General features: G+C 67.6%; 54 protein-coding genes, 1 tRNA gene and 1 riboswitch (2 of these 56 only partly in view). Of the genes, 23 read left to right on the plus strand and 32 right to left on the minus strand.

The features are described from left to right. Nucleotides 1–225 carry the 3' end of a LysR family transcriptional regulator gene (locus tag FSV73_RS10290; RefSeq protein WP_145007409.1) on the plus strand. Its footprint begins 696 nt before the window's first position, so 225 of the gene's 921 nt are visible here — the last part of the coding sequence; its start codon lies beyond the left edge, outside the window; it ends in the stop codon at nt 223–225. A gap of 37 nt (nt 226–262) precedes the next feature. Here the strand turns inward: FSV73_RS10290 and FSV73_RS10295 are convergent, their stop codons facing one another. Further along, a complete protein-coding gene (locus FSV73_RS10295; protein WP_145007411.1) occupies nt 263–673 on the minus strand; it encodes a DoxX family protein in 411 nt (136 codons plus the stop codon). 295 nt (nt 674–968) lie between these two features. Between FSV73_RS10295 and FSV73_RS10300 the strand changes: the two genes are divergently transcribed. The 8 genes from FSV73_RS10300 to FSV73_RS10335 all read left to right on the plus strand — a co-directional run bounded on the left by FSV73_RS10300 (nt 969) and on the right by FSV73_RS10335 (nt 8,549). Then, nucleotides 969–1,394 carry a DoxX family protein gene (locus FSV73_RS10300; RefSeq protein ID WP_145007413.1) on the plus strand — a complete coding sequence of 142 codons (426 nt, stop codon included), beginning with the start codon at nt 969–971 and terminating at the stop codon, nt 1,392–1,394. Continuing rightward, nucleotides 1,391–2,020 (plus strand): antibiotic biosynthesis monooxygenase, encoded by a 630-nt coding sequence (locus FSV73_RS10305; protein ID WP_145007415.1) that lies wholly within the window; start codon nt 1,391–1,393, stop codon nt 2,018–2,020. The genes FSV73_RS10300 and FSV73_RS10305 overlap by 4 nt, the downstream gene beginning before the upstream one ends. Next, nucleotides 2,017–2,835 carry an alpha/beta fold hydrolase gene (locus tag FSV73_RS10310; RefSeq protein ID WP_145007416.1) on the plus strand — a complete coding sequence of 273 codons (819 nt, stop codon included), beginning with the start codon at nt 2,017–2,019 and terminating at the stop codon, nt 2,833–2,835. Before FSV73_RS10305 ends, FSV73_RS10310 begins: the two co-directional genes overlap by 4 nt. Nucleotides 2,836–2,997: 162 nt before the next feature. Next, nucleotides 2,998–4,839, plus strand: a complete 1,842-nt coding sequence (locus FSV73_RS10315; RefSeq protein WP_186309216.1) for an amidohydrolase — start codon at nt 2,998–3,000, stop codon at nt 4,837–4,839. Nucleotides 4,840–4,850: 11 nt separating this feature from the next. Next, nucleotides 4,851–6,446: an MFS transporter gene (locus FSV73_RS10320; RefSeq protein WP_145007420.1), complete on the plus strand. Its 1,596-nt coding sequence runs from the start codon at nt 4,851–4,853 to the stop codon at nt 6,444–6,446. A gap of 44 nt (nt 6,447–6,490) precedes the next feature. After that, the gene (gene ycaC / locus FSV73_RS10325; RefSeq protein ID WP_145007422.1) at nt 6,491–7,114 is read left to right on the plus strand and encodes an isochorismate family cysteine hydrolase YcaC; all 624 of its coding nucleotides are present in this window, start codon (nt 6,491–6,493) and stop codon (nt 7,112–7,114) included. A gap of 53 nt (nt 7,115–7,167) precedes the next feature. After that, nucleotides 7,168–8,076, plus strand: coding sequence for a LysR family transcriptional regulator (locus tag FSV73_RS10330; protein ID WP_145007424.1), 909 nt, complete (start codon nt 7,168–7,170; stop codon nt 8,074–8,076). A gap of 104 nt (nt 8,077–8,180) precedes the next feature. Then, nucleotides 8,181–8,549, plus strand: coding sequence for a hypothetical protein (locus FSV73_RS10335; protein ID WP_145007426.1), 369 nt, complete (start codon nt 8,181–8,183; stop codon nt 8,547–8,549). Nucleotides 8,550–9,187: 638 nt separating this feature from the next. On the opposite strand, the gene FSV73_RS10345 is transcribed toward FSV73_RS10335, so the two are convergent. Continuing rightward, a complete protein-coding gene (locus FSV73_RS10345; RefSeq protein ID WP_145007427.1) occupies nt 9,188–10,063 on the minus strand; it encodes a LysR family transcriptional regulator in 876 nt (291 codons plus the stop codon). A gap of 103 nt (nt 10,064–10,166) precedes the next feature. Between FSV73_RS10345 and FSV73_RS10350 the strand changes: the two genes are divergently transcribed. Next, nucleotides 10,167–11,354: an MFS transporter gene (locus FSV73_RS10350; RefSeq protein WP_145007429.1), complete on the plus strand. Its 1,188-nt coding sequence runs from the start codon at nt 10,167–10,169 to the stop codon at nt 11,352–11,354. 110 nt (nt 11,355–11,464) lie between these two features. Next, nucleotides 11,465–11,902: a hypothetical protein gene (locus FSV73_RS10355; RefSeq protein ID WP_145007431.1), complete on the plus strand. Its 438-nt coding sequence runs from the start codon at nt 11,465–11,467 to the stop codon at nt 11,900–11,902. 5 nt (nt 11,903–11,907) lie between these two features. On the opposite strand, the gene FSV73_RS10360 is transcribed toward FSV73_RS10355, so the two are convergent. From FSV73_RS10360 to FSV73_RS10400, 9 genes are all read right to left on the minus strand, one after another. Then, a complete protein-coding gene (locus FSV73_RS10360) occupies nt 11,908–12,786 on the minus strand; it encodes a LysR family transcriptional regulator (protein ID WP_145007433.1) in 879 nt (292 codons plus the stop codon). Nucleotides 12,787–12,933: 147 nt separating this feature from the next. Further along, complete coding sequence (ychF, locus tag FSV73_RS10365; RefSeq protein WP_145007435.1) at nt 12,934–14,034, minus strand: redox-regulated ATPase YchF; 1,101 nt, start codon at nt 14,032–14,034, stop codon at nt 12,934–12,936. 41 nt (nt 14,035–14,075) lie between these two features. Continuing rightward, nucleotides 14,076–14,660 carry an aminoacyl-tRNA hydrolase gene (pth, locus tag FSV73_RS10370; protein ID WP_145007437.1) on the minus strand — a complete coding sequence of 195 codons (585 nt, stop codon included), beginning with the start codon at nt 14,658–14,660 and terminating at the stop codon, nt 14,076–14,078. 34 nt (nt 14,661–14,694) lie between these two features. Beyond that, entirely contained in the window at nt 14,695–15,318 is a 624-nt protein-coding gene (locus tag FSV73_RS10375) for a 50S ribosomal protein L25/general stress protein Ctc (RefSeq protein WP_145007439.1), read from the minus strand. A 124-nt stretch (nt 15,319–15,442) separates the two neighbouring features. Further along, entirely contained in the window at nt 15,443–16,384 is a 942-nt protein-coding gene (locus FSV73_RS10380; protein WP_007161553.1) for a ribose-phosphate pyrophosphokinase, read from the minus strand. A 41-nt stretch (nt 16,385–16,425) separates the two neighbouring features. Continuing rightward, nucleotides 16,426–16,500, minus strand: a tRNA-Gln gene (locus tag FSV73_RS10385). 25 nt (nt 16,501–16,525) lie between these two features. Then, nucleotides 16,526–17,386, minus strand: a complete 861-nt coding sequence (ispE, locus tag FSV73_RS10390) for a 4-(cytidine 5'-diphospho)-2-C-methyl-D-erythritol kinase (RefSeq protein ID WP_145007441.1) — start codon at nt 17,384–17,386, stop codon at nt 16,526–16,528. Next, nucleotides 17,383–18,003, minus strand: a complete 621-nt coding sequence (lolB, locus tag FSV73_RS10395; RefSeq protein ID WP_145007443.1) for a lipoprotein insertase outer membrane protein LolB — start codon at nt 18,001–18,003, stop codon at nt 17,383–17,385. The genes ispE and lolB overlap by 4 nt, the downstream gene beginning before the upstream one ends. After that, nucleotides 18,000–19,724 carry a tetratricopeptide repeat protein gene (locus FSV73_RS10400; protein ID WP_145007445.1) on the minus strand — a complete coding sequence of 575 codons (1,725 nt, stop codon included), beginning with the start codon at nt 19,722–19,724 and terminating at the stop codon, nt 18,000–18,002. The genes lolB and FSV73_RS10400 overlap by 4 nt, the downstream gene beginning before the upstream one ends. A 244-nt stretch (nt 19,725–19,968) precedes the next feature. On the opposite strand from FSV73_RS10400, the gene hemA reads away from it, so the two are divergent. The 6 genes from hemA to FSV73_RS10430 all read left to right on the plus strand — a co-directional run bounded on the left by hemA (nt 19,969) and on the right by FSV73_RS10430 (nt 25,358). Next, nucleotides 19,969–21,237, plus strand: a complete 1,269-nt coding sequence (gene hemA / locus FSV73_RS10405; protein WP_145007447.1) for a glutamyl-tRNA reductase — start codon at nt 19,969–19,971, stop codon at nt 21,235–21,237. Beyond that, nucleotides 21,234–22,316 carry a peptide chain release factor 1 gene (prfA, locus tag FSV73_RS10410; RefSeq protein ID WP_145007449.1) on the plus strand — a complete coding sequence of 361 codons (1,083 nt, stop codon included), beginning with the start codon at nt 21,234–21,236 and terminating at the stop codon, nt 22,314–22,316. Before hemA ends, prfA begins: the two co-directional genes overlap by 4 nt. Nucleotides 22,317–22,319: 3 nt before the next feature. After that, nucleotides 22,320–23,150 carry a peptide chain release factor N(5)-glutamine methyltransferase gene (gene prmC / locus FSV73_RS10415; protein ID WP_145007451.1) on the plus strand — a complete coding sequence of 277 codons (831 nt, stop codon included), beginning with the start codon at nt 22,320–22,322 and terminating at the stop codon, nt 23,148–23,150. Continuing rightward, complete coding sequence (locus FSV73_RS10420; protein WP_145007452.1) at nt 23,144–23,899, plus strand: molybdopterin-synthase adenylyltransferase MoeB; 756 nt, start codon at nt 23,144–23,146, stop codon at nt 23,897–23,899. Before prmC ends, FSV73_RS10420 begins: the two co-directional genes overlap by 7 nt. Continuing rightward, the gene (gene murI, locus FSV73_RS10425; protein WP_145007454.1) at nt 23,892–24,683 is read left to right on the plus strand and encodes a glutamate racemase; all 792 of its coding nucleotides are present in this window, start codon (nt 23,892–23,894) and stop codon (nt 24,681–24,683) included. The genes FSV73_RS10420 and murI overlap by 8 nt, the downstream gene beginning before the upstream one ends. 150 nt (nt 24,684–24,833) lie before the next feature. Beyond that, nucleotides 24,834–25,358 (plus strand): acyloxyacyl hydrolase, encoded by a 525-nt coding sequence (locus FSV73_RS10430; RefSeq protein WP_145007456.1) that lies wholly within the window; start codon nt 24,834–24,836, stop codon nt 25,356–25,358. Nucleotides 25,359–25,385: 27 nt separating this feature from the next. On the opposite strand, the gene FSV73_RS10435 is transcribed toward FSV73_RS10430, so the two are convergent. The 4 genes from FSV73_RS10435 to FSV73_RS10450 all read right to left on the minus strand — a co-directional run bounded on the left by FSV73_RS10435 (nt 25,386) and on the right by FSV73_RS10450 (nt 29,848). Continuing rightward, nucleotides 25,386–26,810, minus strand: coding sequence for a cryptochrome/photolyase family protein (locus tag FSV73_RS10435; protein ID WP_145007458.1), 1,425 nt, complete (start codon nt 26,808–26,810; stop codon nt 25,386–25,388). Further along, a complete protein-coding gene (locus FSV73_RS10440) occupies nt 26,807–27,751 on the minus strand; it encodes a MerR family transcriptional regulator (RefSeq protein ID WP_260856058.1) in 945 nt (314 codons plus the stop codon). The genes FSV73_RS10435 and FSV73_RS10440 overlap by 4 nt, the downstream gene beginning before the upstream one ends. Then, on the minus strand, nt 27,741–28,712 hold the full coding sequence (locus tag FSV73_RS10445) for a YbgA family protein (RefSeq protein ID WP_145007460.1): 972 nt from the start codon (nt 28,710–28,712) through the stop codon (nt 27,741–27,743). Before FSV73_RS10445 ends, FSV73_RS10440 begins: the two co-directional genes overlap by 11 nt. A gap of 125 nt (nt 28,713–28,837) precedes the next feature. Further along, on the minus strand, nt 28,838–29,848 hold the full coding sequence (locus FSV73_RS10450) for an NAD(P)/FAD-dependent oxidoreductase (protein WP_367575534.1): 1,011 nt from the start codon (nt 29,846–29,848) through the stop codon (nt 28,838–28,840). Nucleotides 29,849–30,000: 152 nt separating this feature from the next. On the opposite strand from FSV73_RS10450, the gene FSV73_RS10455 reads away from it, so the two are divergent. Both FSV73_RS10455 and hemH read left to right on the plus strand, forming a co-directional pair. Then, nucleotides 30,001–30,909, plus strand: coding sequence for a TIGR01777 family oxidoreductase (locus tag FSV73_RS10455; RefSeq protein ID WP_145007463.1), 909 nt, complete (start codon nt 30,001–30,003; stop codon nt 30,907–30,909). Next, entirely contained in the window at nt 30,906–31,961 is a 1,056-nt protein-coding gene (gene hemH, locus FSV73_RS10460; RefSeq protein ID WP_145007465.1) for a ferrochelatase, read from the plus strand. Before FSV73_RS10455 ends, hemH begins: the two co-directional genes overlap by 4 nt. Before the next feature lie 25 nt (nt 31,962–31,986). On the opposite strand, the gene FSV73_RS10465 is transcribed toward hemH, so the two are convergent. Next, nucleotides 31,987–33,252: a uracil-xanthine permease family protein gene (locus FSV73_RS10465; RefSeq protein ID WP_145007467.1), complete on the minus strand. Its 1,266-nt coding sequence runs from the start codon at nt 33,250–33,252 to the stop codon at nt 31,987–31,989. A gap of 2 nt (nt 33,253–33,254) precedes the next feature. Continuing rightward, entirely contained in the window at nt 33,255–33,893 is a 639-nt protein-coding gene (gene upp, locus FSV73_RS10470; protein WP_145007469.1) for a uracil phosphoribosyltransferase, read from the minus strand. Nucleotides 33,894–34,158: 265 nt separating this feature from the next. On the opposite strand from upp, the gene FSV73_RS10475 reads away from it, so the two are divergent. From FSV73_RS10475 to FSV73_RS10485, 3 genes are all read left to right on the plus strand, one after another. Beyond that, nucleotides 34,159–34,713, plus strand: coding sequence for a hypoxanthine-guanine phosphoribosyltransferase (locus FSV73_RS10475; protein WP_145007470.1), 555 nt, complete (start codon nt 34,159–34,161; stop codon nt 34,711–34,713). Next, nucleotides 34,710–35,180 (plus strand): WbuC family cupin fold metalloprotein, encoded by a 471-nt coding sequence (locus FSV73_RS10480; RefSeq protein WP_145007473.1) that lies wholly within the window; start codon nt 34,710–34,712, stop codon nt 35,178–35,180. Before FSV73_RS10475 ends, FSV73_RS10480 begins: the two co-directional genes overlap by 4 nt. A 114-nt stretch (nt 35,181–35,294) precedes the next feature. Beyond that, entirely contained in the window at nt 35,295–35,582 is a 288-nt protein-coding gene (locus tag FSV73_RS10485; protein WP_145007475.1) for a PA4642 family protein, read from the plus strand. Nucleotides 35,583–35,663: 81 nt separating this feature from the next. Here FSV73_RS10485 and FSV73_RS10490 read toward each other — a convergent pair whose 3' ends face one another. The 3 genes from FSV73_RS10490 to ahcY all read right to left on the minus strand — a co-directional run bounded on the left by FSV73_RS10490 (nt 35,664) and on the right by ahcY (nt 40,018). Then, nucleotides 35,664–37,544, minus strand: coding sequence for a DEAD/DEAH box helicase (locus FSV73_RS10490; RefSeq protein ID WP_145007477.1), 1,881 nt, complete (start codon nt 37,542–37,544; stop codon nt 35,664–35,666). Between the two features lie 183 nt (nt 37,545–37,727). After that, nucleotides 37,728–38,564 carry a methylenetetrahydrofolate reductase [NAD(P)H] gene (gene metF / locus FSV73_RS10495; protein WP_145007479.1) on the minus strand — a complete coding sequence of 279 codons (837 nt, stop codon included), beginning with the start codon at nt 38,562–38,564 and terminating at the stop codon, nt 37,728–37,730. A gap of 47 nt (nt 38,565–38,611) precedes the next feature. Continuing rightward, nucleotides 38,612–40,018, minus strand: a complete 1,407-nt coding sequence (gene ahcY / locus FSV73_RS10500) for an adenosylhomocysteinase (RefSeq protein ID WP_145007481.1) — start codon at nt 40,016–40,018, stop codon at nt 38,612–38,614. 22 nt (nt 40,019–40,040) lie between these two features. After that, nucleotides 40,041–40,183, minus strand: a riboswitch (S-adenosyl-L-homocysteine riboswitch). A 151-nt stretch (nt 40,184–40,334) separates the two neighbouring features. On the opposite strand from ahcY, the gene FSV73_RS10505 reads away from it, so the two are divergent. Next, complete coding sequence (locus tag FSV73_RS10505; RefSeq protein ID WP_007161577.1) at nt 40,335–40,730, plus strand: acyl-CoA thioesterase; 396 nt, start codon at nt 40,335–40,337, stop codon at nt 40,728–40,730. Here the strand turns inward: FSV73_RS10505 and FSV73_RS10510 are convergent. The 12 genes from FSV73_RS10510 to FSV73_RS10565 form a co-directional block, all read right to left on the minus strand. Beyond that, the gene (locus tag FSV73_RS10510; protein ID WP_145007482.1) at nt 40,714–43,488 is read right to left on the minus strand and encodes a response regulator; all 2,775 of its coding nucleotides are present in this window, start codon (nt 43,486–43,488) and stop codon (nt 40,714–40,716) included. The genes FSV73_RS10505 and FSV73_RS10510 overlap by 17 nt on opposite strands. A gap of 92 nt (nt 43,489–43,580) precedes the next feature. After that, nucleotides 43,581–44,864, minus strand: a complete 1,284-nt coding sequence (gene purD, locus FSV73_RS10515) for a phosphoribosylamine--glycine ligase (RefSeq protein ID WP_145007484.1) — start codon at nt 44,862–44,864, stop codon at nt 43,581–43,583. A 90-nt stretch (nt 44,865–44,954) separates the two neighbouring features. Next, nucleotides 44,955–46,547 carry a bifunctional phosphoribosylaminoimidazolecarboxamide formyltransferase/IMP cyclohydrolase gene (gene purH, locus FSV73_RS10520; protein ID WP_145007486.1) on the minus strand — a complete coding sequence of 531 codons (1,593 nt, stop codon included), beginning with the start codon at nt 46,545–46,547 and terminating at the stop codon, nt 44,955–44,957. A gap of 65 nt (nt 46,548–46,612) precedes the next feature. Continuing rightward, nucleotides 46,613–46,933, minus strand: coding sequence for a DNA-binding transcriptional regulator Fis (gene fis / locus FSV73_RS10525; protein ID WP_145007488.1), 321 nt, complete (start codon nt 46,931–46,933; stop codon nt 46,613–46,615). Next, nucleotides 46,930–47,922, minus strand: a complete 993-nt coding sequence (gene dusB, locus FSV73_RS10530; protein WP_145007490.1) for a tRNA dihydrouridine synthase DusB — start codon at nt 47,920–47,922, stop codon at nt 46,930–46,932. The genes fis and dusB overlap by 4 nt, the downstream gene beginning before the upstream one ends. A 155-nt stretch (nt 47,923–48,077) precedes the next feature. Further along, on the minus strand, nt 48,078–49,538 hold the full coding sequence (locus FSV73_RS10535; RefSeq protein ID WP_145007492.1) for a DUF3426 domain-containing protein: 1,461 nt from the start codon (nt 49,536–49,538) through the stop codon (nt 48,078–48,080). A 109-nt stretch (nt 49,539–49,647) separates the two neighbouring features. Next, nucleotides 49,648–50,523: a 50S ribosomal protein L11 methyltransferase gene (gene prmA / locus FSV73_RS10540; RefSeq protein ID WP_145007494.1), complete on the minus strand. Its 876-nt coding sequence runs from the start codon at nt 50,521–50,523 to the stop codon at nt 49,648–49,650. Between the two features lie 94 nt (nt 50,524–50,617). After that, complete coding sequence (gene accC, locus FSV73_RS10545) at nt 50,618–51,964, minus strand: acetyl-CoA carboxylase biotin carboxylase subunit (protein WP_145007496.1); 1,347 nt, start codon at nt 51,962–51,964, stop codon at nt 50,618–50,620. A 16-nt stretch (nt 51,965–51,980) separates the two neighbouring features. Then, the gene (gene accB, locus FSV73_RS10550) at nt 51,981–52,433 is read right to left on the minus strand and encodes an acetyl-CoA carboxylase biotin carboxyl carrier protein (RefSeq protein WP_145007498.1); all 453 of its coding nucleotides are present in this window, start codon (nt 52,431–52,433) and stop codon (nt 51,981–51,983) included. 53 nt (nt 52,434–52,486) lie between these two features. Then, complete coding sequence (gene aroQ, locus FSV73_RS10555; protein WP_145007500.1) at nt 52,487–52,933, minus strand: type II 3-dehydroquinate dehydratase; 447 nt, start codon at nt 52,931–52,933, stop codon at nt 52,487–52,489. Between the two features lie 117 nt (nt 52,934–53,050). Next, complete coding sequence (gene dsbD, locus FSV73_RS10560) at nt 53,051–54,808, minus strand: protein-disulfide reductase DsbD (RefSeq protein WP_145007503.1); 1,758 nt, start codon at nt 54,806–54,808, stop codon at nt 53,051–53,053. 56 nt (nt 54,809–54,864) lie between these two features. Next, nucleotides 54,865–55,888, minus strand: partial view of a response regulator gene (locus tag FSV73_RS10565; protein ID WP_145007505.1) — the 3' portion only. It continues 596 nt past the right edge of the window; only the last 1,024 of its 1,620 coding nucleotides appear in the window; its start codon lies beyond the right edge, outside the window; it ends in the stop codon at nt 54,865–54,867.

Raw genomic sequence — 55,888 nt, forward strand, 5'->3', positions numbered from 1 at the left:
GCCGCCGTGCGCGGCCTGGGTTGCGCGGCGCTGTCGCACTGGATGGTGCGCGAGGACGTCGCCGCGGGGCGGCTGGTGCACCTGCTCCCCGACTGGCAGGCCGCGCCCCTGCCGATCTACCTCATCTATCCCTACGCCCGGGTCTATCCGGCGCGACTGCGGCTGTTCCTCGACCTGCTGCGCGACGCCTGCGCCCGGATGCTGGACGTGACGGCGCCCGCCTGACCGCGCGGTTCAGGCGGGCGCGCAAGGGGCGCTGGCGTCAGGCCAATCGCGCCGACCGCACCGGCCGCCGGCCATCCAGGCTCAGGGCACCGGCGCCGAAGGTCGCCACCTGCAGCAGGCCACCGGCGATGGCGACGTTCTTGAGGAAGTGGATCAGTTGGTTCTGGTCGGCGAAGTTGTGGTGGAACTCCAGGGCGGTGACCAGGGTGAAGGCGGCCATGGCCAGCGCCACCGGGCGGGTGCGGTAGCCGATCAGCAAGAGCGCGGCGAGGCCCAGCTCCACCGCCAGGGCGCCGAGGTAGGCCAGGTCCGGGAAAGGCAGGCCCATGGCGGCGATGTAGCCCTTGGTGGCGGCCGGGGCGAGCAGTTTGCCCACGCCGCTGAACAGGAAGAGGCTGGCCAGCAGCAGGCGGCCGGTGGTGGCGGTGAGGGCTTGGGTGGTGTTCATCGTCAGCTGTCCTTTTAGCTCCGGCATCCAGCGTGGATGCGATGGCGGCAGATTACTGTCCACTTTGGATTCGATTAAGTAGCCAGCAGGCGTTTTACCGTCTCGCCTGGGTTGACTGTAAAGGCAGCATGACCGGTGACTGTGACCTGAATCCTTTCAGCCACATGCCACAGCACAGACGTACAAAAACCAGCACAGACGTCCAAGGCCGCGCCCCGCCGTCCGGGCGAAAGTCCGCCCCATCGACGGCGCGGGGTCTTGCTCGCAGCCGACTCTCTCATCAGGAGGATGGGCCATGCGCGAGACGCGGCTGGATCTGGGACTCTTGTTCCTGCGCCTGGGTGGTGCCGGATTGCTGCTGGCGGTGCATGGCCTGCCCAAGGCGCTGCACTTTCGCCAGCAACTCGGCCTGATCGAGGACCCGCTGCATCTGGGCGCCTGGCCGACCCTGGGCTTCGCCGTTTTCGCCGAGGTGCTCTGCCCGCTGCTGATCGCCCTGGGCTGGGCGACGCGCCTGGCCTGCCTGCCGATCCTCGGCGTACTGCTGATCGCGCTGCTGGTGGTGCATCCGCAGTGGTCTCTGGAAGAGGGCCAATTCGGCTGGTTGCTGCTGGTGCTGTTCGGCACCCTGGCGCTAACCGGGCCGGGTCGCTATTCGTTGGAGGCGCGACTGGCCAGGCGTCACGCCGCCCAGGGCGGTTTCGCGAGGGCGCTGTCATGAGCGCCGCACTTGGGCAGGACCTGCAACAGGCGCACAGCCGCATCGTCACCCTGGTGATCCGTCACCAGCCCCTGGCCGGCCAGCAGGACGCCTATCAACGCTGGTTGCAGCGCGCCGTCAGCGCCGCCCGCGCGGCCTGCGGCCACCTGGGCGTGGATGTCATCCCGCCGGCCGAGGAGGGCGCCGCCTTTACCACCCTGGTGCGCTTCGCCGACGTCGACCAGCTGCAGGCCTGGCTGGCTTCGCCAGAGCGCCAGGCGTTGATCGCCGAGGTGGCGCCGCTGCTGCGCGAGGCCGATGCCCCCGAGGTGCATGCCGACGCTGAATTCTGGTTCACCCCGCCACGCCCTGGCGTGCGCCCGCCACCGGCCTGGAAGCAGGCGGTGCTGACCTACCTGGTCATCGCGCCCCTGACGATGCTGATCCCGCCGCTGTGGCAGCCGCTGTTCGCGCGCTATCCATTCCTGGCCGGCCCGGTGCCCAGCAACCTGCTGATCACCCTGTGCATCGTGCCGCTGGTGGTGTTCCTGATCATGCCGAGGGTGAGCCGCCTGTGCGCGCCCTGGCTCAACGCCCGCTCGGGCGCCTTTTCCACTCCCCCCACCCCTGGAGGCGAACAACCATGAGCACCTTCACCACCCGCGACGGCGTCGAGATCTATTTCAAGGACTGGGGCAGCGGCAAGCCCGTGCTGTTCAGCCACGGCTGGCCGCTGGACGCCGACATGTGGGACTACCAGCTGCACCACCTGGCCAGCCACGGCTATCGCGCCATCGCCTTCGACCGCCGCGGCTTCGGCCGCTCCGGCCAGCCGTGGAACAGCTACGACTACGACACCTTCGCCGACGACATCAAGGAGCTGATCGAGCACCTGGACCTGCGCGACGTCACCCTGGTGGGCTTTTCCATGGGCGGTGGCGACGTCAGCCGCTACCTGGCGCGCCACGGTTCGGCGCGGGTCGCCAAGCTGGCGCTGCTGGGGGCCGTCACCCCGCTGTTCGGGCAAAAGCCGGACTTCCCCCAGGGCGTCGACAAAGGCGTCTTCGACGGCATCCGTGCTGGTCTGCTCAAGGACCGCGCCCAGTTTTTGGCCGACTTCGCGCCGGTCTTCTATGGCACCAACCAGGGCCAGGAGGTCTCCGCGGGCGTCTTCACCCAGACCCTCAACATCGCCCTGCTGGCCTCGCTCAAGGGCACGGTCGACTGCGTGACCGCCTTCTCGGAAACCGACTTCCGTCCGGACATAGCCAAGGTCGACGTACCCACCCTGGTGATCCACGGCGACGCCGACCAGGTGGTGCCCTTCGAAACCACCGGCAAGCTCGCCGCCGAGCTGATCCGCGGCGCCGAACTCAAGGTGTATGCCGGAGCGCCCCATGGCTTCGCGGTGACCCACGCCGCGCAGCTGAACCAGGACCTGCTGGCCTTCGTGGCGAGCTGAGCATCGGCCCGGGCAGCGGGTGCTGTCCGGGCCGCGAGAGCCGCCATGCGCCAAGACCCCCTGGACCCCCAACGCCGCCGCGCCCTCCTGCTGGGCGCCGCCGGCGCGCTCTGGTCCGTCCTGCCCCTGGCCGGACGCGCCGATACTGCCTCTGGAGGTACCATGCAACACGCCGATCTGATCCTGCACAACGGCAAGCTTCACACCGTCGATCCCGAGCGCCCCGAAGCGACCGCGGTCGCCATCAGGGATGGCGTCTTCCTCGCCGTGGGCAGCGACAGCGAGGCCATGGCCCATCGCGGCCCGGCCACCCAGGTGGTCGACCTGCGCGGGCGCCGCGCCATTCCCGGCCTCAACGACTCCCACCTGCACCTGATCCGCGGCGGCCTCAACTACAACCTGGAACTGCGCTGGGAGGGGGTGCCCTCGCTGGCCGATGCCCTGCGCATGCTCAAGGACCAGGCCGAGCGCACCCCGGCGCCCCAGTGGGTGCGGGTCGTGGGCGGCTGGAACGAATTCCAGTTCGCCGAGCGCCGCCTGCCGACCCTGGACGAACTCAACCAGGCGGCTCCGGACACCCCGGTGCTCATCCTCCACCTCTACGACCGGGCGCTGCTCAATCGCGCCGCCCTGCGGGTGGTCGGCTACACCAGGGACACCCCCAATCCCCCGGGCGGCGAGATCCAGCGCGACGCCCGCGGCGAGCCCACCGGCATGCTGATCGCCCGGCCCAACGCCATGATCCTCTACGCCACCCTGGCCAAGGGGCCCAAGCTGCCGCTGGAGTACCAGGTCAACTCCACCCGCCAGTTCATGCGCGAACTCAATCGCCTGGGGCTGACCAGCGCCATCGATGCCGGCGGCGGCTTCCAGAACTATCCGGATGACTACCAGGTGATCCAGGAACTGGCCGATGCCGACCAGCTCACCGTGCGCATCGCCTACAACCTCTTCACCCAGCGACCCAAGGAAGAGCTGACCGACTTCAAGAACTGGACCGGCAGCGTCACCCTGCACCAGGGCACCGACTTCCTGCGGCACAACGGCGCCGGCGAGATGCTGGCCTTCTCCGCGGCCGACTTCGAGGACTTCCTCGAACCGCGCCCGGATCTGCCAGCCACCATGGAGGCCGATCTGGAACCCGTGGTGCGCCACCTGGTGGAGCAGCGCTGGCCGTTCCGCCTGCACGCCACCTACGACGAATCCATCTCGCGCATGCTCGACGTCTTCGAGCGAGTCAATCGCGACGTACCCTTCAATGGCCTGCCCTGGTTCTTCGACCACGCCGAGACCATCAGCCCGCGCAACATCGAGCGGGTCAAGGCGCTGGGCGGCGGCATCGCCATCCAGGACCGCATGGCCTTCCAGGGCGAATACTTCGTCGACCGCTATGGCGCCCAGGCCGCCGAGCAGACCCCGCCGATCCAGCGGATGCTCGCCGCTGGTGTACCGGTGGGGGCGGGGACCGACGCCACCCGGGTCTCCAGCTACAACCCCTGGACCTCGCTGTACTGGCTGGTGAGTGGCCGCACCGTCGGCAGTCTCGCGCTCTATCAGGAGGGCCTGCCGCGGGCCACCGCCCTGCAGCTGTTCACCCAGGGCAGTGCCTGGTTCTCCTCGGAACAGGGCAAGAAGGGCCAACTGCGGGTGGGCCAACTGGCCGACGTGGCGGTGCTCTCGGCGGACTTCTTCAGCGTCGAGGAAGAGGCCATCAAGCACCTGGAGGCGGTGCTCACCGTGGTCGGTGGCCGCATCGTCTATGGCGCCGAGGAATTCGATCGCCTGGGGCCGGCGCCCTTGCCGGTCACGCCGGACTGGTCGCCGGTGGTCAAGGTGCCCGGTCACTGGAAACCCGGTGCGCCCTTGCAGGCCGCCGTGCACCAGTGCGCCGGCGCCTGTTCCGTGCATGGCCACGGCCATGAGCGGGCGCGCCAGAGCCGGGTACCGGTCAGCGACTTCAGTGGCTTCTGGGGCGCCTTCGGCTGCTCCTGCTTCAGCTTCTGAGGACCGCCGCCATGACCGCCGCCGCCCTCACGCCCAACACTGCCTCGCCCTGGCAGCCGCTGCGCCAGCGCACCTTCCGCTGGCTGTGGCTGGCCAGCATCGCCTCCAACATCGGCACCTGGATGCACGAGGTGGGCGCCAGCTGGCTGATGACCTCGCTGTCGGCCAGCCCGCTGGCGGTGGCCCTGGTGCAGGTGGCGGGGGCGCTGCCGATGTTCCTGCTGGCGCTGCCGGCCGGCGCCCTGGCCGACATCGTCGACCGGCGCCGCTACCTGCTCGGCGTGCAGCTGTGGATGGCCGCGGTAGCCCTGGCCTTGGCCGGCCTGACCCTGGCCGGCTGGATGAGCGTGCCGCTGCTGTTGGGCCTGACCCTGGCCATGGGCGTGGGCACCGCGCTGATGCTGCCGGCCTGGTCGGCGCTCACCCCCGAGCTGGTGGATAAAAGCGAGCTGCCCGCGGCCATCGCCCTGTCCAGCCTGGGCATGAACGTGGCCCGCGCCCTGGGGCCGGCGCTGGCCGGGGTGCTGGTCAGCCTGGCCGGTCCCTGGCTGACCTTCGCCCTCAATGCCGTGTCCTTCTTCGCCGTCATCGTCGTGCTCCTGACCTGGCGGCGCCAACCTGCAGCCGCCGTGCTGCCCGCGGAGCGCCTCTTGGGCGCGGTCCGGGTCGGTTTCCGCTACGCCCGCAGCTCCCCCCAGCTGCAGGTGGTGCTGGCCCGGACCGCCGCGTTTTTTCTCGGCGCCAGCGCCGGCATGGCCCTGCTCCCGCTGCTGGTCCGCCAGGCCCTGCAGGGCACTGCCCTGGATTTCGGCATCCTGCTCGGTTGCGTGGGCCTGGGCGCCATCGGCGGCGCCATGCTCTTGCCGCGGCTGCGCGAAAGACTCTCCAGCGACCTGCTGGTGGCCGGCGCCAGTGCCGTCTATGCCCTCGTCCTGCTGGGGCTGGCCTGGATCCGTGACTTCGCCTGGCTGTTGCCGGTGATGCTCGCCAGCGGCCTGGCCTGGATCGCCGTGCTCTCCAGCCTGCAGGTGGCGGCCCAGACCGCCGTCCCCGGCTGGGTCAGGGCCCGCGCCCTGGCCGTCTACATCCTGGTGTTCTTCGGCACCAGCGCCCTGGGCGGTACCCTCTGGGGCGCCGTGGCCAGTCACTTCTCCCTGACCGTCGCCCTGAGCGCGGCCGCTGCGGTGCTGCTGGCCGGCATCGTCCTGACCTGGCGTCTGCGCCTGCCGGTCACCCCGGCGGCGGACATAGCCCCTTCGCTGCACTGGCCGACACCCATCCTCGACGACTCCCTGGACCGCGAGCGCGGCCCGGTGCTGGTCACCCTGGAATACGACATCGCCCCCGAGCACGGCCCGGCCTTCCGCCAGGCCATGCAGGCGGTGGGCGCCATGCGCCGGCGCAACGGAGCCTTCTCCTGGGCGCTGCTGCAGGACAGCGCCGAACCGCGACTCTGGCAGGAATTCTTCTGCGACGAATCCTGGCTGGAGCACCTGCGCCACCACCACCGCGTCACCCAGGGCGAACAGCGCCTGGAAGCGGCGGCGCGCCAGTACCAGACCCCCGGCGTACCCATCGCCATCCGCCACCTCCTGGGCGGTGCCTAGCGCCGCCCGTTACCTCATCAACCACCACCCCCGAGGACTCCACCATGAGCAAGCCCTACAACCGTCTCGACAAGAACGATGCCGTCGTCCTGCTGATCGACCACCAGGCCGGTCTGATCTCCCTGGTGCAGGATTTCACCCCCAGCGACTTCAAGAACAACGTCCTGGCCCTGGCCAACAGCGCCAAGTTCTTCGGCCTGCCCACCATCCTCACCACCAGCTTCGAGCAGGGCCCCAACGGCCCGCTGGTGCCCGAGCTGGTGGAGCTGTTCCCCGAGGCGCCCTACATCGCCCGGCCCGGCCAGATCAACGCCTGGGATAACGAAGACTTCGTCGCCGCCATCAAGGCCACCGGGCGCAAGCAGCTGATCATCGCCGGCGTGGTGACCGACGTCTGCGTGGCCTTCCCGGCACTGGCCGCCATCGCCGAGGGCTTCGACGTCTTCGTGGTGACCGATGCCTCCGGCACCTTCGACAAGACCGTGCAGCAGGCCGCCTGGGCGCGCATGAGCGCCGCTGGCGTGCAGCTGATGAACTGGTTCAGCGTCGCCTGCGAACTGCACCGCGACTGGCGCAACGACATCGAAGGCCTGGGCGCCCTGCTGTCCAACCACATCCCCAACTACCGCAACCTGATGACCAGCTACGCCAAGCTGGCTTCGAAATAAGGTAACGACAGTCCGGTGTCCATCCGGGCGCCGGACCGTCGCGGAGGGACGCCGTGAACCGCAACGACCTGCGCCGCATCGACCTGCACCTGCTGGTGGTGTTCGAGAGCCTGATGCACGAGCGCAACCTCACCCGCACCGCGGAAAAGCTCTTTCTCGGCCAGCCTGCCATCAGCGCCGCCCTGGTGCGCCTGCGACAGTTCTTCGACGACCCCTTGCTGGTGCGCAGCGGCCGGGCCATGGAGCCCACGCCGCGCGCCCTGGCCATCCTCGAACGGCTGCGCCCGGCCCTGGATGGCCTGTCCAACGCCCTCAGCGAGGTCGACGACTTCGATCCCGGCGCCAGTCGCGCAGTGTTTCGCATCGGCATGTCCGACGACGTCGAATGCGGCCTGCTGCCCCCGTTGCTGAGCCATCTGCGCGAGGTGGCGCCCCACTGCGTGCTGGTGGTGCGCAACGCCAACTTCCTGCTCTTGCCCGGGCTGCTCGCCAGCGGCGAGGTGTCCCTTGGCATCAGCTACACCACCCAGCTGCCGGCCAATGCCAAGAGCCGCACCCTGAGGCACATCCGCGCCCTGGTGGTGCGCGCCGACACCGATCCCGCACCCCTGACGCTGGACGACTACTGCGCCCGGCCCCATGTGCTGGTGTCCATGTCTGGCGATCTCTGCGGCAACATCGACGACGACCTGGCGCGCCTCGGCCGCAGCCGCAAGGTGGCCCTGGGCGTGCCTCACTTCAACGGCCTCGGCGCCCTGCTGGCCGGCAGCGACCTGCTCGCCACCGTGCCCGACTACGCCGCCCGGGCGCTGGCCGCGAGCGGTGGTCTGCGCTTCGAGGAGCCACCCTTTCCCATCGTGCCGGCCCGGCTGTCGCTGGTCTGGCGCGCCGCCCAGGACCAGGACCCGGGCGAGCGCTGGCTGCGCGGCGAGATCCTTAGATTCATGGGCGAGCCTGGCTAAGCGACCGGGTATCAGCGTCGTCGATAAGCGCTATCCGCCGGTACGATTTATGGAGGAGGGGGTTGGCTTTCTAGGATGGCTGCATGTCTTCCGGAGCCACGCCCATGCCTCTCACCAACCTTCGCCACGCCCTCCGCCTGCTGGCCTGCGCCGGCTTCCTCGCCGTGCTGGCCGGCTGCGCCAGCTCCCACAACGCCTACCTCAGGGATGGCAGCACGGCCTACCTGGTGCAGTGCAACGGGGTCTTCGGCAGCTGGTCCGGCTGCGCGGGCGAAGCCGCGGAGCGTTGCCCCACCGGCAGCTACCAGGTCCTCGCCCGCAACCACCTCGACGGCGCCAGCGAAGCCCAGGCTGACGCCAGTGTCGCCGGCCAGTCCTACCCGGTGCGCAACCTGCTGGTGCAGTGCCAGGGCGAACAATTCGCCTGGCGCGTGGGCAACTTCGTGCGCCGCCTGCCGGTCAGCGAGGGCTGAGGGCTGAGGGCTGAGGGCTGAGGGCTGAGGGCTGAGGGTTGAGGGCAGGTCAGCAGGTTGTCGAGGGTTCTGCAGCGGCTGAAGGCCTGCTCGGCTAGCCCCCTCTCCCTCTGGGAGAAGGCTGGGGTGAGGGCGCTCCCCGTACACTGAAGTCACCCTTGGAAAAGGCTGCGTCGCTTTCCAGGCTACGCCTCTAGCCCCCTCTCCCTCTGGGAGAGGGTTGGGGTGAGGGCGCTCCCCGTACACTGAAGTCACCCCTGGAAAAGCCTGCGCCGCTTTCCAGGCCACGCCGCTGCCGCCCATTGCTCTGGGATCCATCCTGGCCATGGCTGCGCCAGACCGTAGGTTGGGCTGAGACGGCTTCGTCGTCGAAGCCCAACAATGCCGACACCCTGACGCAAGAACCGTTGGGCTTCGCTGCGCTCAACCCAACCTACGAGGGCTCTCAGGTGCGTCCGCCCACCAGGCGAGCGGACGGCGGTCGATCCCCGAACAGGCGCCAGGAAATTAACTGGCCTCCCACCAGGATCACGGACAAGGAAGCGCCTCGAGCCCCAGGGCTCGGTCACCGGACCGTGCTCCGGCCGCAGCCCGCGCCTATCGCCTCGGCGGCTGCACAGCCTGCCGGTGAGCGACAGCTAATCCGCCAGCGCCTCCTCCAAGACGCTGAGGAACTCCCGCGCCGCCGGCGTCGGCAGGGGCGACCAGATGGCATAGACGTCCCGCTGCGGCGCATCGCTGACCGGCACGCTGGCCAGCCCGGCGAAGGTGGCGGCGAGGCTGCGCGGGACCAGTCCGACCGCCAGGCCGCGACGGACGAAGCGCTCCAGCAGCTGCATATGGCTGGTCTCGAAGCGCACGCGATGGGGCAGGCCGAGGGCGGCGAAGGCCTCGTCGGTCTGCCGTCGTGCCCCGCTGCCAGCAGGCAGGTCCACCAGCGGCAGGTCCACCAGGTCATGCAGCGACAGCCGCTCCCGCCCGGCCAGGGCATGGTCCGCCGGCAACACCGCCACCAAGTCCTCGCTGAGCAGCAATCGGCGCTCCACGGCCTCCAGGGCCAACTGGCGGGAGACGCCGATCAGGGCGAAGTCCAGCTGCCGCTCACGCACCGCCGCCAGCAGCGTCTCGCTCTTGTCCTGGCGCAGCTCGATGTCCACCTGCGGATGACGGCCGTGGAAGGCCGCCAGCACATCGACGATGTCCAGCCGCGGCACCGAGGAAATCAGGCCCACCGTCAGGGTGCCGCGAATGGCACCGACCGCGGCCGCCACATCCTGCTGCAACCGCGCCACAGCAGCCAGCGCCTGGCGCGCATGGACCAGCATTGCCTCGCCGGCGGGGGTGATGCGCACCTGACGCGGCAGCCGCTCGAACAGGCTGGCGCCCAGCTCGGCCTCCAGGCGGGCGATCTGATGGCTGAGCGCCGACTGCACCACGTGGCAACGCTCGGCGGCGCGGGTGAAATGGCGCTCTTCGGCCAGGGCGACGGCGAATTCCAGCTGCTTGAGATTCATGGCGTCATCTTGAAAGGAGATGAAGGCCATCTTAACGATTCATTTAACCGATAGCTGTCCTTGGCCAATACTGACGGACCCTCCCTCGTCCCGGACCGCACGGATGTCGACCCCCACGCCACCCCTCAGCCGCTGGCTGACCCTGCTCATGGCTGTCGCCACCGGCATCGCCGTGGCCAGCAACTATTACAACCAGCCGCTGCTGCACACCATCGCCCAGCGCTTCGACCTCAGCTACACCCAGGCCGGCAGCATCGTCACCACCGCCCAGCTCAGCTACGCCGCTGGTCTATTGCTGCTGGTGCCCCTGGGGGATCTGCTGGAGCGCCGCCGGCTGATCGTCACCATGAGCGTGATCGCCGCCGCCGGCCTCGCCCTGAGTGCCACCGCCACCAGCCTGCCCTGGCTGCTGCTGGGCACCGCCATGACCGGGCTCTTCTCGGTGGTGGCCCAGGTGCTGGTGCCCTTCGCCGCGACCCTGGCGGCGCCGGAGCAGCGGGGCAGGGCGGTGGGTACGGTGATGAGTGGCCTCATCCTCGGCATCCTGCTGGCCCGTACCGTGGCCGGGGCGCTCTCGTCCCTGGGCGACTGGCGCACCGTCTACGCCGTGGCCGCCGGCCTGATGCTGGCGACCGCCCTGGCCCTGCGCCTGGCGCTGCCGCGCTACCAGCAGTCGGCCGGTCTGAGCTATCCGCGGCTGCTGGGCTCGGTGTTCGTCCTCTTGCGCGACGAGCCCCTGCACCGGCTGCGTACCCTGCTGGGCTGCCTGGGCTTCGCCGTCTTCGCGCTGTTCTGGACCCCCCTGGCCTTCCTGCTCGCCGCCGAGCCCTATGGCTTCAGCGACGGCACCATCGGCCTGTTCGGCCTCGCCGGCGCGGTGGGCGCCCTGGCCGCCAACCTGGCCGGACGTATGGCCGACCAGGGCAAGGGCGGTCTCGCCACCAGCATCGGCCTGGTGGCCCTGACCCTCGCCTGGTTGCCCCTGGCCTTCGCCCAGACCTCCCTGGCGGCGCTGCTGCTCGGCATCCTGGTGCTGGATCTGGCCGTGCAACTCACCCACGTCAGCAACCAGAACGTGGTCTACCGGCTACGCCCCGAGGCCCGTAGCCGCCTCAACGCCGGCTACATGACCGGCTATTTCCTCGGCGGCTCCCTGGGCTCGCTGCTGTCGGCGCGGCTGTACGAGCGCTTCGGCTGGACCGGCGTGAGCCTCGCCGGCTGCCTGCTGGCCGCCACGGCGCTGGCCGTCTGGTGCCTGTTCCTCTGGCGCCAGCGCCAGGCGGGGGGCTAGTCCGCAGCGATCATCAGTGCGGTCGATGATCGCTATCCCGCAGGACGATTTCTAGGCGAGCACCCAGGTGGCGACAATGAATCCACACCCACCCGACACAGGTACTCGCCATGAAAGCCCTCACCGCCCTCTTTGCCGCCACCCTGTTCACCGCCGCCATCGCCCAATCGGCCCAGGCCGAAGAAAGCGCCCTGCGCCCGCTGGGCTCGCTGATCGAGAAGCACCAGCAGAGCGATCGCACCCTGGCCGAAAACGGTGCCGACCGCAGCCTGCAACCCTCGATCCAGCGCCAGCAGCAGCGTCTCGACCCACGCCGGGCCCTGGCCGAAAACGGTGCCGACCGCAGCCTGCAACCCTCGATCCAGCGCCAGCAGCAGCGTCTCGACCCGCGCCGTACCCTGGCCGAAAACGGTGCCGACCGTAGCCTGCAACCCGCGATCCAGCGCCAGCAGCAACGCCTGGACGGTCAGCGCCTGGCCGCCGACGGTGCCGAGCGTACCCTGCAGCAATGGCCCCAGCGTCAGCCGACCCGCGGCGCCGTGGCGTGAGCCGCCTAGACCGTCAGCCGGTCGCGCAGATAGTCCGAGAACAGCTGGACGATGCGCGCCGACTGGCGATGCTGGGGATAGACCGCATAGACCGCCGCGCTGGGCAGGGCGAAGTCCTCCAGCACCTGCACCAGCGCCCCTGACGCCAGCGCCGCACCGATGATGAAGGTCGGTAGCACCGCGATCCCCTGGCCCGCGATGGCCGCATCCCGCACCACTTCCCCGTTGTTGGCCCTGAGCTGACCCTGCATGGGCAGCACCAGCGGCTTGCCCCCACGCTGAAAGCGCCATTCCACCTGGCGGCCATGGCCATAGAGCAGACAGCTGTGCTCGGCCAGATCCTCCGGCTGCAGCAGCGGCGGCGCCTTCTGTAGATAATCCGGACTGGCACAGGTCACCAGCTGCATCTCGGTCAGTCGCTTGGCGATCAGGCTGGAATCGGCCAGGGTGCCGATGCGGATCGACATGTCGTAGCCCTCCGCCAGCAGATCCACCGCCCGGTCGTTGAGATCCAGCTCCAGGCGGATCTGCGGATAGGCCGAGAGGAAATCCGGCAACAGCGGGCTCAGGTGCAGGGTGCCGAAGGTCATGGGCGCACTGACGCGCAACAACCCCTGGGGGACCGTCCGCCGGCTGGACAGCAATTCCTCGGTGTCGTTGACGTCCTCGAGGATCTTCACCGCCCGCTCATAGAGCAGCACCCCCAACTCGGTCGCCTGCAGCCGCCGGGTGGTGCGATTAAGCAGCCGCACCCCCAGACTTTCCTCCAGTGCCATGGTCCGCCGGCTGACGAACTGCTTGGACAGCCCCAGCTTGTCGGCAGCGGCGGTGAAGCTGCCCTCGTTCAGGGTGGTGACGAACAGGCGCAGGTCTTCGAAATTCATGACGGCATCCAGGCAGCGGGTGGCCGTCATTGTGCCAAAAGGAGGTGCGTTCGGCCCGGCGTCAGGCCTTCGTCGGTAGAAGCTCGCGCAAAAGAAAACCCCCTCGCCACCTTGCGGCGGGGAGGGGGTTCTGGCGTTCGCCGTCGCTTAGACGTTGAAGCGGAAGTGCATGACATCACCGTCCTTGACGATGTATTCCTTGCCTTCCAGGCGCCACTTGCCGGCTTCCTTGGCGCCGTTCTCGCCCTTGAAGGCGATGAAGTCGTCATAGGCCACCACTTCGGCGCGGATGAAGCCTTTTTCGAAGTCGGTGTGGATGGCGGCGGCCGACTGGGGCGCGGTGGCGCCGACGCGGACGGTCCAGGCGCGGACTTCCTTCACCCCGGCGGTGAAGTAGGTCTGCAGGTTGAGCAGTTCGTAGCCGGCGCGGATCACCCGGTTCAGGCCCGGCTCTTCCATGCCCATGGACTCGAGGAACATCTGCTTTTCCTCGTCGTCGTCCAGCTCGGCGATCTCCGCCTCGATCTTGTTGCACACCGGCACCACCACGGCGCCTTCTTCTTCGGCAATGGCGCGGACCACGTCCAGGTGCGGGTTGTTCTCGAAGCCATCCTCGGCGACGTTGGCGATGTACATCACCGGCTTGCTGGTCAGCAGGTGGAAGCTGCGCACCAGACGCTTCTGCTCTTCGTCCAGACCCTTCAGCAGGCTACGGGCGGGCTTGCCGGCCTCGAAGTGGGGAATCAGCTGTTCCAGCAGCGCCTTCTGCGACACGGCTTCCTTGTCGCCGCCCTTGGCGTTGCGGGTGACACGCTGCAGTTGCTTCTCGCAGCTGTCGAGGTCGGCGAAGATCAGCTCCAGGTCGATGACCTCGATGTCCCGCTTGGGGTCCACCGAGTTGGCCACGTGGATGACGTTCTCGTCTTCGAAGCAGCGCACCACGTGGGCAATGGCGTCGGTCTCGCGGATGTTGGCGAGGAACTTGTTGCCCAGGCCTTCACCCTTGGACGCGCCGGCCACCAGCCCCGCGATGTCGACGAATTCCATGGTGGTGGGGATCACCCGCTCGGGCTTGACGATCTCCGCCAGGGCGTTCAGCCGCGCATCGGGCATGGGCACGATGCCGCTGTTGGGCTCGATGGTGCAGAAGGGGAAGTTTTCCGCCGCGATACCGGATTGGGTCAGGGCATTGAACAGGGTGGACTTGCCGACGTTGGGCAGGCCGACGATGCCGCAATTGAATCCCATGGTGTGTGTCCTCGCGGAAGAAGAGAAGAGAGTAGGGTGGGTCAGGCCTTGCGGCTGTGCAGGCGTTGCATGGCGCGGGTCAGGTCGCCGTCCAGCAGTTCGGGAACCACAGCCAGGGCGGCGTCGATGCTGTCGTCGAGCAGCTCCTGCTCGCTGCGCGGCGCGCGGCCCAGCACGAAGTTGGCAACCAGGCTGGCATGCCCGGGATGGCCGATGCCCAGGCGCAGGCGCTGGAAGCCGTTCTGATTGCCGAGCTGGGCGATGATGTCGCGCAGCCCGTTGTGGCCACCATGGCCGCCGCCGGTCTTGAGGCGCGCGGTGCCGGGTGGCAGGTCGAGTTCGTCATGGGCCACCAGGATGGCCGCCGGCGGAATGCGGAAGAAGCCGGCGAGCGCCGCCACGGCTTGGCCGCTGCGGTTCATGTAGGTGGTGGGGATGAGTAGACGAACCTCGTTGCCCGCGTGGCGGAAGCGCCCCACGAGGCCATGATACTTGCGCTCGGCAGCCAGGCTCGCGCCTTGGGCGGCTGCCAGTCGCTCAACGAAAAGGGCCCCTGCATTGTGCCGGGTCTGGTCGTATTCGGGGCCCGGATTACCCAGGCCGACGATCAGTTGGACGGCAGTCATGTCAGGAGCCCTTCTCGGTCAGGCGTGCGCGAACTTACTCGGCAGCGCCTTCTTCGGCAGCACCGTCTTCGGCTTCTTCACGGATGCGCGGCAGGTGGATGCTGGCAACCGGCAGATCGCTGCCGTGGGCCAGGGACACCAGCTCGACGCCAGCCGGAACGGCCAGGTCGCTGAGGTGAACGATCTGGTCCAGCTCGACCTTGGCCATGTCGACTTCGATGAATTCCGGCAGGTCTTTCGGCAGGCAGGAGACTTCGACTTCGTTGATGGTGTGCAGGATCTCGCCACCCTGCTGCTTCACGCCCACGGAGCTTTCCTGGTTCATGAAGTGCAGCGGGACGTGGGCGGTCAGCTTCTGACCGGCGACGACGCGCAGGAAGTCGGCGTGCAGGACGTAGCCCTTGGAGGGGTGACGCTGCAGGGCCTTGACCAGGACGCTCTCGTTGCTGCCACCGACCTTCAGGGTGATGACGCTGGAGTAGGCGGCTTCGCTTTCCAGCATCTTGGCCAGGTCTTTGGCGACCAGGGTGATGGAAGCGGGGGCCTTGTCACCACCGTAGATCACGGCGGGAACGTTACCGGCATTACGACGCAGGCGGCGGCTCGCACCTTTCCCCAGGTCGGAACGCACTTCGGCATTCAGAGTGAAATCAACCATTGTGAATCTCCAGGATAAGGAATCGGCGGGACGCGAACTTGCGACCAGTTTCTACGACCCTACCGACTAAAAAGCCCCGGTAGGCCATCACGGCCTTCCGGGGCGCTTCCAGAGCGGCTGTTCCTTAACGGAACATCGCGCTGATGGATTCTTCGTTACTGATGCGGCGTACGGCTTCGGCCACCACCGGCGCGATGTCCAGTTGGCGGATGCGGCTGCAGGCCTGGGCCGCGGCGGACAGCGGAATGGTGTTGGTCACCACCAGCTCGTCCAGCACGGAGTTGTCGATGTTCTCGATGGCGCGACCCGACAGCACCGGGTGGGTGCAGTAGGCCAGCACCTTGGCGGCGCCGTGTTCCTTCAGGGCCTTGGCCGCGTGGCACAGGGTGCCGGCGGTATCGACCATGTCGTCGACCAGCACGCAGGTGCGGTCCTGGATGTCACCGATGATGTGCATCACTTCCGACTGGTTGGCCTTGGGGCGACGCTTGTCGATGATCGCCAGGTCCACGCCCAGGCTCTTGGCCACGGCACGCGCACGGACCACGCCGCCGATATCGGGGGAGACGATCATCAGGTTTTCGAAACGCTGGTCTTCGATGTCATCCACCAGGGCGGGGGAGCCGTAGATGTTGTCCACGGGAATATCGAAGAAGCCCTGGATCTGGTCGGCGTGCAGGTCGACGGTGAGCACCCGGTTGATGCCCACCACGGTCAGCATGTCGGCCACGACCTTGGCGGTGATGGCGACCCGCGCGGAACGCGGACGGCGATCCTGGCGCGCATAGCCGAAATAGGGGATGACCGCGGTGATACGGGTAGCCGAGGAGCGGCGGAAGGCATCGGCCATCACCACCAGTTCCATCAGGTTATCGTTGGTCGGCTCGCAGGTAGGCTGGATGATGAAGACATCCTTGCCCCGCACGTTCTCGTTGATTTCGACGCTGATCTCGCCATCGGAGAATTTTCCGACGGAGACGTCACCGAGAGGGATGTGCAGCTGGCGCACGATGCGCCGTGCCAGATCGGGGTTGGCGTTCCCCGTGAAGACCATCATCTTGGACACGCTGCAGTTCCTGCGGCTTGAGGTGGGTCTTGGAAGGAAAATGGCAGGGGCGGCTGGATTCGAACCAACGCATGGCAGGATCAAAACCTGCTGCCTTACCGCTTGGCGACGCCCCTGTATCTTGCAGAGTACTAGCTGTACTCATTCTCTGGTCAGGCTTGCCAGCGCCCGGTGCAACATGGAAACGTTGCTACCTTTGGCCACGAAGCCTGGAAGTGATGCTGGTAGCTGGCGAGCTACTGTATCAGCTTCGGTCTTATTTGGAAAGCTTCCAAATATGCAACCTCCAGTGCCGGTTAATCTAGCTGAAACAAATTTGTTTAGCAAGATCAAAGCGTTACGAATTTCTGGGTAACGCTTCTCGACCGTACTCTGGCAGTCATTCCGACCTGTCCACTCGAGAACGGCGCAAACTTTAATGGCGGGAGTGTCCCGTGTCAACAGCGGATCGGAAAAAATTTCTGCTGTACTTACAGAGACTTGCGGCACGGCCACGAGATACCAGGGTTCCGCGGGCGAAACGGGCGTGAGCTTTTCGCCCACGCCCTCGGCGAAGGCGGCCTGGCCGCGGACGAATACCGGCACGTCGGCGCCCAGGCGCAGCCCCAGGGCGGCCAGGTCATCGAGGCTGGCGTCGAGGCCCCAGAGATGATTCAGGCCGAGCAGGGTAGTGGCGGCGTCCGAGCTGCCGCCACCGATGCCGCCGCCCATGGGCAAGCGCTTGGTCAGCCAGAGGTCGGCGCCCTGGCGGGTACCGCTCTCCTGCTGCAGCAGGCGGGCGGCGCGCAGGATGAGATTCTGCTCGGGGGCGACGCCGGGGAGGCCGTCATGCAGGTGCAGGGTCCCGTCGTCACGGTCGGCGAAGCCCAGGTCGTCGCCCCAGTCGAGAAACTGAAACAGCGTCTGCAATTCGTGGTAGCCATCCGGACGGCGGCCGAGGATGTGCAGGAACAGGTTGAGCTTGGCCGGTGCCGGCAGGGTGAAGGCGGGTGTCGCGGTCATTTGCCCAGCTCGCGCGGCTGCCAGGTCTTCACCACCAGGATGACTTCCAGGTCCTTGCCGGTGAGCTTGAGGCGCTCGGGCAGGGTATAGCCGTTCTGCTCGGTGTAGCGGGTGTATTCGACGGTCCAGCCGTCCTGGACCAGGCGCGCCAGGTGGCTGTCGGCGTCCAGGGTCAGCTGGCTGCGGCTGTCCGGGGCCGGCAGGCCGCGCACCCACCAGAGCAGGTGCGAGACCGGCAGGCGCCAGCCGAGCTGCTGTTCCAGCAGGGCTTCGGGGGAGTCGGCCTGGTAGCTGCCCTGGCCGGAGACGTCGAGGGTGACGGCGCCCGGGCGCCCGGTGAGACGGGTGGCGCCGCGCCCCAGGGGGCCGGCCAGGCGGATGTCGTAGTAGTCCTGGCGCTGCAGCCAGAACAGGGTGCCGCTACCGGAATCGCGCGGCGCGCGGATGCCGACCTTGCCGTCGATCTGCCAGCCGTCGAGGGCGGCGATACGCTGCTTGTGGGCTTGCCACTGGGCGGCATTGCCCTGGCCTTCCACGGCCTCCTGGCGGGAGGTGCTGGCGCAGCCGGCCAGCAGGGCGAGCAGGAACAGGGTGACGAGGGTGCGCAGGCGGATCATCGGAGGGTTTCGCTTCCAGTCAGGCGTTTGAGGGTGCCGCGCAGGATGGCGTCGTCGGCGTCGGCGTCGAGGCCCACGCGCCAGACCTTGCGGGCTTCGCTGTGCTTGCCCTGGCTCCAGAGCACCTCGCCGAGGTGGGCCGCCACTTCGGCATCGGGAAAGCGCTCGTAGGCCTGGCGCAGGTAGCGTTCGGCCTCGGCGAGCTGGCCCTGGCGATAGCGGATCCAGCCCATGCTGTCGAGGATGGCCGGATCGTCCGGGCTCAGCTGGTGCGCCTTGTCGATCAACTGGCGCGCCTCGGCCAGGCGCGGGGTGCGATCGGCGAGGGTGTAGCCCAGGGCATTGAGCGCCATGGCGTTGTCGGGGTCGTGGACGATGATGTAGCGCAGGTCGCTTTCCAGCTGGCCGAGATCGCCGCGCTTTTCCGCCAGCATGGAGCGGACGTAGAGCAGGTTGAGGTCATTGGGATACTGCTGCAGCGCCTGCTGCACGGTCTGGTCGGCGAGGGCGGTCTGGTCGGCACTGGCCAGGCCTTCGACTTCCAGCAGGTAGAGCGGCACGGCGTATTCGCTCTGGCGCTTGCGCGCCTCGGCCAGGCGTTGGCGGGCCTCGGCGATGCGCCCGGCGCCGAGCAGGATTTCCGTCTGGCGCTGCTGGGCGGCCAGGTAGTCGGTACCCGGGCCAACCTGGGTGTATTCGGCCAGCGCCTGGTCGGGCTGATCGAGTTCTTCGTAGCTGCGCCCCAGGTTGAGGTGCGCGGCATCCACATGGCTGCCGCGGTCGATCAGTTCCTTGAGGTAGACCTGGGCTTCGCGCCAGGCCTGGGCCTCCAGGCAGACCAGCGCCAGGGAGAATCTGAGGTCGTCGTCGTCGGGGAACTGGGCGACCAGCTCGGCGAATTCGCGCTTGGCCTGGTCCAGGCGATCCAGTTCCACCAGCAGCCGGGCATGGGCCAGGCGCAGGCGGCGGTCTTCCGGGTGCTGGCGGATGCCGGCTTCGAGCAGCGGCAGGGCCTCGGCGCTGCGGTCCTGGCTCTGCAGCAGGCGCGCGCGCAACAGCAGCGGGGCGACTTCGCGCTTGGCCGCCGGATTGCGCTCCAGCAGCTTCAGCGCCTCGTCGGGGCGACCGTCCTGCTGCAGCAGCAGCGCCTTGCCGAACAGCAACTGGCCGTTGTGCGGGTACTTGGTCAGCAGGCGGTCGAAGCTCTTGAGCAGGCCGGCGCGGGTGGTCTCGTCGGTTTCCGCGGCGGACAGGGCGAGGAAATCGAAGTGGGTATCGCCCTGGCCCTGGAGCACGCGCTCCATATAGGCCATGGATTCGTCGTAGCGCCCGGCGCGGGCCAGCATGATGGCGGCGGCGCGCTGGGCATCGAGGTTGTCCGGCGCGTTACGGGCCCAGATCTGCGCGGTTTCCAGCGCCGGGGTATCGGCACCCAGGTATTCGGCGATGCGGAAGGCCCGCTCGGCCACGCCCGGGTCCTGGGTCGACTTGGCCTGCTCGACGTAGTTGGTCAGGGCGATGTCGAACCGATTGCGCTGGCCGGCCAGCTCGCCGACCAGCAGGTCGTAGAGGGTGTCTTCGCGGAAGGAGCCGGCCGGTTGCGGCGTGCTGGTCTTGGCGGTGGGCGGCGGGATGGCGGCAGCGGGCGCCGGCTGGCGGCCGAGGTTCTGGCAGCCGGCGAGCAACAGGGCGGTCGTCAGCAGCGCAAGGTATCTGGTCATAGGGTCGGGGCGGCCTTTTTACAGTCGGTCCATCATGCCACAAGAGTGGTCCCTGCCGCGTCGCCCATGCGCAGCGGCGGGCCGGGAAGTGCGGTGGTCGAGGCTGTTGACGCCTTTTGCCCGGCAAGATTCATTCGCCCAGGCTATGACGGCGATTGTCCGACGGCTCGTCGCTGCTGGTTGTCGCCACCGCTCGCGCGTAGGACAATGTTCGGCTTTCCCATCCGTTCGACTGCTTGCGTCCATGGCCTTTCTCGCGCTCGGCATCAATCACAAGACCGCCTCGGTTGAGGTGCGCGAACGCGTGGCTTTCACCCCGGAACAGACGGTCGAGGCCCTGCGCCAGCTGGAGCAGGCGACCCACAGCCGGGAAGCCGCCATTCTCTCCACCTGCAACCGCAGCGAACTCTACCTGGAGGTGGAGCCCAGTCTGGCGGACGCCGTGCTGGCCTGGCTCGCCCAGTACCACCGGGTACCCCTGGAAGACCTGCGTGCCAGCATCTACCTGCACCAGGACGAAGCCGCGGTGCGGCACATGATGCGGGTGGCGGCGGGGCTGGATTCCATGGTGCTGGGCGAGCCGCAGATCCTCGGCCAGCTGAAGTCGGCCTACGCCGTGGCGCGCGAGGCCGGCACCGTCGGCCCGCTGTTGGGACGGTTGTTCCAGGCCACCTTCAACACCGCCAAGGCGGTGCGCACCGATACGGCGATCGGCGAGAACCCGGTGTCGGTGGCCTTCGCCGCGGTCAGCCTGGCCAAGCAGATCTTCAGCGACCTCAGCCGCAGCCAGGCGCTGCTGATCGGCGCCGGCGAGACCATCACCCTGGTCGCCCGCCATCTCCATGAGCAGGGCGTGCGCCGCATCGTCGTCGCCAACCGCACCCTGGAGCGGGCCAGCCACCTGGCCGAGGAATTCGGCGCCCATACCGTGCTGCTGGCCGACATTCCCGACGAACTGGTCAACAGCGACATCGTCATCAGTTCCACCGCCAGCCAGTTGCCCATCCTCGGCAAGGGCGCGGTGGAGCGGGCGCTCAAGCAGCGGCGGCACAAGCCCATCTTCATGGTCGACATCGCCGTGCCGCGCGACATCGAGCCGGAGGTGAGCGAGCTGGAGGACGTCTACCTCTATACGGTGGACGACCTGCACGAGGTGGTGGCCGAGAATCTCAAGAGTCGCCAGGGCGCCGCCCAGGCCGCCGAAAAGCTGGTGTTGGCCGGGGTCGAGGATTTCATGCAGCGGCTGCGCGAGCGCGCCGCGGTCGACGTGGTGCGGGCCTATCGCCAGCAGGGCGAGCAGATCCGCGACGACGAGCTGGCCCGCGCCCAGCGGCAGCTGGCCAACGGCGCCGATCCCCAGGAGGCCCTCGCGGCCCTGGCGCGCAGCCTGACTAACAAGCTGATGCACGCCCCCAGCGTGCAGCTCAAGAAACTATCCGCCGAGGGGCGCGTCGACGCGCTGACCCTGGCTCAGGAACTCTTCGCCCTCGACGAGGGTTTGGACAAGACATGAAGACCTCTCTGTTGCACAAGCTCGACGGTCTGCAGGACCGCTTCGAGGAGCTGACCGCGCTGTTGGGCGACGCCGAAGTCATCAGCGACCAGACCCAGTTCCGCGCCTATTCCAAGGAATACGCCGAACTCGAGCCGGTCAGCCAGGCGTTCACCGAATACCGTAAGGTGCAGGCCGACCTGGAGGGTGCCCAGGCCCTGCTCAAGGACAGCGATCCCGACCTGCGCGAGATGGCCGAGGAAGAGGTGGCCAGCGCCAAGGCGCGGCTGCAGGAACTGGAAGACGAGCTGCAGCGCATGATGCTGCCCAAGGATCCCAACGACGGCCGTAACGTCTTCCTGGAAATCCGTGCCGGTACCGGTGGCGACGAGGCGGCGATCTTCGCCGGCGACCTGTTCCGCATGTATTCGCGCTACGCCGAGCGCCAGGGCTGGCGCTTAGAGGTGCTTTCGGAGAACGAAGGCGAGCACGGCGGCTTCAAGGAAGTCATCGCCCGGGTCGAGGGCGACAACGTCTACGCCAAGCTCAAGTTCGAGTCCGGCGCGCACCGGGTACAGCGCGTACCCGAGACCGAATCCCAGGGCCGCATCCACACCTCGGCCTGCACCGTGGCGGTGCTGCCCGAGCCCGACGAGCAGCAGGCCATCGAGATCAATCCGGCCGACCTGCGCGTCGACACCTATCGTTCCTCCGGCGCGGGTGGGCAGCACGTCAACAAGACCGACTCGGCGGTGCGCATCACCCACCTGCCCACCGGCATCGTGGTGGAGTGCCAGGAAGAGCGTTCGCAGCACAAGAACCGCGCCAAGGCCATGGCCTGGCTGTCGGCCAAGCTGAATGACCAGCAGGACGCGGCGGCGCACAAGGAAATGTCCGACACCCGCCGGCTGCTGGTGGGCTCGGGCGACCGCTCCGAGCGCATCCGCACCTACAACTTCCCCCAGGGCCGGGTGACCGATCACCGCATCAACCTGACCCTCTATTCGCTGGGCGAGGTGGTCAACGGCGATGTCCAGCAGGTCATCGACCCGTTGCTGCAGGAATACCAGGCCGACCAGCTGGCAGCCCTGGGAGACTGAGCCATGGCCACCATCGGCGCGTTGTTGCGCGAAACCCAGTTGCCCACCTCGCCCAGTGCCCGCCTCGACGTGGAACTGCTGCTGGCCGCCGCGCTGGACAAGCCGCGCAGCTACCTGCGCACCTGGCCGGAAAAGCTGGTGTCGCGCGAGGCCCTGGCACGCTTCCAGGCCGACCTGGAGCGCCGTCGCCAGGGTGAGCCGGTGGCCTACATCCTCGGCCACCAGGGCTTCTGGTCGCTGGACCTGGAGGTCAGCCCCGACACTCTGATCCCGCGTCCCGACACCGAGGTGCTGGTGGAGACCGCCCTGGCGCTGCCGCTGGCGGACGAGGTGCAGGTGCTGGACCTTGGGACGGGGACCGGCGCCATCGCCCTGGCCCTGGCCCACGAGCGGCCGCGCTGGCGGGTCAGCGGCGTGGATCGTATCCCGGCGGCGGTCGCCTTGGCGCAGCGCAATGCCGAGCGGCTGCGGCTGGGCAATGTCCGCTTTGTCGAAAGTCATTGGTTCGCCGCCCTCACCGGGCAGCGTTTCGCGCTGATCCTCAGCAACCCTCCCTATATCGCCGGCAGCGATCACCATCTGGACGAGGGCGACGTGCGCTTCGAGCCGCGCAGTGCCCTGGTTGCCGGTGGCGATGGCCTGGACGACCTCCGCGAGCTGGTCGCGGCGGCCCCCGACCACCTGCAGCCCGGCGGCTGGCTGTGGCTGGAGCATGGCTTCGAGCAGGCTGCCGCGGTACGCGAGCTGCTGGTGCGCCGGGGCTTCGCCGAAGTCGAGAGTCGCCAGGACCTGGCTGGTCACGAACGCATCAGCGGCGGTCGCTGGCCATGCTGAGCGACGGCGAACTGCTGCGCTACAGCCGGCAGATCCTGCTGGCCCAGGTGGACATCGCCGGGCAGCTGCGGCTGAAGGCGTCCAGGGTGCTTATCGTCGGCCTCGGCGGCCTGGGTTCGCCGGTGGCGCTCTACCTGGCCGCGGCCGGCGTCGGCGAATTGCACCTGGCCGACTTCGACCGGGTCGACCTGAGCAATCTGCAGCGCCAGGTGTTGCACGACGAAAGCCGCATCGGCCAGGGCAAGGTGGATTCGGCGCTGCAACGCCTCGCGGCGCTCAATCCCGAGGTGCGCCTGGTGCCGCTGCGCGAGGCGCTGGATGCCGACAGCCTGGCGGCGCGGGTGGCGGCGGTCGATCTGGTGCTGGATTGCTCCGACAATTTCACCACTCGGGCCGCGGTGAACGCGGCCTGTGTCGCCACGGGCCGGCCGCTGGTGAGCGGCGCGGCCATTCGCCTGGAAGGCCAGCTCAGCGTCTTCGATCCACGCCGCCCCGATAGTCCCTGCTACCACTGCCTCTACGGCGAGGGCAGCGAGGCGGAGCTCAGCTGCAGCGAGGCCGGGGTGCTGGGGCCGGTGGTGGGCCTGGTGGGCAGCCTGCAGGCACTGGAGGCCCTGAAATTGCTGGCCAACTTCGGCGAGCCGCTGGTGGGGCGGCTGCTGCTGGTGGATGCGGCGGGCAGTCGCTTCCGCGAATTGCGCGTCAAGCGCGATCCGGGTTGCCCCGTGTGCGGCGCGCGCCATGGCTGACGAGGCACCGATCGGAGTCTTCGACTCGGGCGTCGGCGGCCTGTCGGTGCTGGCGGAGATCCAGCGGCTGCTGCCGGCGGAAACCCTGCATTACGTGGCCGATTGCGGCCATATCCCCTATGGCGAGAAGACGCCGGCCTTCATTCGCGAGCGCTGCCAGCTGATCGCCGCGCGGCTGCATGCCCAGGGCGCCAAGGCCCTGGTGGTGGCCTGCAACACGGCCACGGTGGCCGCGGTCGCCGACCTGCGCGAGCGCTATCCCGGCTGGCCCATCGTCGGCATGGAGCCGGCGGTCAAGCCGGCAGCCGCGGCCACCCGCAACGGCCTGGTCGGGGTGCTGGCGACCACCGGAACGCTGCAGAGCGCCAAGTTCGCGGCCCTGCTGGACAGATTCGCCCTGGGCGTCCAGGTGCTCACCCAACCCTGCCCGGGGCTGGTGGAGCAGGTGGAGCGGGGTGATCTGCAGGGACCCGAGACCCGCAGGCTGCTGCAGGGCTTCCTGGCACCGCTGCTGGCAGCGGGCTGCGATACCCTGATCCTGGGTTGCACCCACTATCCCTTCCTGCGCCCCTTGCTGGCCGACCTGGTACCGCCGGACGTCATCCTGGTGGACACCGGCGCAGCCGTGGCGCGCCGTCTGCAAAGTCTGCTGGTGCTGAATGACCACCTGGCCAAGGGTCCGGCTGGTCCTACCCGAGTCTGGACTTCGGGCGCCCCCGCGGCCCTGGCCAAGGTGCTACCCCAGTTGTGGCCCTCAGGCGCCGAGGTAAAGGCGTTCGTCTGACTTTCTGCGCGCGTTTCGCTCGCCAAAATTTCGCCCAACGACTAGCATCCAGACCTGTAGGTAAAATCGCCTAGCCTGTGAACCCCTTCACGCCTTCAGGGTCAATGCTGGCGGTTCGTAAAAATTAGAAACATCCACAAGGGCACTCTCATGAACAAATTGCTTTCCTTCGCAGTAGCCGCCGCGCTTTCGCTCGGCGGAGTGGCGTCGGTGCAGGCCGCGGAAATCACTGGCGCGGTCGGGGCGACCAGCCAGAGCGGCATGACCTATCGCATTGGTGCCGGCTGGAACTGGGACAAGAGCTGGTGGGAAAGCTCCACGGGTCGCCTGACCGGCTACTGGGACGCGGGCTACACCTACTGGGAAGGCGAGAGTGACCATTCCTCCGCACAGCATTCGCTGTCCTTCGCGCCGGTGTTCGTCTACGAGTTCGGCCATGGCTACCTGAAGCCCTTCGTCGAAGCCGGTATCGGCGTGTCGGTATTCTCCAGCACCAAGGTCGGCGAACAGGACCTGGGCTCGGCCTTCAACTTCGAAGACCGCCTCGGCCTGGGCGTGAAGATCGGCGAGACCCAGCGGGTCGGCATCCGCGCCACCCACTATTCCAACGCCGGCATCAAGCAGCCCAACGATGGCATCGAGTCCTACGCGCTGTTCTACAGCCACAGCCTGTAGACCGGGCTGGACTGAAAAAAGCCGGACTTAGTCCGGCTTTTTCGTTGCCGTCTTCTGGCGCGCCATGCCGCGATAGGCAGCCAGGGCGCGCTCACGACTCTCGCCCAGGTCCACCAGCGGTGACAGGTAGCGACCCCCCGGGGTGTGCACCGCCTTGCCCTTGAACTCGGCCAGCTCTGGCACCCAGGTACGCACATAGTCGCCCCGGGCATCGATCTTCAACGCCTGGGTATGGGGATTGAACACGCGGAAATAGGGCACCGAGTCGGTACCCGTGGAGGCACTCCACTGCCAGCCGCCATTGTTGGAGGCCAGGTCGCCATCGATGAGGTGGCGCATGAACCAGCGTTCACCTTCACGCCAGTCGATCAGCAGGTTCTTGCAGAGGAACATGGCGGTCAGCATGCGCATGCGGTTGTGCATCCAGCCGGTCTGCAACAGCTGGCGCATGGCCGCATCGATGATGGGGATGCCGGTACGCCCCTGCTGCCAGGCCTCGAGGCCCGCGGGATCGTCACGCCAGGGCAGGGCGGCGAGTTCCCGGTTGAAGGGTTGGTTGCGCGACACCCAGGGATAGCCCACCAGCACATGGCGATAGAACTCGCGCCAGAGCAATTCGGTGATCCAGGTGGCGGCGCCCTGGCTACCCCCGCTGAGCTGGCCCTGGTTGGCCTGCACCGCGGCCTGGAGGCACTGGCGCGGGGTCAGCACCCCGGCGTTCAGGTAGGCCGAGAGTTGGCTGGTGCCGGGCTCGGCAGGAATGTCGCGCGCCTGGTGATAGTCGTCCAAGTCGTCGCTGATGAAGGCCGCCAGGCGTCCGAGCGCTGCCTCTTCGCCGGCCGGCCAGAGTGTTTGGACCTCGGCTGGGGGCGCGGCGAAGCCGTCGATCACAAGGGGCAACTCATCGGCTGGTACAGAGCTCCGCTTCTGCTTGGCGGAGGCTGGCAGGGGCGTGGGCAACCCGGTTTCCAGGCGCGCGAGACAGGTCTTCTTGAATTGCCCGAAGACCTTGAAATAGCCGCCACTCTTGGTCAGGACGGTACCCGGGGCGAACAGGGTCTGGTCGAGGTAGCGGTGTATCCCCAGGCCTGCCTCGGCGAAGGCCTGAGCCACGGCGTCGTCGCGCGCTGCCTCGTTCAGGCCGTATTCGTCGTTGAAATGCAGGTCGGCGAGTCCGAGTTCCCTGGCCAGCTCCAGCAGCACCCCGGGCGCCTGCTCCCAGCGGTCCGCGCTACGGATCAGCAACGGGATGTTCAGCGCCTCGAGTGTCTTGCCGAGGGCGGCAAGATTGCGCAACCAGAAGTCGACCTTGACCGCCGCCTCGTCGTGCTCCTGCCACTGCGCGGGACTGAGCAGGAAGACGGCGGTTACCGGTCCCCGTTCTGCAGCGGCGTGGAGGGCAGGGTGATCATGGGTGCGCAGGTCGGTGCGGAGCCAGACGAGCTGGCTCATGCATAGCGTTCCCGACGCAGGAGTCCGGCGCCTTGCAGGCGATCGAAGGCCTCGCCCGGACTGCGCGCCGGTGCGGCGTCGGCGGTCAGGGATTCGCCCAGGGCGCCCAGGGTCAGGCAGGGCCGCGCATGGCGGTTGGCGAAGGCCTGCAGTTGGCGCCGCAGGTCGCTGTCGGGACGGCTGTCGCGGCAGAGGATCAACGCCCGGGGATCGAGCTGCTCGACCAGGCGATCCAGGTTGGCCACCGGAACCGACCACTCCACCACTTCCACCGGGCAATCCGCCGCGCTGATCAGCCAGGCGCAGAGCCACAGCGACACGTTCATCGGGGTATCGTCCAGGTTCAGCAGTACCAGGGGCGCGCCCCGCAGGCTGTGCTGGCTATGGTAGATCCGGGCGCCCAGCTTGCTGCGCAACCAGGATTGGAAGAACACCTGCTGCAGGCGCCCGTCGTCGGTGGCCTGGCTGAGTCGTTCCAGTTCCCGCAACAGCGGAGAGAGCAATTGGTCCAGCAGGACGCGGGGTGGGTAGAGCGAGGCAGCGCGGTTGTAGGCTTCGTCCAGGGCCCGCGAGGCGAGCCGGCCGATGGCGTCCATCATTTCCTGGTGGATGCCCTGCCAGGGCGTGTCGCTGGGCACCGCCGCCGGCCGCTGTTCGTCGAGCAGGCCCTTGACCTGGCTGACGGCCACGCCGCGGGCGATCCAGGCGAGGATCTGCTGCACCCGGACGACATGGGCCTCGCTGTAGAGTCGATGACCCTTGGGCGTGCGCTTGGGTACCAGCAGGCCATAGCGCCGCTCCCAAGCCCGCAGGGTCACGGCGTTCACGCCGGTACGCCGGGCGATTTCCCGGATGGGCAGCCAGCCCTCGTGCAGGGCGGACTGGTAATCCTGGTCTGCGCCGTCTGGCGACGCGGGCAGGAGGGTAGCGCTAGATGGCATTTCGCAGACTCAGACGTTCGGGGTGCGGTTGGAGATAGGCCTGCTCGTTCACATAACGATCCGGATGCTGGCGGAAGTGATGCTTGAGCAGCGTCAGGGGCACCACCAGAGGGACGATCCCGTCGTGGTATTGCTCGATCAATAGCTGCATCTCCTGCTTCTCGCTGTCGCTCAGCACCCGACGCAGGTACCCGAATAGATGATAGAGCACATTGCAGTGAGTACCACGGGTCGCGCACTTTTTCAGCGCAGCCATCAGGCCACTGAAGTACTCCTGGCCCAGCTCGTCCAGGTTGCGCTGGCCGATACTGCCGACCAGTTGCCCGAGGGCGCGCGCGCGGTGAGCATCGTGGGCCATGAGCTGGTACTTGTAGCGGGAATGATAGGACAGCAGGGCGCGCGCCGTCAGACCTTGTTGCACCAGTTGCAGCCAGTGGGCATGGGCGAAGACGCGGGTGACGAAGTTTTCCCGCAGCACCGGATCGTTCAGGCGGCCCGCTTCCTCGACCGGCAGGTCCGGCCGTAGACGCATGATGGCGGCGGCGAACAGGCCGCGGCCTTCGGGATCGCTACCCTGGCCGTTGGCGTGATAGACCTTGACCCGCTCCATGCCGCAGGACGGCGACTTCTGCATGAAGATGAAACCGGAGAGGTCGCCGAGCTCACCCGCCAGCTTCTCGCCGTAGGCGGTGAGGGCGGCGGTCACGTCCAGGCTCGGATCCATCGTCCCCACGGCGCGCGGCGCCTGGACGTCGCCGACCAGGCGGATAGGTTCGCGCGGGGTACCCAGGCCAACGGCCATTTCCGGGCACACCCGCACGAAGTCGAAATGTTCGGCGAAGGTCTGGCTGCACAGCCGGGATTCCTTGTGCCCGCCGTTGTAGCGGACTTCGTCACCCAGCAGGCAGGCACTGATACCCAGGCGCGGACGAGGCAGGCTGGAAGGAGCGAGGTAAGACATGGAGATCCCCTGTCGTGTATTTTCTTGTACAAGGTTTGCCTATTTGTACAAGTTTCGTGCAACTTTCGACAGGGGGTTGCCGTAAAAGATTCGCCGCAGGTTACGGACGGCGTGCGCTTCGTCGTTTATTCCAGACTGCCCAGGAGCTGTTGCGCCGCCTCATGACCACTCAACCACGCCCCCTCGACCCGGCCACTGGAACACCAGTCGCCACAGGCGAAGACGCCCATGTCGGGGTCGGCCAGGGCGCCCCACTGGTGTGGTTGTGCCGGTCGGGCATAGAGCCAACGATGGGCCAGGGTGAAGCTCGGCGCCGGCAGCGGGCAGCCGATCAGCTCGGCGAAGGCGCCGTGCAGACGTTCGATCACCTCGTCCTTGGAGGCGTCGATGTGCGCCTTGCTCCAGGCGCTGGTGGCATGCAGCACCCAGGTGTCCAGGGTGGCGTCGCGCTCGGGCTTGCAGCGATTGCGGGCCAGCCAGTCGAGCTCGCTGCCCTGCACGAAGCAGCCTTCCACCGGCGTCTGCAGGGGCGTGGCGAAGGCCAGGGCCACCGACCAGGTCGGCTCCATGCTGACACCGGCCACGGTGGCCGCCAGCTTGGGTACGCTGGACAGCAGGGCGGTGGCCTGGGGTGCCGGCATGGCGATGATGACCTGGGCGAAGGGCCCATGGGTCTCGCCGTTGGCGTCGAGCAGGTGCCAGTGCTGGGCGCCGCGGAAGACCTCGGTGATGCGGCAGTCGAAGGCGACCGGCAGGTCGGCCAGCAGGTGGCGGGTGATGGCGCTCATGCGCGGGACCCCGACCCAGCGTGGCTGTTCGTCCTGGGAGGGGCTCAGGCGGCCATCGCGATACTGGTAGAGCACCGGATTCCACTCGGCGGCGCAGCCGGCGCGGCGCCACTCGTTGAGGGCGTCGATGAAGCGCCGATCCCGCGCGGTGAAGTACTGGGCACCCAGGTCGAGGGCACCAGCCTCGCTTCTCTTGCTGGCCATGCGGCCGCCGCTGCCGCGGCTCTTGTCGAAGATCTGGACCTGCTGCCCGGCGCGAATCAGCGTCTGGGCAGCGGAAAGTCCGGCTATTCCTGCGCCAACGATGGCGATAGGGGCAGTCATGATGGACCTCGCTTGTCTGACGATTCGCCCTTGTCGAACGTTTGCGTGCGCAAGGGCTCTACGGCTACGACTGGCAACCGTTCTGGATCTTTCGACCCACGACCATACCAAACAATCCTCTTCCCTTCGTTCAGATGCATCCGGGCGACAGGGCAATACGAGAAGGAAGTGACGACATGCATATCCTGCTGACAGGTGGCACCGGACTCATCGGCCGTGCGCTGTGCCGCCACTGGGCGGCTGCCGGGCACCAACTCACCGTGCTCAGTCGCGATCCGACGCGGGTGGCCCGTGAATGCGGGCCCGGCGTGCGTGGCATCACCCAACTGGCGGCGCTGGACGGCGAGCACCTGGACGCCGTGGTCAACCTGGCCGGCGCGCCCATCGCCGACAAGCCCTGGACCCGCAGCCGCAAGGCCGAACTCTGGCAGAGCCGCATCGGCACCACCGAGCGCCTGATCGAATGGCTGCGTGGCCGTCCGCAGAAACCCGCGGTACTGCTGTCCGGCTCGGCCACCGGCTTCTATGGCGACAGCGGCGAGAAGCCGGTCAGCGAGACGGACAGCCTGGCCGGTCCCGACTTCGCCGGCGAGCTGTGCCTGGCCTGGGAGCAGGTGGCCAACGAGGCCGAGGCACTGGGGATCCGCGTGGTCAATCTGCGCACCGGCCTGGTGCTGGCCGCCGACGATGGCTTCCTGCTGCGCCTGCTCCCACCCTTCCGCTTCGGCCTGGGCGCGCGCCTGGGCAATGGACGCCAATGGATGCCGTGGATTCATTTACAGGATCAAATCGGGGCCATCGATTTTCTTCTCAACCGCAGCGACGCCCAGGGTCCCTATAATCTCTGTGCCCCCCAGCCGGTACGTAACCGCGACTTCACCGAGGTGCTGGGACGGGCCTTGCGGCGCCCGGCGCGATTGTTGATTCCCGCCTTCGCCCTGCGCCTGATGGGAGAGCTGTCCATCCTCCTGCTGGGTGGCCAGCGCGCCCGCCCCGAGCGCCTGCTCGCGGCCGGGTACGTCTTTCGCTATCCCGAGCTGGACGCGGCCCTTGCCGACCTGCTCGCTGCCAAGGATTCACGATGACTGCCAACGCTCTGCTGCTCGCCAACCTGGGTTCGCCCGATTCGCCCCACGTCCCCGACGTGAAGCGCTATCTCAACCAGTTCCTGATGGATCCCTACGTGGTCGATCTGCCCTGGCCGCTGCGCCGGCTGCTGGTGTCGCTGGTGCTGATCAAGCGACCCGCAGCCTCGGCCGAGGCCTATGAGTCGATCTGGTGGGACGACGGCTCGCCACTGATCGTGCTCAGCCGCCGGCTGCAGGAGGCGGTTCGCCCGCACTGGCCGCACGGGCCAGTCGAGCTGTGCATGAGATACGGCGAGCCCTCGGTGGAGTCGGTGCTCAAGCGCCTGGCCAGCCAGGGCATCCGCGAGGTGACCTATGCGCCGCTCTATCCGCAGTTCGCCGACAGCACCACCACCACCGCCATCGTCGAGGCGCGACGGGTGATCGAGGAGCACCAGCTACCGCTGACGCTGAAGATCCTGCCGCCCTTCTACGACCGCCCGGAATACCAGGCGGCGCTGGCAGCCAGTGTCGAGCCCTATCTCGAGCAGCCCTACGACCACCTGCTGCTGTCCTTCCACGGCCTGCCCGAGCGGCACATCCGCAAGCTGGTCAAGGATCGCAAGCACGACCTGCGCGCCCCCGACAGCAGCAAGGTCAGCGCCAAGGCCCTGGCTGTGTGCTACCGCAGCCAGTGCCAGCGCACCGCCGAGCTGGTGGCCAAGCGCCTGGGCATTCCGGCGGGCAAGTGGTCGGTGTCCTTCCAGTCGCGGCTGGGCAAGGACAAGTGGATCGAGCCCTACACCGAGGCGCGGCTGGACGAGCTGGCCAAGGCTGGCGTGAAGCGCCTGCTGGTGATGTGCCCGGCCTTCGTCGCCGACTGCATCGAGACCCTGGAAGAAATCGGCGATCGCGGTCGTGAGCAGTTCATCGAAGCCGGTGGCGAGGAGCTGGTCCTCATCCCCTGCGTCAACGACCACCCGGCCTGGGTGCAGGCCCTGGTCGAACTCTGCGAAGAGGTAGCGGAGCTGCCGCCGCAGCCCATCGAACAGCCCAGGATGCCGGCCTAGCGCGGCATCCTGGGCTTGCGAGCCGTCAGAGCAGCGGGCGCTCCGGCGGCTCGGCGTCCTTCTTCCAGGCGTTGTGCCCGGGCAGGACCAGGTTGAGGCCGATGGCGATCAGGCCGCAGAGGGAAATGCCCTTGAGGCCGATCTCGCCGTTGCCGAAGACGATGCCGCCGATGCCGAACACCAGGGTCACCGAGACGATCACCAGGTTGCGCGCCTCGGAGAGGTCCACCTGGTGGCGGATCAGGATGTTCAGGCCCACTACCGCGATGGAGCCGAACAGCAGGCAGAGGATGCCCCCCATCACCGGCACCGGGATGGTCTGCAGCGCCGCACCGAACTTGCCGACGAAGGCCAGCACCATGGCGAAGCCCGCCGCCCACAGCATGACCCGTGGATTGTGGTTCTTGGTCAGCATCACCGCGCCGGTCACCTCGGCGTAGGTGGTGTTCGGCGGCCCGCCGAACAAACCGGCGGACGAGGTCGCCAGACCGTCGCCGAGCAGGGTGCGGTGCAGGCCGGGTTGCTTCAGGTAGTTCTTGCCGGTCACCCCGCCCACCGCGATCACCCCGCCGACGTGCTCGATGGCGGGCGCCAGGGCCACCGGGACCATGAACAGGATGGCGCCCCAGTGAAATTCCGGCGCGACGAAGGCCGGGATCGCCAGCCAGGGCGCGGCGCCGATGCCCTCGGTGTGGACGATGCCGAAGACGAAGGCCAGCGCATAGCCGACGAACACTCCGGCGAGGATGGGCACCAGGCGGAACATGCCCTTGCCGTAGATGGCCACCAGCAGGGTGGTGACCAGCGCCGGCATGGAGATCAGCATCGCCGTGGCGTAGGGCACCAGCTGGGCACTGCCATCACCGGCCTTGCCCATGGCCATGTTGGCCGCCACCGGCGACAGGCCCAGGCCGATGGAGATGATCACCGGGGCGATCACCACTGGGGGTAGCAGCCGGTCGATGAAGCCCACGCCGCGCAGCTTCACCGCCAGGCCCAGGAAGGTGTAGACGAAGCCGGCCGCGACCACCCCCCCGAGCACCCCCTGCAGGCCGAATTCGGCCTTGGCGGCGATGATGGGGGCGATGAAGGCGAAGCTCGATGCGAGGAACACCGGCACCTGGCGGCCGGTGACCAGGTGGAACAGCAGGGTGCCGAAGCCGGCGGTGAACAGCGCGACGTTGGGGTCCATGCCGGTGATCAGCGGCATCAGCACCAGGGCGCCAAAGGCCACGAAGAGCATCTGGGCGCCGACGAGGATTTCCCGCCAGAGCGGTTCTTTGGCGACCACGCTCAGGCGTCCTTCTGCTTGGTGCCGAAGATCTTGTCGCCGGCATCGCCCAGGCCCGGCAGGATGTAGCCGTGCTCGTTGAGGCGCTCGTCGATGGAGGCGGTGTAGAGGCGCACGTCCGGATGGGCCTCGGTGACCGCGGCGATGCCCTCGGGCGCCGCGACCAGCACCAGGGCACGGATTTCCTTGGCGCCGGCCTTCTTCAGCAGGTCGATGGTGGCGATCATGGAACCGCCGGTCGCCAGCATGGGGTCGATGATCATCGCCAGCCGCTGGTCCAGTTCACCCACCAGCTTTTCCAGGTAGGTATGGGCCTGCAGGGTGGATTCGTTGCGGGCCAGGCCCACGACGCTGACCCGGGCGCTGGGGATCAGGCTGAGCACGCCATCGAGCATGCCGATGCCGGCGCGCAGGATGGGCACCACAGTGACCTTCTTGCCGGAGATCTTTTCCACCGGCACCGTGCCGCACCAGCCTTCGATGTCCACCGTTTCCACCGGCAGGTCCTGGGTCGCCTCGTAGGTGAGCAGGGCGCCCACTTCCTGGGCCAGCTCGCGGAAGTTCTTGGTGCTGATGTCGGCGCGCCGCATCAGGCCGAGCTTGTGGCGGATGAGCGGATGGCGGATTTCGTGGACGGACATGGGGTTCTCCAGAGACGGTAGGGCAGCGGATCGCCGCGAACGAGGGCGGTGTCGGTACGACCGGCGGCCCGAAGGCTTGCCGCAGGACAGGGCAGGCGAATAAAAAAACCGCGGTACATTAAAGCATCCGACTCGAGGTGGGCAGTACCCTGCGACAATACTAGCCGCCTGCCGGCGCTTGAGATCGGTCCGCGGTGTCTGTACCTTTGCCGCCTTTTATCCGCGCCGCCCGCGAGGCTGGCGCCCCGTCCCCCGGAGAAGCCCCATGTCCGCCGATCTCGCCCACATCCGCCAGGTGATGCAGGAGGCCGATTGCCTCTATGACGAAGCCCAGGTCGAAGCGGCCATCGACCAGCTCGCCGCCGCGATCACCGCCGATCTCGCCGAGCGCAACCCGGTGGTCTTCTGCGTCATGAACGGCGGCCTGATCCTGACCGGCAAGCTGGCCACCCGGCTGAATTTCCCCCTGGAAATGTCCTATCTGCACGCCACCCGCTATCGCAACGAGACCACCGGCGGCGAACTGTTCTGGAAGGCCAAACCCGAGGTGTCCTTCATCGACCGCGATGTGCTGATCGTCGACGACATCTTCGACGAGGGGCATACCCTCAAGGCCATCATCGACTTCTGCCGCCATGCCGGCGCGCGCCAGGTGCACACCGCGGTGTTGATCGACAAGACCCACGATCGCAAGGTCAAGGGTTTGGAAGCCACCTATGTCGGCCTGCCCTGCATCGATCGCTACATCTTCGGCTACGGCATGGACTACAAGGGCTATTGGCGCAACGCCCCCGGCATCTATGCCGTGAAGGGGCTGTGACCGCCCGGCTGTTCGACGGCCAGCTGTTCGCCGACCTGCTCGGGCAGGCGGCGACCAGCCCGCGGCGGCGTGCCCACCACAGCCTGCACACCCCGGACGAGCCCTGCCACCGGCTGGTGGTGGGCATGTGCGAAGACAGCTACATACCTCCCCATCGCCACCTGGATCCGCGCAAGGCCGAGAGCCTGCTGGTGCTGCAAGGTCGCCTCGGGCTGCTGACCTTCGACGAGGCGGGCCAGGTGCTGCTGCGCCGCGAGCTGTCCGTGGCGGCCGGTTGCCTGGGCGTCGATCTTGCACCGGGCCAGTACCATGCCCTGGTCGCCCTGGATGGCGACTGCCTGTTCTTCGAATGCAAGGCGGGCCCCTTCGTGCCCCTGGGCGAGGGCGAACGACCGGATTGGGCGCCCCGCGAGGAGGCCGCCGACGCCGCCGTCTATCGCCGCTGGATGCGTGCGCAATTCGACTGAACTTTTGCGCCGCGTCGCGGTATTGCCACGGCTTTGTCACTGGCGGGCCGGCGGAAGGCGGGGTTAGAATCGGGATCCCTTTTTCGACAATCCCCCAGCACAGGTAGCTAAAGGATGCGCAAGGATAAAAAGCAGGTCATCGGTGAAGAGATCAGTGACGAGCAGATCAAGCTGTTCCTCGACGTCGAGCCGGCGGACGATACCCCCGCGTCTCTGCACAAGCTGGTCAAGGCCTATCGCGGGCTGCGTCCGGACGATTTCGAGCGCTTCGTCGGCTTCTTCGTCGACGCGGGCTACGACTTGGATGCGCGCAATGCCCAGGGTGAGGACTTCATCGAGCTGATCCGCAGCCATCGCCAGGCCGAGCCCTATATCGACGCCCTGCGCGCTGCGCACGCCTGATTAGCCGCACCAAAAACGAACCCCGCCATGGCGGGGTTTATTTTTGCCTGGAAAGCGGGCCGCCGACGCGGCCCGTGCTCGTCAGGCCTCGCGGTTGCGCGTCAGCAGCGCAGGCTTCTCGCCACGCGGCCGGCTCGGCAGGTCTTCCAGCTGCTCCAGGGTCGGCAGGCGATCGGCCCGCGACGGCTTGTGCACGATCTTCGGCTGCGGCTTGTTCGACGCCCGCTCTTCCGCGGCGTAGGCGCGCGGCTCGCTGGGCGCGGACTCGTACGGCCGGGCAGCGCGGGGCTGACCGTTCTGGCCGCGACGCTTGCCAGGCTGCTGCTGTTGTTGGCCACGCTGGCCACGGGCGGCGCCCTGGCCCTGACCCTGGCGCGGTTGGCCAGTGCCGGTCGCGGCGGCCGGACGGGCACCGTTGCCGCCGTTGCCACTGCGCGGGCCCTTGCGACCCTTGCCCTGGTAGGGGCTCACGTAGTCGACGCTGTTACCGAAGTTATCGTAGGCGTCGTCCAGGAACTCTTCCGGGTCACGGTCGCGCGGCTGCTGAGCCACGGCCTGAGCGGGTTGCGCGTTGGCCTGACCGGCGTCATCGCGATCGCGGCGGTCACGACGATTGCGGGTACGGCCCTTGCGCTCGCCCTGGGGCTGCGCGGCGGACTGCTCGCCACTGGCGGCGCGGCCGGGATTCTGGCCCTGGCCCTGGCTCTTGCCTTCGCTGCGCGCCGGCTTGTCGGCCTTCTTCTGGCGATTCTGCTGCTGCGGCTTGCCACGCGGCTCGCGCGGCGCGCGCACCTCGGGCTGCTCCGGCGGCACGGATTGCGGGTCGAAGCCCTGCATGTCGCCATCCGGGATGCTCTGCTTGGTCAGGCGCTCGATGGCCTTGAGCAGCTTCTCTTCGTCCGGCGCGACCAGCGAGATGGCTTCGCCGCTGCGCCCGGCGCGGCCGGTACGGCCGATCCGGTGGACATAGTCTTCCTCGACGTTGGGCAGCTCGAAGTTGACCACGTGCGGCAACTGGTCGATGTCCAGGCCGCGGGCGGCGATATCGGTGGCGACCAGGACCCGGACTTCGTTGCTCTTGAAGTCGGCCAGGGCCTTGGTGCGAGCATTCTGGCTCTTGTTGCCATGGATCGGCGCGGCCGGCAGGCCGTGCTTGTTCAGGTACTCGGCCAGGCGATTGGCGCCGTGCTTGGTGCGGGTGAACACCAGCACCTGTTCCCAGGCACCCAGGGTGATCAGGTGGGCGAGCAGGGCGCGCTTCTGGTTGGCCGGGATGCGGAACAGCCGCTGCTCGATACGCTCGACGGTGGTGTTCGGCGGGGTGACCTCGATCCGCTCGGGATCCTGCAGCAACTTGCCGGCGAGGTCGGTGATGTCCTTGGAGAAGGTGGCCGAGAACAGCAGGTTCTGGCGCTGCGCGGGCAGGCGGGCCAGGACCTTCTTCACGTCATGGATGAAACCCATGTCGAGCATGCGGTCGGCTTCGTCCAGTACCAGGATCTCGACGGCGGACAGGTCGACGCTCTGCTGGCCGGCGAGGTCGAGCAGCCGGCCAGGGCAGGCGACGAGCACGTCGACGCCCTTGGCCAGGGCGGTGACCTGCGGCTTGAGGCCGACACCACCGAAGACGCAGGCACTGCGCATGGGCAGGTCGCGGGCGTAGACCTTGAAGCTGTCATGGACCTGGGCGGCCAGTTCGCGGGTCGGCGTCAGCACCAGTACGCGGGGCTGCTTGGCCACATAGTGGTGCCCATCGGGATGGCCATTGGGAAACAGGCGCTCGAGCACCGGCAGGGCGAAGCCGCCGGTCTTGCCGGTGCCGGTCTGGGCAGCCACCATCAGATCGCGACCCTGCAGGACGGCCGGAATGGCGCGTTGCTGAACAGGGGTGGGATTCGTGTAGCCAGCGTCTTCCACAGCGCGGGCAAGGGCCTCGGAGAGACCGAGGGAAATGAAGGACATGCGGGGTTCCTGTCTCTGTCGGCGTCCCGCCGACGTGGGGGCGCGGTTGCGCTCCCGGCTGACGTCCGAAGAGTTCGGATGTCTCGCCCACCCTCGTCATCCTGCGCTGGATGACGAGTCGGGCGATGACCGGTAGCGGTAGTCACGATTGGGTGAAGTCGCCGCCAATTCGCGTGGCCGACTTCAAAAACCGAGGTTTCGCCAGATGGCGATACACGGCTCCGCTTGGTTCAGGGTATAGAAGTGCACACCGGGTGCCCCGCCTTCGAGCAGACGCTCGCAGAGTGCGGTCATGACTTCTTCACCGAAGGCCTGGATGCTCTGGGTGTCGTCACCGTAGGCTTCCAGTTGCTTCCGCAGCCAGCGAGGCAATTCAGCGCCGCAGGCATCCGAGAAGCGCGCCAACTTGCTGTAGTTGGTGATCGGCATGATGCCAGGGATCACAGGAGCTTCGACTCCCAGTTTGCGGACACGTTCCACAAAATGGAAGTAGCAATCGGCGTTGAAGAAGTACTGGGTGACCGCGCGGTCAGCACCGGCCTCCATCTTGTACACGAAATTGCGCACGTCGTCCGTAAAGCTGCGCGCCTGCGGATGGGTTTCCGGATAGGCGGCGACCTCGATATGGAAGTGATCACCGGTCTCCTCGCGGATGAAGGCGACCAGGTCGCTGGCATGCCGCAACTCGCCACCGCCGGACAGGCCCATGCCGGAGGGCAGGTCGCCGCGCAGGGCGACGATACGGTTGATGCCCGCTTCGCGGTACTGCTGCAGCAACTCGCGCAGCTTGGCCTTGCTGTCACCGACGCACGACAGGTGCGGCGCGGTCGGCACGCCCACCTCGTCGTTGAGCTGGCGCACGGTGCGATAGGTACCGTCGCGGGTGGAGCCGCCGGCGCCGTAGGTGCAGGAGAAGAACTCCGGCCCGTGGCTCGCCAGCTGCTGCGCTGTGGCGATCAGCTTCTCGTGGCCCGCTTCGGTCTTGCAGGGAAAGAATTCGAAACTCAGACTGGGTTTCACGGCGTCTCTCTCGTCAGCAGCCCCGCCCTCGCGGGCGGGGCTGGCCATCAGTAGCGGTAGCTGTCGGGCTTGAAGGGGCCTTCCTGGGTCACGCCGATGTACTTGGCCTGGGCCTCGGTCAGGCGGGTCACCACGCCACCGAAGCCTTTCACCATTTCCAGCGCCACTTCTTCGTCGAGCTTCTTCGGCAGGACCATGACGGTGACGTTGGCGGTCTTCTCGGCGACCGGCAGATCGGCGAACTTCTCCTGGTACAGGTGGATCTGCGCCAGCACCTGGTTGGCGAAGGAGCCGTCCATGATGCGGCTGGGGTGGCCGGTGGCGTTGCCTAGGTTCACCAGGCGGCCTTCGGCCAGCAGGATCAGGTAGTCGTCGTTGGCCGGATCGACGGTCAGGCCGGTGCGGTGGATCTTGTGCACCTGCGGCTTCACCTCTTCCCAGCCCCAGTGCTTGCGCATGAAGGCGGTGTCGATCTCGTTGTCGAAGTGACCGATGTTGCACACCAGGGCGCGCTTCTTCAGCGCCTTGAGCATGTTGGCGTCGCAGACGTTGACGTTGCCGGTGGTGGTGACGATCAGGTCGATCTTGCCCAGCAGGGCGCGATCCACCGAGGCTTCGGTGCCGTCATTGAGGCCGTCGACATAGGGCGAGACCAGCTCGTAGCCGTCCATGCAGGCCTGCATGGCGCAGATCGGGTCGACTTCCGCGACCTTGACGATCATGCCTTCCTGGCGCAGCGAGGCGGCCGAGCCCTTGCCCACGTCGCCGTAGCCGATCACCAGCGCCTGCTTGCCGGAGAGCAGGTGGTCGGTGGCGCGCTTGATGGCGTCGTTGAGGCTGTGGCGGCAACCGTACTTGTTGTCGTTCTTGCTCTTGGTGACCGAGTCGTTGACGTTAATCGCCGGGACCTTGAGGGTGCCGTCCTTGAGCATGTCCAGCAGGCGGTGCACGCCGGTGGTGGTCTCCTCGGTGATGCCGTGCACGCGCTCCAGCACCTGGGGGTACTTGTCGTGCAGGATCTGGGTCAGGTCACCGCCGTCGTCCAGCACCATGTTGGCGTCCCAGGGCTGGCCGTCCTTGAGGATGGTCTGCTCGATGCACCACTCGTACTCGGCCTCGGTCTCGCCCTTCCAGGCGAACACCGGGATGCCGGCGGCGGCGATGGCGGCAGCGGCCTGGTCCTGGGTGGAGAAGATGTTGCAGCTGGACCAGCGCACTTCGGCGCCCAGGGCGACCAGGGTCTCGATGAGCACGGCGGTCTGGATGGTCATGTGGATGCAGCCGAGGATCTTGGCGCCAGCCAGGGGTTGCTCGCCGGCATACTTGCGCCGCAGGCCCATCAGGGCGGGCATTTCCGATTCGGCGATGATGACTTCGCGACGACCCCAGTCGGCCAGGGAGATGTCGGCGACCTTGAAATCGTTGAAAGCGGAAGGCGTGAGGACAGCGCTCATTGAAGAGTCTCCATTCGTTAGGTGCGAATGGGCGCCGTTGATGCGTTCTGATAACGCTCCGTTCGAGCCTGACAACGTCTGGCGTCATGCCCGCCGAGATTCCCGCGCCAGCGGCGGGTCGGCTAGGATGGGATGACCCAGCGTGCTGCAGCGCCCCTCGAACGGAAGGCGGGGCGGCCTGGTGGCCGCGATGCGCGGGCAGTATAACGAGGATCGCGATAAACCCAAAGGGTGGCGCTCTGCCTCATGTCCACCGGAATCTCCCGCGCGCACCCTGATCTGATGTCGCAACCCCCGAGAAATTCAAGGAGCCTTGATGAACTTCCATACCCGCAAGTGGGTGAAACCCGAGGACCTCAATGCCAACGGCACCCTGTTCGGTGGCAGCCTGCTGAAGTGGATCGACGAGGAGGCGGCGATCTACGCCATCGTCCAGCTGGAAAATCCCAAGGTGGTGACCAAGTACATCTCGGAGATCAACTTCATCAGCGCCTCGCGCCAGGGCGACATCATCGAACTGGGCATCACCGCCACCGAATTCGGCCGCACTTCCATCACCCTCAGATGCGAGGTGCGCAACAAGATCACCCGCAAGAGCATCCTCACCATCGACAAGATCGTCTTCGTCAACCTGGACGAGGAAGGCAATCCGGTGCCGCACGGCAAGACCGAGATCACCTACGTCAAGGACAGGTTCAAGGAGTCGCCTTGAGGCCCGCGCCGCTCACGTCCAGCCGGCGCCGCTCGGCCCAGTAGAGCAGCAGCTCGCGCAATTGGGAGAGTTCGATGGGCTTGCCCATGTGGCCGTCCATGCCGGCCTCTTGGGCGCGGTCCTTGTGCTCGGCGAGGATATGGGCGGTAAGGGCCACCACCGGGGTGCGCGACCTGTGGTTCTGCTGCTCCCAGGCACGTAGCCGACGAGTCGCGCCGAAGCCGTCCAGCAGTGGCATCTCGCAGTCCATCAGGATGAGGTCGTAGGTGTTCTGCTGGAGTTTCTCGAAGGCCTCCAGGCCGTTGCTCACGGTGTCGGGTTCGACGCCGAGTTTCTTCAGCATGCCGCGGATCACCTTGACCGAGATGCTGTTGTCCTCGGCCACCAGGACGCGGAAGTCACCGGGAATGCCGCTCGGCTGCTCCTGGGGCTCGGGCTCGCTCAGCCGCTGGCCACGGCGGGACAGCTCGTCGGCCAGGGTGGCTCTCAGGGTATAGCCGGCCACCGGCTTGGCCAGTACCCTCTTGATGCCGGCGTTGCGGGCAATGACCTTGCTCGGCGCGTTGCTCAGCCCGGTGAGCATGATCAGCAGCAGATCGTGGTTGAGATTCTCGTCCTCGTTGATGCGCGCGGCCAGCTGCATGCCGGTCATGCCCGGCATCTGCTGGTCGAGCAGCACCACGTCGAAGTATTCCCGCAGGTGCGACTGGGTGCGCAGCAGCGCCAGGGCCTCGCGCCCGGAGGCGGCGGTGACCGCCTGCATGCCCCAGGCGCTGCATTGCTGCTGCAGCACCTTGCGGCAGAGTTCGTTGTCATCGACCACCAGCACCCGCACGTCCTGCAGCGGATAGTCGCTGTCGCCGCGGGAGAGCACCAGCGCCTGGGCCGGGATCGGCAGACTGATCCAGAAGCTGGAGCCGCCCTCGGCATTGTTCTGGATGCCGAACTCGCCCTGCATCAGCAACACCAGCTGACGCGCGATGACCAGGCCGAAATCCAGGCTGGCGGTATCGCCGGTGAGGAAGTCGCGGCTGTCGAGATGGGCGGACAGCAGCTGGCGACTCAGGGTCGCGTCCAGCGGAATGCCGCTGTCCTGCACCGAGATGCGCAGCCGGGGCGCCTGGCCGACGGCCTCCTCCAGGGAGATCACCAACAGGATCTCGCCCTCTTCGGTGCGCTGGAAGGCATTTTCCAGCAGGTTCAGCAGGATCTGGCGCAGGCGCGTGGGATCGCCGATGAACCGGCGGGGAACCTGAGGCTGGATGAAGCTGAGCAACTCGACCCGGTGTTCTTCGGCACGGGGACGGAAGATGTCCAGGCAGTCGTCGAGCAGCGCATTGAGATCGAAGGTGACCTCTTCCAATTCGATCTGGCCGCTTTCCAGGCGGGTGATATCGATGATCTCGTTGATCAGATTGAGCAGTTCGGCACCGGCGCTGTGGATGGTCTGCACGTAGTCGCGCTGCTTGGCCGATAGCGCCGTGCCCTGCAGCAGCTCGGTCATCCCCAGCACGCCGTTCATGGGCGTGCGGATCTCGTGGCTGATGCGCGAGAGGAATTCGGCCTTGCCCTTGAGCTCGGCGTGGTTGGCGGCGCGATCCCGGGTGCGGGTGAAATGCTCTTCGCGCAGGTAGCGACGGCGTTCTTCCAGCGCCAGGGTGAGCAGGATGCCGCTGAACATGCAGCTGGCGATCAGGGCACGGCCCAGCCAGATGGGGGCGTTGGCGTAGCCGGCCAGGATCGGCAGCGCGAGCAGTCCGGCCAGCGCCAGCAGGACGCAGCTCACCACCAGCAGGCGCGCATAGCGGGCGCCCTGGTGCCAGCGTTCGAGGCTGATGCCCAGGCAGCCGAGCAGGACCAGGCCGTTGGTCGCCATCAGCCAGTCGCCGACATAGACCTCGCCGGCGGCGATGCGGCCCACGGCGGCCGCGCCCGCCAGGATCAGCAAAGCCCTGATCAGCCGCCGACTCCAGAACGGCAGGCGGCGCCAGCCGAAGAAGGCGCCGATCAGGTTCAGGCCGGCCGCGCCGCAGGCCAGCACGGACAGGTCGGTCAGCAACGGCGCCTGGCCCTTGTAGGCGCCGAGCAGGAACTTGCTCAGGCCGAACAGATTCAGGGCCACGCAGACCAGCATCACCAGCAGCAGGGTGAGGGCGCTGGTGGCGCGGCTGCGGTGGTAAAGCAGCTGGACGCCGTTGTACAGCGCCAGCATGGCCAGGCAGCCGAGCAGTACGCCGAACAGCACCAGGCGGTGGGTGACCTCGGCTTCGGCGCTGCTGCTGAGGGTCAGGGAGATCCGCATCGGCTGCGTCGATTCGAACCTCAGGAACACGTCTAGGGGTTGGTCGCTGGCCGGGATGGGAAAGACGAAGTCGCGGCTGATCTGTTGCGGATTGAGCAGCGGCCGGGACAGGCCGTCGCGGATCTCGCTGAGCAACTGGTCATCACGGTAGGCGAAGAAGTCCAGATAGCCCACGTTGGGCGAGACGATGCGCAGCAGGCGTTGCTGGGTATCGGGCTGGATGCGGGTATGTAACCAGAGCGCCCCGGGACCGGCGGGGCGATGGGTCTTGGCGACGGTCAGCGGCTTGAAGGCGGACAGGCGGTCGCGCACGTCGTCGAGGCGAAAGTCTCCCGAGGCATCCTCGTATTGCGCCCAGCCGGCTTCCGACGAACTCTCGGCCTGCACGGAATTGGCCGCTAGCAGCAACAGTAGCCAGCTGACCACAAAGCCTATGGCGATCCAGAGCCGGTGCACGAGAGTTCCCTTCGCGGTTACGGATGTCGAGTATAGATCAGCTCGTCACGTCTGTTGACGTAACAGTGTGGCGAGCCGATCTCTGGTGAGCGTCACTGTCGCTCGCGGGCGATGGCACGGTAGCCGATATCACTGCGGTAGAAACAGCCATCCCAGGAAATCGCCTGAGCCAGGGCGTAGGCGTTCTGCTGAGCAGCGGATACCGTATCGCCCAGTGCCGTGGCGCACAGAACCCGACCACCGGCGGTAACCACCTGACCGTCGCGCAGCGTGGTACCGGCGTGGAATACCTTGCCCGGCAGCGTCGCCGCGGCGTCGAGGCCGGCGATGGCGTCCCCCTTGGCGTAGTCGCCCGGGTAGCCACCGGCCGCCAGGACGATGCCCAGGCTAGGGCGTGGATCCCAGCAGGCTTCGATCTTGTCGAGGGCCTCGGCCAGGGCGGCTTCCACCAGCAATACCAGGCTGGACTGCAGGCGCAGCATCACCGGCTGGGTCTCGGGATCGCCGAAGCGGCAGTTGAATTCGATGACCTTGGGCGCGCCGCTCTGGTCGATCATCAGGCCGGCATAGAGGAAGCCGGTGTAGACGTTGCCTTCGCTGGCCATGCCGGCCACGGTGGGCTCGATGATCTCGCGCATGACCCGCTCGTGGACTGCGGCGGTCACCACCGGGGCGGGGGAGTAGGCACCCATGCCGCCGGTGTTGGGGCCGCTGTCGCCGTCGCCGACGCGCTTGTGGTCCTGGCTGGTGGCCATCGGCAGCACATTCTTGCCATCGACCATGACGATGAAGCTGGCTTCCTCGCCGTCGAGGAATTCCTCGATCACCACCCGCGCACCGGCATCGCCGAAGGCATTGCCGGAGAGCATGTCACGCACCGCGTCCTCGGCTTCGGCCAGGGTCATGGCGACGATCACGCCCTTGCCGGCGGCCAGGCCGTCGGCCTTGATGACGATGGGGGCACCCTGCTCGCGCAGGTAGGCCAGGGCCGGTTCCACCTCGGTGAAGTTGGCGTAGGCGGCGGTGGGGATCTGGTGGCGCGCCAGGAAATCCTTGGTGAAGGCCTTGGAGCCTTCCAGCTGCGCCGCGCCGGCGGTGGGGCCGAAGCAGGGCAGGCCACGGCTACGGAACAGGTCGACCACCCCGGCCACCAGCGGCGCCTCGGGGCCGACGATGGTCAGCTCGACATTGGCGGCGGCGAAATCGGCCAGTTGCTCCAGGGCCAGGACGTCGAGGGCGACGTTCTCGCACTTGGCCTCGGTGGCGGTGCCGGCGTTGCCGGGGGCGACATAGACCTTGGTGACGCGGGTGTCCTGGGCGACCTTCCAGGCCAGGGCGTGTTCGCGACCGCCGCTACCAATGATGAGTACGTTCATGAAGCTTTCCTCTGGGCGGACCGCGGGTGGCCATCCGCCCTTGACTGTGGAATCGACGACGAGGGCGAAGGGCCCCCGTCGTGGCGGGCCTTAGTGGCGGAAGTGGCGCATGCCGGTGAAGACCATGGCGATGCCCGCTTCGTCGGCGGCGGCGATGACCTCGGCGTCGCGCATGGAGCCGCCCGGCTGGATCACCGCGGTGATGCCGCTGGTCGCGGCGTTGTCGATGCCGTCGCGGAAGGGGAAGAAGGCGTCCGAGGCCATGACCGCGCCGGCCACGGCGAGGCCGGCGTGCTCGGCCTTGATGGCGGCGATGCGCGCCGAGTTGACGCGGCTCATCTGGCCGGCGCCGATGCCCACGGTCTGCTGGCCCTTGGCGTAGACGATGGCGTTGGACTTGACAAACTTGGCCACCTTCCAGGCGAAGATCAGGTCCTGCAGCTCCTGCTCGCTGGGCGCGCGTTGGGTCACCACCTTGAGGTCGGCGGCGGTGATCATGGCGATGTCGCGGCTCTGCACCAGCAGGCCGCCGTTGACGCGCTTGAGGTCCAGGCCGGGCTTGCGCTCGGCGGGCCACTCGCCGCACTCCAGCAGGCGGACGTTGGCCTTGGCCGCGACCACCTCGCGGGCCTCGGCGCTGACGCGCGGGGCGATGATCACCTCGACGAACTGGCGCTCGACGATGGCGCGGGCGGTCTCGGCGTCCAGTTCGCGGTTGAAGGCGATGATGCCGCCGAAGGCCGACTCGCTGTCGGTGGCATAGGCCAGCTCGTAGGCCTGGCGGATGTCCTGGGCGACGGCGACGCCACAGGGGTTGGCGTGCTTGACGATGACGCAGGCCGGCTCTTCGTAGCCCTTCACGGTTTCCAGGGCGGCATCGGTGTCGGCGACGTTGTTGAAGGACAGTTCCTTGCCCTGCAGCTGGGTGGCGGTGGCCACGCAGGCTTCGCTGGCGTGCTCGACGTAGAAGGCCGCCTGCTGGTGCGGGTTCTCGCCGTATCTCATGTCCTGCGCCTTGATGAACTGGGCGCTGAAGGTGCGCGGGAAGGCGGCGCGGCCTTCGGTGGACAGGGTCTCGGCCTGCTGGTCGATGCTGCCCAGGTAGTTGGCGATCATGCCGTCGTAGGCGGCGGTGTGCTCGAAGGCCTTGAGCGCCAGGTCGAAACGCTGGGCGTAGGTCAGGCCGCCGGCCTTGAGGTCGTCGATGATGGACGCGTAGTCGCTGGCGTTGACCACGATGGCGACGTCCTTGTGGTTCTTGGCGGCGCTGCGGACCATGGTCGGGCCGCCGATGTCGATGTTCTCGATGGCGTCGGCCAAGCTGCAACCGGGCTTGGCCACGGTGGCGGCGAAGGGGTAGAGGTTGACCGCGACCAGGTCGATGGGACGAATGCCGTGCTCGCTCATCACCTCGTGGTCGACGCCGCGACGGCCGAGGATGCCACCGTGGATCTTGGGATGCAGGGTCTTGACGCGGCCGTCCATCATTTCCGGGAAGCCGGTGTAGTCGGCGACCTCGACCGCCGGGATGCCTTCGTCGCGCAGCAGCTTGTAGGTGCCGCCGGTGGACAGGATTTCCACGCCGATGGCCGCGAGTTCACGGGCGAAGTCGACGACGCCCGTCTTGTCGGACACGCTGATCAGCGCACGGCGGACGGGGAGGCGAGAGGTCTGGTCGGTCATGGTCATGTCCATCAGGAGAAGAGAGGTCGCCGGTCGAGCCCCTGGCCCACCGATGCGGAGGCGGATCAGAGCAGGTCGTATTGCTTGAGCTTCTTGCGCAGGGTGCCGCGGTTGAGCCCGAGCATCTCCGACGCCTTGGTCTGGTTGCCCTTGACGTAATTCATCACGCTTTCGAGCAGCGGTGCTTCCACTTCGCAGAGCACCATGTTGTAGACGTCGGTCACCGGCTGCCCATCGAGATGGGCGAAGTAGTTGCGCAGCGCCTTTTCCACGCTGTCGCGCAGCGTCTGGCCCTCCTGCAGGGGGGCGGTCAGGTGCTGCTTGAGGTCGCCGTTGTCGCTCACGGGCGCTGTTCCAGTCAAAGAGGTCTCGGTCATCGAATTCATGCCACCTGCTTCCCGGTCGGGGGCTGTGCGAAGAAGGCACGGATGCTGGCGTGCTGGGCTTGAGGGTCTTGCAGCCGATTGAACTGGGCGCGGGATTCCGTCGCCCCCGGGCGATCGGCGAGGTACCAGCCGACGTGCTTGCGGGCGATCCGCACGCCCATCTCCACGCCGTAGAAGGCATGCAGGGCGTCCAGGTGCGCCAGCAGGATGGCCTCCACCTCGGCGTCGCTGGGGGGCGGCAGGTGTTCGCCGGTCGCCAGGTAGTGGCCGATCTCGCGGAAGATCCAGGGCCGCCCCTGGGCGGCACGGCCGATCAGCAGGCCATCGCAGCCGGTGTGCTCGAGCACCGCGCGGGCCTTTTCCGGGCTGTCGATGTCGCCATTGGCGAACACCGGGATGCCGACCGCCTGCTTGATGGCGGCGATGGTGTCGTATTCGGCGGCTCCCAGGAAACGGTCGTCGCGGGTGCGGCCATGCACGGCCAGCGCCTGGATGCCGGCGGCTTCGGCCAGTTGCGCGATGCGCAGGCCGTTGCGGTTGGCGGTATCCCAGCCGGTGCGGATCTTCAGGGTCACGGGCACGTCCACCGCGGCCACCACGGCGGCGAGGATCTCGGCCACCAGGGCCTCGTCCTTCATCAGCGCCGAGCCGGCGGCCTTGTTGCAGACCTTCTTCGCCGGGCAGCCCATGTTGATGTCGATGATCTGGGCACCCAGTTCGACGTTGCGCCGGGCGGCTTCGGCCAGCATCACCGGGTCGCCGCCAGCGATCTGCACCGAGCGCGGTTCCTGCTCGCTGGCGTGGATCAGGCGCAGCCGCGACTTGCGGCTGTCGTAGAGACGCACGTCGCTGGTCACCATTTCCGACACGGCCATGCCCGCGCCGAGTGCGAGGCACAGGCGGCGGAAGGGCAGGTCGGTGACCCCGGCCATGGGCGCGAGAATCAGCGGGTTGGGCAAGGTATAAGGGCCGATGCGTACCATCGACATATCTTTTTCCCTGGCGAATAGGCGCCTGTTCCGCCTGCGCCGGGAACCGGCCGCGGACAGGGGCTGCTGTGCTTGAAAAGGGTTGGGAATGATACCCGCTCGCCGCGTCGGGATAAAGCGCGAGTTGGCTAGTTTATGAGCAATTCACCCCGGGCTCACTCCGGTGAGAAGAAGCTCAGGCTGTAGTTCACCGCCCGCGGACCGGGGTCGAGAATGTCCAGTGCGATGTGGATCGGCGTCTGCGGCGGCATCTCGTCCTGGCCCTTGAGTTCGCCGTTGAGGTACTCGGCCGGCTTGAAGCGCCGGCTGGCGAGCAGCTGGCCATTGAGGTCGGCGAAGCGCAATTCGAGCAGCGGGAAGGGCTGGGAGAAGGGCGCCCGGTTATAGAGGATGGCGTCGACGCGCAAGGCCCCGGAGAACTGGGGGTGGCTGCGCACCACCAGGTTGCTGCTGCGGATCTGCTGGACATCGACCTTGGACGGCACCTTGCAGCCCAGGCTGGCGCAGGCCTGGACGAACAGCGGGCGATAACTGTCCTGCCGCGCCAGCTCGTCGAAATGGTAGTAGACGTACTGGCCGGCCAGTCCGAGCAAGGCTAGCAGGCACAGCAGCAGCCACAGCAGACGCCGGCCCCAGCGCGGACGCGCGTCACGGCCATCCAGTTGCAAGGGGTCGTCGTGCAGGTCCAGCAGCGGGTCGTCCTGCCATTCCGGTTCGCTGCGCAGGGCGCTCGTGGCCTTGGCCGGCAGCGGCTCGTCGTCGCTGTCGCGATCGGCGCTGAGGGCTTCGGCAACCGGCTCCTGCCAGTCGTCGAGGCGGCCCAGGCCGGGTTCGGCGCGCTCGTCTTCGTCGGCTTCGACGTGACCGAGCGCCGGCTCCTGGCGCTCGCGCGGGGGGACGGTCAGGGGCGCGGGCGGCGGTGCCGGGGCGGGCTTCAGCGGGGTGCGCGTGGCCGCCAGGGGCGCCGCTGCCGGCAAGGGGTCGATGGCTGGTTCGGGTTCCGGTGCCACGTCGGGCTCGAGTTCGGGCTCGGGCTCAGGTTCCGGCTCGGGGGCGGGCAGGGGCAGCGGCTCGGGTTCCGGCTGCCACTCCGGCTCCGGCTCGAACGCCAGCTCGGGCTCGGCCTGGAGGCGCAGGGGCTCCGGCTCGGGTTCGTGCGCGCTGGAGGCGGCGCCGAGCGACGGCAGTTCGAAGGCGTCTTCGTCGTCCCGGGGGCGATGGGCGGCCAGGCCCTGGGCCGGTGCCGGTTCTTCCCGCGGCGCGGCCACGGCAGGTGGCGTTGCTCCTGCGGGAGGGGCTGCCGGCGCGACCGGCGCGCGGCGTTGTTCTTCCAGGGCGCCCAGGCGGGCAACCTCGGCGTCCAGCTCCAGGTGGCTCAGGTCCAGTTCGTCATGGGGCCAGGCCGCTTCGCTGGGCGTCGTCGCCGGCTCGGCCACCGGCGCGGGTGGCACGGGCACGGGTTCCGGCGCCGTCAGGGGCGCGGCCTGGTTGCTGGCGTTGAACACTTCCAGGCAGACGCCACAGCGTACGTCGCCGTCCGCGGCGGCCAGGTGTTCCTGGGTGACGCGGAAGCGGGTATGGCAATGCGGACACTGGGCGACTAGGGATTCGGTCATGGCGAGGCGACAGCCAGGGAGTGAAGCGCGCTAGTGTACCCGAAGGCCCTGGCGAAAGAAGGGCTTACACCGGGCCGCCGGGTGAGCGGACCGGCGGCGCCTTGGTCGATCAGCGACGACGGGTCCCGCTGATGCGTACCCAGCCGTCCAGGGTGGCGGTGGGTTCCAGGTCGAAGCAGCCGGCATAGGCGGCGCGCACGTCCTCGGCCTGCTCGGCGAGGATGCCGGAGAGGGCCAAGCGTCCGCCGATGCGGGTCAGGCGGGTGATCTGCTCGGCCAGGCCGACCAGCGGACCGGCGAGGATGTTGGCGACCACCACGTCGGCCGGCTCCGCCGGCAGGTCGGCGGGCAGGAACAGCGGAAAGCGCGCCGGGTCGAGGCCATTGCGGTTGGCGTTCTCCCGCGAGGCTTCCAGCGCCTGGACGTCGATGTCGGTACCCACCGCGCGCTCGGCGCCCAGCAGCAGGGCGCCGATGGCGAGGATGCCCGAGCCGCAGCCGAAGTCCAGCACCTGCAGGCCCGCGACCGGTTCGCCATCCAGCCACTGCAGGCACAGCGAGGTGGTGGGGTGGGTGCCGGTGCCGAAGGCCAGGCCCGGATCCAGCAGCAGGTTGACCGCGTCCGGCTCCGGTGCCTCGTGCCAGCTGGGCACGATCCACAGCCGCTTACCGAAGCGCATGGGCTGGAAGTTGTCCATCCAGCTGCGCTCCCACTCCTGGTCTTCCAGGCGCTCCACCTCGTAGGTCAGGCCGTTGGCCAGCAGCTGCACCCGTTGCTCCAGCGCAGCGGCATCGGTGTCGCCTTCGAACAGCGCCAGCAGGTGGGTCTGGGACCAGAGCGGGGTGGTGCCCAGGTCCGGCTCGAAGATCGGCTGGTCCTCGGCGTCCATGAAGGTCACCGAGACGGCGCCCAGTTCGAGCATGAGGTCTTCGTAGGTTTCCGCTTGGGCGGGCGTGAGGGCGAGGCGGACTTGCAGCCAGGACATGGTGGGCTACCTGAATCGGGTCAAAGCGGGGAGGGTAAATGAAAACGGGCTGCCCGAGGGCAGCCCGTTCGCTGAAGCAGAGCTCGTCATGCACTCAGTGGCGCATGCCGAGCTTCTTCTCCAGGTAATGGATGTTCACCGCACCCTGGCCGAAGGCCTGGTCGCGGGTCAGCATCCGATGCAGATCGGCGTTGGTCTTGATGCCGTCGACGATCAGCTCGTCCAGGGCATTGCGCATCCGGGCCATGGCCTCGTCGCGGGTCTTGCCCCAGGTGATCAGCTTGGCGATCAGCGAATCGTAGTTCGGCGGAACCTTGTAGCCGCTGTACAGGTGCGAATCCACCCGCACGCCGTTGCCACCCGGCGCATGGTAGTGCTTGACCAGGCCCGGGGAGGGCATGAAGGTCTTGGGATCTTCGGCGTTGATCCGGCACTCGATGGCGTGGCCGGTGATCTTGATGTCTTCCTGCTTGATCGACAGCGGGTTGCCCGCGGCGATGCTGAGCATCTCCTTGACGATGTCGACGCCAGTGATCATCTCGGTCACCGGATGCTCCACCTGTACGCGGGTGTTCATCTCGATGAAGTAGAAGCGGCCGTCTTCGTAGAGGAACTCGAAGGTGCCGGCGCCACGGTAGCCGATGTCGATGCAGGCCTTGACGCAGCGCGCCAGGACTTCTTCGCGGGCCTTCTCGTCGATCTGGGGCGCAGGCGCCTCCTCGATGACCTTCTGGTGGCGACGCTGCAGCGAGCAGTCGCGGTCGTAGAGGTGCACGGCGTTGCCCTGGCCATCGGAGAGCACCTGGACTTCCACGTGACGCGGATTGCCGAGGAACTTCTCCATGTAGACCATGGAGTTGCCGAAGGCGGCGCCGGCTTCGGTCTGGGTCAGCTTGATCGACTTGATCAGCTCGGCCTCGTCCTCGACCACGCGCATGCCGCGACCACCACCGCCACCGGCGGCCTTGATGATCACCGGGTAGCCGACTTCGCGGCCGATGCGCAGGCACTCGGCCTCGTCATCCGGCAGGGCGCCGTCGGAACCCGGGACGGTGGGTACGCCGGCCTGCTTCATGGCGTTCTTGGCGGATACCTTGTCGCCCATCAGGCGAATCACGTCGGCGGTGGGGCCGACGAAGGCGAAACCGGACTGCTCCACCTGCTCGGCGAAGTCGGCGTTCTCGGCGAGGAAGCCGTAGCCGGGGTGGATGGCGGTGGCGCCGGTGACTTCCGCGGCACTGATGATAGCCGGGATGTTCAGGTAGGACAGGGGCGAGGGGGCCGGGCCGATGCACACCGATTCGTCGGCGAGGGACAGATGCATCAGTTCGCGGTCGGCGGTGGAATGAACCGCCACCGTCTTGATGCCCAGCTCCTTGCAGGCACGCACCACGCGCAGGGCAATTTCCCCGCGGTTGGCGATCAGGACTTTTTCCAGCATCGTGGGCTCCACGGGCTTAGACAATGGTGAACAGCGGCTGGTCGAATTCGACGGGCTGACCGTTCTCGACCAGCACCTGGCCGATGGTGCCGCTGGCTTCGGCTTCGATGTGGTTCATCATCTTCATGGCTTCGACGATGCACAGGATGTCGCCTTTTTTCACCTGCTGGCCGACTTCGACGAAGGCCGGGGTGGTGGGCGAGGAGGCACGGTAGAAGGTGCCGACCATGGGCGAGCGCGCCACGTTACCGGTCAGTTGCGGCGCGGCGGCTTCGGCGGCGGCCGGGGCGGCAGCCGGAGCCGGGGCGGCGACCGGGGCGGGCGCAGCGGCGTAGACGGTCTGCAGGCCCTGGCCACGGCCGGTGTTGCGGCTGATGCGGACGGACTCTTCGCCTTCGCGGATTTCCAGCTCGTCGATACCGGACTCTTCCAGCAACTCGATCAGTTTCTTGACTTTACGGATGTCCATTGGCGTTGGCTCTCCCCTCGGGTTCAGGTGATGTTCTGGATATTGGGTCGCGCTCAGCCGCGGGCGGCGAGCTGTTCGCAGGCGGCTTCCAGCGCCAGGCGATAGCCACTGGCGCCGAGCCCGCAGATCACACCGACCGCCACATCGGAAAAATAGGAGTGGTGGCGGAAGGCTTCGCGCTTGTGCACGTTCGACAGGTGCACTTCGATGAATGGGATGCTCACCGCGAGCAAGGCGTCACGTAGGGCGACGCTGGTATGGGTGAAGGCAGCCGGATTGATCAGGATGAAATCCACCCCTTCGTCGCGCGCGGCATGGATGCGCTCGATCAACTGGTGTTCGGCGTTGCTTTGCAAATGCTGCAGCTGGTGACCGGCCGCGCTGGCCCGGGCTTCGAGGTCGGCATCGATCTCGGCCAGGGTGATGGCACCGTACACGCCCGGCTCGCGGGTTCCCAACAGATTCAGGTTGGGTCCGTGCAGTACCAGCAGTTGCGCCATAGCCACTTGCCTCGCGTTTTCGGCACCAGATTGGCCGCGGACTATGCCGCAACCTGAGGTGACTGTCCAGTCGCTAGACGTTTGCCGGAAATGCCCGCACGTTGGGCGAAATTTCTTTTAATCGCTGGTGAGGAGCCTTTTCACCTCGGCCAACCGGGCGAGAAAGTCCGGCGCGTCGATTTCCCCGACGATGCGGCCCGCTGGCTGCTCCTGGCCCTTGCCATCATAGAACAGGATCGCCGGCGGGCCGAACAGGCCCTGCCGATCGAGCCATTGCCGCTGTTCCTGATCGCTTGCCGTCAGATCGAAGCGGATCACCGTGAAGTCGCGCAACTGCGCCTGGACCTCGGGATTGCCGAACACCTGGCGTTCGATCAGCTTGCAGCTGATGCACCAGTCGGCATAGACGTCCACCAGGACCGGCCGGCCCCTGCCCAGGGTCGCGGCGAGGGCGGCCGGATCGCTCAGGGTGCGCAGGCCCTGCTCGCCTGCCACCGGCGCCGGAATCGCCTGCGCCCCCAGCGGTCGCAGGGGATCGCTGGCGCCGCGCAAGGCACCGAGGCCCGCGGCCGCGCCGTACAGCAGCAGGGCCAGCCCGGCGAGTTGCAGCAGTCGCTGGCGGGATGATTTGGGCTGGAATTCCAGGGCGCCGAGGAACAGGCCGCTACCGGCGGCCAGCAGACCCCAGCCGGCCAGGACCAGGGGCCCCGGCAGCAGGCGTTCGAGCAGCCAGAGCGCCACCGCCAGCAGCAGCACGCCGAAGGCGTTGCGCATACCCACCAGCCAGGCTCCGCTGCGCGGCAGCAGGGCGCCACCCCCGGCGGCGATCAGGACCAGTGGGGTGCCCATGCCCAGGCCCAGGGCAAACAGCGCCAGACCACCGCCGAGCCAGTCGGCGGTACTGCTGATGTAGAGCAGCAGGCCCGCCAGGGGGGCCGAGACGCAGGGCGAGACGATCAGGCTGGAGAGCACCCCGAGGGTCGCCGCGCCGCCCAGGGAACCACCGCGGGTGCCGCTGGCCAGCCGTTCCAGGCGCTCGCGCAGGGCGGTCGGCAGGCGCAGCTCGAAGAGGCCGAACATGGCCAGGGCGAACAGCAGGAACAGCCCGGCGAAGGGAATCAGCACCCAGGCCGACTGCAGTTGCGCCTGCAGATTGAGCCGGGCGCCAAAGACGCCCATGAGGGCGCCCAGGGCGGCGAAGCTCAGCGCCATGGGCAGCACATAGGCCAGCGCCAGCACCAGGCCCCGCCCCGGGCGCGCCTTGCCGGCCAGCACCACGGCCGAGACGATGGGCAGCATCGGCAGCACGCAGGGGGTGAAGGTCAGGCCCAGGCCGGCGAGAAAGGCCAGGAGGATTCGCTGCCACCCACCTGGGGCGGCCGGCGCCTCGGGGCTGGTCAGGGTAGCGGCGGCTGCAGGACCGGCAAACTCCAGGGTACGGCTTTCCGGCGGATAGCAGAGGCCGCGGTCGGCGCAGCCCTGGTAGGTGACCTTGATCCGACCGCCCTGGCCAGGCGCGAGGGGCAGGGGGATGTCGATGCCGGTGTGATAGACCTGGACGTCGCCGAACCATTCGTCGTGCTTGGGCTCGCCGGCGGGCAGCGGTACCGGGCCGGTCAGCAGGCCGGGCGTGGCCTCGAAGGCGAAACGCTGGCGATAGAGGTAGTAGCCGTCGGCGATGATGAAGCGCACCACCGTGCGCCCCTCGGCGTCGCGGCGCCGCTCCAGGCGAAAGGCCTGGTCCACCGGCAGGAACTGCTGACTGGGTCGCTGTCCGTCCAGGCCCAGCGCAGCCGCTGGCCGTGGCGCATCGAACAGGCCGGCCGCGGCGGGCAGGGTCAGCAGCAGGGTGAGCAGGAACAGCAGGACACGCATGGGCTTCTCAACGGTCGGCAGCGGCCGATCATAGCAGAGGCGCCAGGGCCGGCCCGCTAGTCCTCGCCGTACTGGTGCACGCAATTGCGCCCGGCGCGTTTGGCGCTGTAGAGCGCCTCGTCCGCCTGCTTGGCCAGCAGCGTCATTTCCTGATCGGGTTGCAGTTGCGCCAGGCCGGCGCTGAAGGTGCAGCTGAGCTCCTTGGGCGGCGCGGGGTAGCAGATCTCGGCGAAGCGCTGGCGGATCTCGTCGATCAGCCGGGTGGCGGTGACCAGGTCGGTGTCGGGCAGGACGATGGCGAATTCCTCGCCGCCGTACCGGCCGATATGGTCGGACTTGCGCAACCGCTGCTTGAGGAACAGCGCCAGGCTCTTGATCACCCGGTCGCCCATGGGATGGCCGTAGTGGTCGTTGACCTGCTTGAAGTGGTCGATGTCCAGCATGGCGAAGGTGATCGGCCGCTGGCTGCGCCGGGCGCGGAAGCAGGCGTCCTCCAGCAGTTGCAGGGTGTGGGTGTGGTTGTACAGGCCGGTGAGGCTGTCCTGGACGATGCGCGCCTGCAGGCTGCGGGCCCGGGCGGCGCGGGTGCGCACGGTGGCGACCAGGTGGCGCGGCTTGATCGGCTTGGTGAGGAAGTCGTCGCCGCCCTCGCTCATGGCATCCAGCTGCTTGTCGAGATCGTCCTCGGCCGACAGGTAGATGATGGGCACGCTGACATAGCGCTCGTGCTGGCGGATGACCTTGGCCAGTTCGGTGCCGGTGCACTCGGGCATGTACATGTCGAGGATGATCAGATCGGGCGCGAACTCGGCCAGGTGCGCCATGACCGCCCCGGGTTGCATCAGGGTGCGGGTGACGATGCCCGCGCTGTTGAGCGCCATCTCCGTGGCCATGGCCTGGGCACGGGAGTCGTCCACCACCAGGGCGCGGATCGGATCGTAGTAGGAGGTACGGGTGAGGGTCTCGATCTTTTCCAGCAGGCGCGCGGAGTCCAGGGTGCCGGTGTAGAACTCCTGGCCGCCGGCGCGCACCGCGGCCAGGCGAAAGGGGGTGTCGGCTTCCTGGTGGCTGTAGAAGAGT

It is taken from the genome of Pseudomonas oryzihabitans (assembly GCF_007665395.1).
GTDB classification, from domain to species: Bacteria; Pseudomonadota; Gammaproteobacteria; order Pseudomonadales; family Pseudomonadaceae; genus Chryseomonas; species Chryseomonas psychrotolerans_C.

Coding starts and splice junctions, on each gene's coding strand:
- FSV73_RS10355 (WP_145007431.1), top strand. CDS start 11,465: ATGAAAGCCCTCACCGCCCTCTTTGCCGCCACCCTGTTCACCGCCGCC.
- FSV73_RS10420 (WP_145007452.1), top strand. CDS start 23,144: ATGCTGAGCGACGGCGAACTGCTGCGCTACAGCCGGCAGATCCTGCTG.
- FSV73_RS10430 (WP_145007456.1), top strand. CDS start 24,834: ATGAACAAATTGCTTTCCTTCGCAGTAGCCGCCGCGCTTTCGCTCGGC.
- FSV73_RS10375 (WP_145007439.1), bottom strand. CDS start 15,318: ATGGTTGATTTCACTCTGAATGCCGAAGTGCGTTCCGACCTGGGGAAA.
- ycaC (WP_145007422.1), top strand. CDS start 6,491: ATGAGCAAGCCCTACAACCGTCTCGACAAGAACGATGCCGTCGTCCTG.
- accC (WP_145007496.1), bottom strand. CDS start 51,964: ATGCTGGAAAAAGTCCTGATCGCCAACCGCGGGGAAATTGCCCTGCGC.
- FSV73_RS10315 (WP_186309216.1), top strand. CDS start 2,998: ATGCAACACGCCGATCTGATCCTGCACAACGGCAAGCTTCACACCGTC.
- FSV73_RS10320 (WP_145007420.1), top strand. CDS start 4,851: ATGACCGCCGCCGCCCTCACGCCCAACACTGCCTCGCCCTGGCAGCCG.
- FSV73_RS10535 (WP_145007492.1), bottom strand. CDS start 49,538: ATGACCGAATCCCTAGTCGCCCAGTGTCCGCATTGCCATACCCGCTTC.
- FSV73_RS10440 (WP_260856058.1), bottom strand. CDS start 27,751: ATGCCATCTAGCGCTACCCTCCTGCCCGCGTCGCCAGACGGCGCAGAC.
- prfA (WP_145007449.1), top strand. CDS start 21,234: ATGAAGACCTCTCTGTTGCACAAGCTCGACGGTCTGCAGGACCGCTTC.
- lolB (WP_145007443.1), bottom strand. CDS start 18,003: ATGATCCGCCTGCGCACCCTCGTCACCCTGTTCCTGCTCGCCCTGCTG.
- FSV73_RS10455 (WP_145007463.1), top strand. CDS start 30,001: ATGCATATCCTGCTGACAGGTGGCACCGGACTCATCGGCCGTGCGCTG.
- ychF (WP_145007435.1), bottom strand. CDS start 14,034: ATGGGATTCAATTGCGGCATCGTCGGCCTGCCCAACGTCGGCAAGTCC.
- FSV73_RS10475 (WP_145007470.1), top strand. CDS start 34,159: ATGTCCGCCGATCTCGCCCACATCCGCCAGGTGATGCAGGAGGCCGAT.
- fis (WP_145007488.1), bottom strand. CDS start 46,933: ATGAATTCGATGACCGAGACCTCTTTGACTGGAACAGCGCCCGTGAGC.
- hemA (WP_145007447.1), top strand. CDS start 19,969: ATGGCCTTTCTCGCGCTCGGCATCAATCACAAGACCGCCTCGGTTGAG.
- prmA (WP_145007494.1), bottom strand. CDS start 50,523: ATGTCCTGGCTGCAAGTCCGCCTCGCCCTCACGCCCGCCCAAGCGGAA.
- dsbD (WP_145007503.1), bottom strand. CDS start 54,808: ATGCGTGTCCTGCTGTTCCTGCTCACCCTGCTGCTGACCCTGCCCGCC.
- FSV73_RS10505 (WP_007161577.1), top strand. CDS start 40,335: ATGAACTTCCATACCCGCAAGTGGGTGAAACCCGAGGACCTCAATGCC.
- FSV73_RS10360 (WP_145007433.1), bottom strand. CDS start 12,786: ATGAATTTCGAAGACCTGCGCCTGTTCGTCACCACCCTGAACGAGGGC.
- FSV73_RS10335 (WP_145007426.1), top strand. CDS start 8,181: ATGCCTCTCACCAACCTTCGCCACGCCCTCCGCCTGCTGGCCTGCGCC.
- FSV73_RS10350 (WP_145007429.1), top strand. CDS start 10,167: ATGTCGACCCCCACGCCACCCCTCAGCCGCTGGCTGACCCTGCTCATG.
- ispE (WP_145007441.1), bottom strand. CDS start 17,386: ATGACCGCGACACCCGCCTTCACCCTGCCGGCACCGGCCAAGCTCAAC.
- ahcY (WP_145007481.1), bottom strand. CDS start 40,018: ATGAGCGCTGTCCTCACGCCTTCCGCTTTCAACGATTTCAAGGTCGCC.
- FSV73_RS10310 (WP_145007416.1), top strand. CDS start 2,017: ATGAGCACCTTCACCACCCGCGACGGCGTCGAGATCTATTTCAAGGAC.
- FSV73_RS10485 (WP_145007475.1), top strand. CDS start 35,295: ATGCGCAAGGATAAAAAGCAGGTCATCGGTGAAGAGATCAGTGACGAG.
- purH (WP_145007486.1), bottom strand. CDS start 46,547: ATGACCGACCAGACCTCTCGCCTCCCCGTCCGCCGTGCGCTGATCAGC.
- FSV73_RS10300 (WP_145007413.1), top strand. CDS start 969: ATGCGCGAGACGCGGCTGGATCTGGGACTCTTGTTCCTGCGCCTGGGT.
- purD (WP_145007484.1), bottom strand. CDS start 44,864: ATGAACGTACTCATCATTGGTAGCGGCGGTCGCGAACACGCCCTGGCC.
- FSV73_RS10295 (WP_145007411.1), bottom strand. CDS start 673: ATGAACACCACCCAAGCCCTCACCGCCACCACCGGCCGCCTGCTGCTG.
- accB (WP_145007498.1), bottom strand. CDS start 52,433: ATGGACATCCGTAAAGTCAAGAAACTGATCGAGTTGCTGGAAGAGTCC.
- FSV73_RS10305 (WP_145007415.1), top strand. CDS start 1,391: ATGAGCGCCGCACTTGGGCAGGACCTGCAACAGGCGCACAGCCGCATC.
- upp (WP_145007469.1), bottom strand. CDS start 33,893: ATGTCCGTCCACGAAATCCGCCATCCGCTCATCCGCCACAAGCTCGGC.
- murI (WP_145007454.1), top strand. CDS start 23,892: ATGGCTGACGAGGCACCGATCGGAGTCTTCGACTCGGGCGTCGGCGGC.
- hemH (WP_145007465.1), top strand. CDS start 30,906: ATGACTGCCAACGCTCTGCTGCTCGCCAACCTGGGTTCGCCCGATTCG.
- FSV73_RS10345 (WP_145007427.1), bottom strand. CDS start 10,063: ATGAATCTCAAGCAGCTGGAATTCGCCGTCGCCCTGGCCGAAGAGCGC.
- FSV73_RS10435 (WP_145007458.1), bottom strand. CDS start 26,810: ATGAGCCAGCTCGTCTGGCTCCGCACCGACCTGCGCACCCATGATCAC.
- FSV73_RS10400 (WP_145007445.1), bottom strand. CDS start 19,724: ATGACCAGATACCTTGCGCTGCTGACGACCGCCCTGTTGCTCGCCGGC.
- pth (WP_145007437.1), bottom strand. CDS start 14,660: ATGACTGCCGTCCAACTGATCGTCGGCCTGGGTAATCCGGGCCCCGAA.
- FSV73_RS10445 (WP_145007460.1), bottom strand. CDS start 28,712: ATGTCTTACCTCGCTCCTTCCAGCCTGCCTCGTCCGCGCCTGGGTATC.
- prmC (WP_145007451.1), top strand. CDS start 22,320: ATGGCCACCATCGGCGCGTTGTTGCGCGAAACCCAGTTGCCCACCTCG.
- FSV73_RS10490 (WP_145007477.1), bottom strand. CDS start 37,544: ATGTCCTTCATTTCCCTCGGTCTCTCCGAGGCCCTTGCCCGCGCTGTG.
- dusB (WP_145007490.1), bottom strand. CDS start 47,922: ATGTCGATGGTACGCATCGGCCCTTATACCTTGCCCAACCCGCTGATT.
- aroQ (WP_145007500.1), bottom strand. CDS start 52,933: ATGGCGCAACTGCTGGTACTGCACGGACCCAACCTGAATCTGTTGGGA.